The organism is Winogradskyella schleiferi, from assembly GCF_013394655.1.
Classification (GTDB): domain Bacteria; phylum Bacteroidota; class Bacteroidia; order Flavobacteriales; family Flavobacteriaceae; genus Winogradskyella; species Winogradskyella schleiferi.
The window spans coordinates 3,969,043-4,026,713 of sequence record NZ_CP053351.1 but is presented as its reverse complement, the minus strand read 5'-3'; the positions used below and the strand labels follow the sequence as shown (position 1 = coordinate 4,026,713).

Here is a 57,671-nt window from a genome sequence, read left to right as displayed (position 1 = left end):
CAAAGAAGATGAGGATTTTGGTGACTATGGCTTTGAAACATTAAATTTTAATGGGGAAATAATTGAGGAAACCGATTTAATTAGAAGACGTTGGTTAGATAATAATTATTATGTTTTTAATGCCAATGCCAATTATAAAAAGGATAACCTGGATCTTATTTTTGGAGGCTCATACAGTCATTATGATGGCGACCATTTTGGTGAAGTGATCTGGGCAGAGTTTGCAAGTCAATCCGAAATTAGAGACCGATATTATGATGGCAATAGTAAAAAGAATGATTTATCCATTTTCGCGAAAGCAAATTATAAAATAAATAATAAAATAAGCCTATTCGGCGATATGCAAGTAAGAAACGTAACCTATAAAACTACGGGTACAACTTCTGATATTGTAGAATTTGCCGTCGATAAAGATTTTACGTTCTTTAATCCTAAAGCAGGTATAACCTTTGATCTCAATGAGGATAACAGTTTATACTTCTCTTATGCCAGGGCGAACAGAGAACCGAATAGAACTGACTTTGAAAGCAATAACGCTATAGAACCAGAACAACTCAATGATTTTGAACTGGGTTGGAGACACAACAAAGGAAACTTTGTGTTTAATGCCAATGCCTATTACATGTTATATAATGAGCAATTGGTCTTATCCGGTCGGTTGGATGACGTAGGAAATCCTATTAGGACCAATAGTGGCAAAAGTTACCGATTAGGTTTAGAATTGGAAGCCGTGATTCCTGTGGTTTCAAAGTTAACCTTACAACCAAATGTCACACTTAGCACCAATAAGAATAGTGAAACCATTGTTTCTTTTGATGGCGAATTACAGAATCTGGGTAAAACGGATATCTCATTTTCGCCAAGTATAGTCGCAGCCAATGCTATTGTATTTCAGCCTATTGAACATCTTCAAATGTCTTGGTTAAGTAAATTTGTAGGTGAGCAATTTATGAGTAATACTGAAGCTGAATTATCAAAATTGGATAGTTATTTTATTAATGATTTCAACATTAATTACACTTTGAAAACCAAATCTATTTTTGAATCTATAGTGTTTTCAGGATTAGTAAATAACATTTTCAATGTGAAATATATTTCCAACGGTTATTATTATACTTATGATGACGACTTTTCCAACCCAGGAATTGTTTCAACTATTGAGGGCGTAGGTTATTACCCACAAGCAACCACTAACTTTTTGGTTGGTGTAACCTTGAACTTTTAGTTACTGACAAGATAGATACCATTGCCAAGATCCTCAACCCTGTATGCCTGCAACGTACAGGGTTGGGTGTTTCCGTCAAAACCGTAACCAGTACCAAGGCTATATTCATTGGCATCGTCGCAGCCGCAGACTACAATGTCTCCTATTCCTGAATCTGTTAAAACAGAGCAATTCTCTAGCGGATGGCTTGGGTCAGCTGCGTCCCATGCGTAAAGTGTTGTAGAATTTGCGCGATATAACCAAATGCCAGCATTGCCATATCCATCAACATAAACGGCATTACTATTGTATATTAATTGATTAAACTGAGGTAAATTAGTGTTCACGGTTAAGTTGACTCCAGCATCAAACAAGAAATTACAGTTGCTGTTGATATCGTTTTTACTACAAGCAAAAATCACAACACAACTAAGCGTTATAAACAGTTTTTTCATCTTCAATTTTTTTTGGCACTTCGACAGGCTCAGTGTGGCACAATTTACAATTATTTGAACTTTGCCGTAAATATTTTATATATTTGTATAGTAATCTCGTCAGCGCGGGATTTTTTCATTAGTCCCGAACTTGTTTCGGGATATTTTGAATATAGCGACCACAGATTACATGGATTAAACGAATGAATTATGAGTAAAGTATCTTATTACACCGCTGAAGGTTTAAAAAAATTACGGGACGAGTTAAACCAACTTAAAGATGTAGAACGTCCAAAAGCTTCGCAAGCTATTGCAGAGGCAAGGGATAAAGGGGATTTAAGTGAAAATGCAGAATACGATGCTGCCAAAGAAGCACAAGGCATGCTTGAAATGAAAATTTCTAAAATGGAGGAAGCGTTATCTGGAGCCAGAATCATAGACGAGTCGCAACTGGATTTGACCAAAGTCTTAGCCTTATCAAAAGTTAAAATTAAAAACCAAACTAATGGTATGGAGATGACCTATACCTTGGTTGCAGAGAGTGAAGCTGATTTAGCGTCGGGTAAAATCTCTATAAATTCACCAATCGGAAAAGGGTTATTAGGCAAATCTGTAGGAGATACCGCAGAAATTCAAGTACCAAATGGCACCATGAAATTTGATATTTTAGAAATTTCTAGATAATAAATTGCGGAATAACTAATAATAGTATAGATATATCATAAAAAGATTCCTTATTACAGGAATCTTTTTATATTTATGAAAGACTCAACAAAACTTAAACATGGCAACACTCTTCACAAAAATAATTTCAGGCGAAATACCGTCTTATAAGGTTGCCGAAACTGAAGAGTTTTTTGCGTTTTTGGATATTAACCCAAATTCCAAAGGTCATACACTTTGTATTCCTAAAAAAGAAGTCAATAAAATTTTTGATTTAGATAAAGATACCTACTTAGGATTGATGCAGTTCTCTAGAAAAGTAGCTATGGCTTTAGAAAAAGCCGTGCCATGCGAACGTATTGGAATGTCCGTAATAGGCTTAGAAGTTCCACATGCGCATGTCCATTTGATTCCACTTCATACTATGGATGATGCCCGTTTTTCGAACAAGCAAAAATTAGAGCCTCAAGAGTTCGAGGCTATTGCAAAGAAAATCAGCTCTTTTTTATAGATTAAATTGAAATTATTCCGGTTGCGAATAAGATAGCGGCAACTAAAACCACAATTATAAGAACAATTATTGCCCAAGTGATTGGCTTTAACTTAATAGATTTAGGTTTCGTTTTAAGTCCTCTTTTGTGGTAATCCACAACACGTTCAATGTCATCTGTCCACATAATAGGAAAAATTTGTACTTCACAATTAAGACAACGTAGCTCAGAAGCCGTTTCATTTGTAATGGCCTTATAAAATTTGGATTCAGTTAAGTTTTGTTTAAACGTGAGTTCTAAACTATCATTAGAATAACATTCAGGACAGTTATTGCCAAGCCTGGCTTCTTTTAAAGTGAAAAATCGTGACGAACGCATGGTCAAATTTAAACTAAAATTTTGATAGTTTGTTGCTAGACCTTTCAGGTTTTTAAAACTTTTGTCATTCAGAAGGAACGCAGTGACTGAAGAATCTCTTAGATAGTCTCGTTTAAGAATTCCCACTCAACATTAAAATGTGAAATCAAGTATTCTTTTTTCTTACGACTCCAGCCTTTAATTTCCTTTTCTCGTTTTATAGCAGTTTCAACGTCAAAAAAAAGCTCATGATAAATTAAATAAAAACATCTATACTTTTTAGTAAAAGCTTTTGAAAAGGGTTCTGGATTATTATGAAAATATAATCTATCTTTAAGATTATTTGTTACACCAGTATATAGTACGGTTTTTGTTTTGTTTGTTAGAATATAAACATAGTAATTGTGATTCCCTATAGTTTTCATGCTTTCAGAATAATTTTAATTCATTGATTTAGTAAACATATTGAGATTCTTCGCTACGCTCTGAATGACAATTATACCTGCTTCAACATAATTTGAATCGTTGTTCCTTTTCCAATTTCAGAAGTCAACACTTTTATTCGTCCATTGTGGTAATCTTCAATAATCCGCTTAGCTAAAGACAAGCCAAGTCCCCAACCACGCTTTTTCGTAGTGTAACCAGGCTCAAATATTTTAGTATAGGAAGACTTTGGAATCCCTTTTCCAGTGTCTGAAATATTAATAAAGACTTGATTTTCCAGCTGTGATAATTCCAGTTTTAAATCGCCTTTGCCTTTCATGGCATCTATGGCGTTTTTTACTAAATTTTCAATGGTCCAACTGTAAAGTTGCTCGTTGAGGTTAATAGGTATTTCTCTTTCAGGAATTATAATTTCAAAATTAATAAGCTTGGAAGAACGTGCTTTCAAATACGCATAAGACGATTTGGTCACTTCAACAATATCCATCGATTTTAATGTTGGCGCAGAACCAATTTTACTAAACCGTTCAGTTATGGTTTGAAGCCGGTCAATATCTTTTTCGATTTCAACTATATAATCTGGATTTACATTTTCCGACTTTAAAATTTCTGTCCAGCCAACCAGAGAAGATAAAGGGGTTCCAATCTGATGGGCTGTTTCCTTTGCCATCCCTGTCCAGAGTTTATTCTGATCGGCAATTTTTGAACTTCGATAGAAGAAATATGCCACTGCAGCAAACAGAAAAATAATAAGCATTAAAGCCAAAGGGTAATATTTTAGTTTGTTTAGCAATGGTGAGTTACCATAATATAATGTTGATAATATTTTGCCCTTATATCGTATCTCAATAGGCTCATTTTCATTTTTAAATTTTTCAATTAATTTAATAAGGTAAATAGAATCCTTTGCTTTTTCTTCATCGATATTATTGTGCTCCATACTCCCATCTTCACTAACTTTTATCATGGGAGTAGACGTATTACTTTTTAAAATTTCTAATGGTAGCTCCCCAATGTCTGCATTAAGATTATCGGTTTTACGCATTTCTTTTTGGGCAAATGACCAATTCTTCATTTTAGAACGCTCTTCGGCCTTGAAATTTTGAAAAAATGTATAAGTATTCCAAAGAATAAGAGAAATGATAATAAAGGAAGACACTACAATAATCCAACGGATTGCATTTCTATTTAAGCTAAAAGTCATTAGTTAGTTTTAATTCATGTGTTTATAATTATTGTTTCTCAAGGTCACATGCTATTCGCTATTAATGTTCCATTAGATTAGAAAACTATAATTATGCTCGTTTCAATTTTAAATATAATGTAAATATGTTGATATTATTGTGCTTTAATATGCCCAAAATACTTTCGTCTGCAACTCAATATAATTATATTTGTTGAAAATCAGTCAAATACATGGTTTCATTCATCCCTAAAGACCTTTCAACAGGCGTTTTACACAGTTATTTGTTGAGTGCCATTGCGCCAAGACCTATCGCTTTTGCGAGCACAATTGATGCTGATGGTAATCCTAATTTATCGCCTTTCAGCTTTTTTAATGTATTTAGTGCCAATCCTCCCATATTAATTTTTTCACCAGCCAGACGTGTGAGGGACAACACCACCAAACATACATTGGGCAATGTTGAAGCGATCAAAGAAGTGGTCATTAATGTTGTAAATTACGATATGGTGCATCAGGCATCCTTAACCAGTACAGAATATCCTGAAGGGGTTAATGAATTTGGAAAAGCGGGTTTATCAATGCTTCCATCAGATATTGTAAAACCGTTTAGAGTCGCAGAATCGCCAATACAATTTGAATGCAAAGTCAATGACATAGTGCATTTAGGAACCGAAGGCGGAGCAGGGAATTTAGTGATATGCGAAGTGGTGAAACTTCATTTTTCTGATGAAGTTTTAAACGACGACCAAACCATAAATCAAGAAGCATTAGACCTAGTGGCAAGAGCTGGTGGGAGTTATTACAGTAGAGCGAAAAAAGGCTTTTTTGAAATTCCAAAACCTTTAAAAACATTGGGAATTGGTGTTGACAATATGCCAGAGCACGTGAGAAATAGTATGATTTTAACAGGAAACAATCTCGGAATGCTTGCCAATGTTGAAGCTTTGCCCAATAAAGACGAAGTAAATCAATTTGTTGAAGATATTTCTGAACGCTATCCAGACATTAAAACCGCATCACACAGAGAAAAACATAAACTGGCTCAAAATTATTTGAGCTATGGAGACGTAAAAAGTGCTTGGAAGTTATTACTTTCGTAGTCTCAAAAAAATAAGAATTTTATAAATTATAGATTAAGCAAAAATGGAAGTACAAGGACGTATTAAAATGGTAGGAGAGACTCAAACTTTTGGTAGTAATGGGTTTAGAAAAAGAGAAGTTGTAGTGACTACAGAAGAACAATACCCACAGCATATTATGGTGGAGTTTGTTCAAGACAAAACAGAATTGTTAAACAACTTCAAAGAAGGTCAGCAGGTTAAAATTAATATCAACCTAAGAGGAAGAGAATGGGTGAATCCACAAGGTGAAACTAAATATTTTAATTCTATACAAGGTTGGAGAATTGAAGCGTTACAAGCACAAGCTCCAAGTGGAGATATGCCTCCTGTACCACCAACAGAAGCTTTTGAGCCTGTTAGCGATTTAAACGAAGATGATAATGACGATTTACCTTTCTAGGTTAAGGTCGTAAATTTTAAAAAAAAGACTTGTTTTTTTATTGAAAAACAGGTCTTTTTTTTTGTTAACCAGTTCAACTTTAATTGAAAAAGTCCTGATGGTTAATCAGGACTTAGTATTGTGGTTTTAGGTTTGACCTCTACAAACAAATTAAAAAAAAGCAATGATGAACAAAAATCTAATTCATAAAGGTCAACTCAAATATCACTAAAATTCTTTTAGTATCAAAGTGAAAGTGCTAAATTAACAGCAAAAATGTACGTTATAGATTTTAACAGATGCACTTTCTAACCCAAAAAATTGATTTTCCTGATGTGTCTAAAGCGTCTGCAGATGGCCTTTTGGCCATTGGAGGTGATCTGTCTCCAGAACGGTTATTGTTTGCCTATTCCAAGGGTATATTTCCATGGTTTCAAGATGAAGAACCCATTCTTTGGTGGTCGCCAGATCCGCGATTTGTTTTGTTACCTGATGATTTAAAAGTGTCTAAAAGTATGAAACAAGTGCTTAAAAAAGATGCTTTTAAAGTGACTACAAATAAGGCTTTCAAAGCTGTTGTGGAAAACTGTGCGTGTGCAAAACGCAGTGACCAATATGGCACGTGGATTACTGATGATATGATAAAAGCTTACGTAAAACTTCATCGACTTGGTTACGCGAAGTCTATAGAGGTTTGGCAAAATAAAGAATTAGTTGGTGGCCTGTATGGTATTGAAATTAACGATAAAGTGTTTTGTGGCGAAAGCATGTTTACCAAAGTAAGCAATGCGAGTAAAGTGGGATTTATTACTTTTATTCAAAATTCAAGTTATCAACTTATAGACTGCCAACTGCACACTAAGCATTTGGAAAGTCTAGGTGCGAAAAATATGCCTAGAAACGAATTTATAAAATACCTTAAACCTTTTTCGTTATAAAATTAAAGATTTACTTCTAAATTGAGAGCATTGCTAATTGAACGATTAATGCTTTACTATAGGATTAATATTTGGATGACCTAAGAAATTTTTAGTAAAAGGTTCTTAAGTCTTGATTTTTTTGGTTCGTTTTTTCATCAAGGAAAAAATGAATATACTCTATTTTATCTACTAGAAACAAACTCAACCAAAATATAAGAAATGTTTTAAACCTCTTGATACCTGAAACAAGATACTTCATGATCATTTACCATTCCTGTAGCTTGCATGTGGGCATAAATAACCGTTGAGCCTACAAATTTAAATCCACGTTTTTTTAAATCTTTGCTTATAGCATCACTCAAAGGCGTATGCGCAGGAGCGTTCTTATAATTTTCAAGACGATTCTTTATAGGTTTTCCATCCACGAAACCCCAAATATATTTAGAAAACGACCCATATTCCTCTTGAATTTTCATAAAAGCCTGTGCATTGGTAATAGTGGCATTCACTTTTAATCTGTTTCTAACAATTCCTTTATCTTGCAATAAGGTTTCAACTTTATCGGATGTGTAATTGGCAATTTTCTTATAATCAAAATGGTCAAAGGCCTTTCTAAAATTTTCACGCTTCTTTAAAATGGTTATCCAACTTAAACCAGCCTGAAAGGTTTCCAATATTAAAAATTCAAACAAGGTATCGTCGTCATAAACAGGGACGCCCCATTCTTCATCGTGATAAGCTTCATATAAATCATTGCCAACGCACCAACCACATCTGTTTTTGTTCATCTTGTAAGGAATTTTAGATTGCACAACTAATGTAACAACTGTTGCACAAAAAATGGCAATAGAATCTTAATTTTGTAATATGAATACGGACACACTCACTATAAACGACATTATTTCAGAAAGTCTAAAGAATAGTATGACTTATGCTGAATATCGAACTTTAGTTTCAACATTAGTTGAAGTAAAATCAACCACTGGAAATGATAAAACTATGGATTTAGTTGCATATACACAGCTTAACGATAGACGTATGAGACGCTGGGACAAGACGGCTAAAGTTTCTGAGGAGATGAAAACTAAAATTGAAAGTTTCAACAAAAAAGTAACTTGGTTGGTTATTTCTGAAAGTTGGTGTGGCGACGCAGCTCATATTTTGCCTATTATCAATAAAGTTGCGGAACTTAATACGAATATTGATTATAAAGTTGTGCTGAGAGACGAAAACGAAGCCCTCATGAATCAGTTTTTAACTCATGGCGGAAAAGCAATTCCAAAGTTAATAATGCTTGATTCTGAAACTAATGAAGTCATAAACACTTTTGGACCAAGACCAACGGTCGCAACAAATTTAGTTCAAGCTTATAAAGCTGAACATGGTGCTTTAACACCAGAATTTAAAGAAGATTTGCAACGTTGGTATAATACGGACAAAGGGCAATCTACTATTGAAGATTTGGTGCTCTTAATGGAAGATTAGTGGAAGCTTATTTTAAAAAAAATAGACGCTAATTTCACTAATTAGCACGAATCGAACTACGAACTCAATCTTTTGGTTATAAGATTATTAAAGGATTTTTCCCTTCGGTGTTGAATTTGCTATTAGAGTTTAATAGTGAAGAAAACTTGATATCGGTTGAGTGATAATTTGTGGAAATTCGTGTAATTCGTGAAAAAAAAATCTACTGAATCAACGTTTCCCTTTAAACAAAAAAGTTATTGTACCTAGTTGGTCTGATCGACTAGAACTATCAAATTGAACGGATTCCGCATAAGCAATCGCATGGTCAACTAAACACTTATTATTAGAATTAGATGAGCCATTAACAGAGGCATCAATCACATCTCCTGAACCGTTCACTTTTATCGTCACCACTATTTTTCCACCGATTTCACATAAATAACGTGGAATTTTGTAATGGGTCAGAGTTCTACCTTTTAGAGAATAGGTTAAAGTACTTTTATTTTTCGCATGCTCGTCTGCTATTTTTTTGTTTTTTAAGCGTTGCTGAAGTTCTTCTTGCAGTTTTTTATAAGACTGTGTTTCTTTAGAATTTAAGGCATAATCTCCGCTATTGGCATACGATTTATCCGTGCTCGTTTCTTCTGAAACTTCCTCATTTGCTTTAGCATCCTCTATCGCTTTTGTGGTTCTTTCAAAATCATTGGCATCAACGGTTTTAAAGTTACGCATCATTTCCTTGTATTCCTCGTCTTCGTTAAATGCTTTGTTGGTAGATTCAGCTGCTAATTCTTCTAACTTCTGAAGTTCAGTTTCGGTTTTTTCAGGTTCTGGTTCAAGAAGGTAATAACTTTCAGTAATTAAATCTTGTTGCCGTTGTATTTGAATACTGAACATACCAAAGACCACAATTCCTGCGAGAAGAATTGTGATGATTAAGGCTTTATGTTGTTCTATGAAATTCAAAAGAATAAGCGGTTTCTGTATAGTTATATACGAATATAACGCAGAAATAGTTTAAAAACCAACCTTAAACCCTTGTTAAATGACTATTTTGAAGGTAAATTTTCTATAAAAGTTTCAGGTGTCATGGCATCTTCAACTTTAAAATCCCCAATTCTAGTGCGACGTAATGAGGATAAATGTGCGCCAGAATCTAGGGCTTTTCCAAAATCGTGAGCCAATGACCTTATGTAAGTACCTTTGCTACACACCACTCTAAAATGCAATTCAAGGTTGCTGATTTGAGTGATTTCAAACTCCGTAATTTCTACTTGTCGTGATTTAATTTCAACTTCTTCGCCTGCCCTTGCAAATTCGTACAAACGCTTACCATCTTTTTTAATGGCTGAAAATACAGGTGGAAATTGGTCTATTTTTCCAATAAACTGTTGCGTTGTGGCATGAATTAAGTCATCAGTAATATGTTCCGTAGGAAAGGTTTCATTGACCTCAGTTTCCAAATCAAAAGATGGTGTGGTACCGCCTAAAACAAACGTACCAGTATATTCTTTTTCCTGACCTTGAAAGGTGTTGATTTGTTTGGTCATCTTTCCTGTACAAATCACTAATAAACCAGTTGCCAATGGATCTAAAGTACCAGCATGACCCACTTTGATTTTTTTAATATTGAAGGCTTGCCGAATTGACCAACGCAACTTATTCACCACTTGAAACGATGTCCACGTCAATGGCTTGTCTATCAATAAGACTTGTCCGGCTTTAAAATCGTCTTCGGTTTGCATTAAAGTTGGGTCCAGATTATGGCTATCACACCAATGATAGCACAGTAAATAGCAAAATAAGTTAATTTACTTTTCTTTACTATGGAGATCATCCAAGTACAAGCAAATAAACCTGAAATAAAAGCGGCTAAGAAACCAACGCTTAAATAACTAAAACTTGCCGTATTATAAGTTAATTCTCCCGATAAAATATCTTTTGCGATTTTGCCAAAAATAAGTGGGACAACCATTAAAAATGAAAAACGTGCGGCTTTAGTTTTATCAATGCCTAAAAGTACAGAGGTTGATATGGTGGCTCCAGAACGTGAAATTCCTGGAAGCATTGCAATACCTTGGGCAATACCTATGATAAACGCATTTGCAAACGTCACTTTTTTGTCCGTTTCCTTGGCTTTGTCTGCCAAAAATAAAAGTACTGCGGTAACAATAAGCATCGCTCCAACGAGTAAAATGTTGTTACCAAATAATTGTTCGAATTCCGTTTCATACTTGTAACCAATAATGGCAGCAGGAACCATGGACAACACAATTTTTGATGAAAATTGTAAGTCTTCATTCCACTTAAATTGAAATAATCCTTTAATAATGTCAAGAATATCTTTTCTAAAAACAACGATGGTACTTAAGGCTGTTGCAAAATGAAGCACAACGGTAAACATTAAACTTTCTTCAGGAATAGCATCACTGCCAAGTATGGCTTTTCCTAGTTCTAAGTGACCACTCGAGGAAACTGGCAAGAACTCGGTAAGCCCTTGAATGATTCCTAAAATAATAGCATCTATAATTTCCATGGGCGCAAATGTATCATTTTAGAATAATGAAACGTCTCAAAATTAAGTTATATGAGTTTTATTTTTTGGATGCTTTATTCGGGTTTAAAAGAATGGCATACACCTGAATACCAAAACCAATCAAGACCAAAGTTGGTGCTAGTCGAATACGTCTCCAACTGTAAATAGATTCGTCAAAAACATTTGGATCGTCACTGCCTCCACCAGACATAAGAATAAAGCCGATGACAATAAATGCCAAACCTATAAACAAGAATTTATAGTTTTTCTTCCCGAAGATGAATTCAGATTTAGAATCTTCCTTACGTTTTTGTTCTCCCATGGTCTTTCAGCTATACGTTAGTATTGATTTTGGAATGCAAAGTAACAGTTTTATTTGTAATTGGTACGTTAAGAGTTTGTGAATTTAAAGTTAGTAATACAACTGATCTGTCTTCAAATTCAAGAAACGTTGTGTCGCAATAAAGGTACTAATCCATGTGATAAGAATTCCTAAAAGGAAAATGCCAACAAATAACGCAGCAATTAAAACGGTATTTCTTAGTAATTCCAATTCTGGAAATGTAATATCCAAATAGTATAACACAACTGCCATTCCTGCCAAAGCCACAAGCGCACCAATAATGCCTAATTGTACACTTTTCCAAACAAAAGGTCTTCGGATAAAAGTTTTGGTCGCACCAACCATTTGCATTGTTTTTATAATAAATCGTTTAGAATAAACAGCTAATCGAATAGAACTATTAATTAATAAAACAGCAATTAACGTGAATAATCCGCTAATAATCAACACCCAAAATGTAATTTTTTTAACGTTATCATTCATTAATTCTACCAAGTCATTATCGTATCTAATTTCTTCAATAAAGGCTTTGCTAGATAAACTCTCTGTTATTTCAGTTAATTGTTCCGTGGTAACGAAATCCGCTTTTAAGTGCACATCAATGGAATTTTTTAAGGGATTATAGCCTACAAAATCCATAAAATCCTCGCCAGTTTCGGCTTTCATAAATTCGGCGGCTTCCTCTTTAGATACATAAACAGCATCTTTAGTATAATCTGCCATCGCCAAACTCTTTTTGAGCTGATTGACTTCCACTTCTTTTGCCGTATCATTCAAATAAATGGTCATGACCACCTGTTCTTTAAAGTGATCGGCTACTTTTTTGGAGTTAATGACCAAAAGCCCTAAACAGCCTAAAAGAAACAATACCAAAGCGATACTAATCACTACAGATACGTAAGAGGATATGAGTTTACGTTTTTGATATTTGTCAAAAGATGATGCCATGGATTAATTAGAATTAATGCTGTAAAAATAATAAAGAAATTGTTTATGCTGACTATTACAACGTTTAGTTTTTAATTGTGTTGTAATAGGTTTAAATTTGCATCTCGATAGCGCAAAAATACACGCGCGCAAAGCTGCTGAGTCGCAAATCACAACTCGGCTGTATGTTCTTTGCGTTTTAGCATCTTTGTGAGAAAACCTGTTATAGAATTTTAATAATGAAGTACGATTTTAACGACATAGAAAAAAAGTGGCAAGACTACTGGGCAAAAAACCAAACGTTTAAAGCTACCAATCCCTCATCCTTAGGAGGAGGTCAGAAGGAGGAAAAACCTAAATATTATGTATTGGATATGTTTCCTTATCCCTCTGGTGCAGGTCTACACGTTGGTCATCCTTTAGGATATATTGCAAGCGATATCTATGCACGTTACAAGCGTCATAAAGGCTTTAACGTATTGCATCCACAAGGTTACGATAGTTTTGGATTACCTGCGGAACAGTATGCAATACAAACGGGTCAGCATCCTAGAATAACGACTGAAGAAAACATTAAAACCTACAGAAGACAATTAGATCAAATAGGGTTTTCTTTTGATTGGAGTCGTGAGGTAAGAACGTCTGACCCTAATTATTATAAATGGACCCAATGGATTTTTATTCAATTATTTGAATCTTGGTATAATAACGATGCTAACAAGGCGGAACACATAGATACTTTAGTTGAAAAGTTTGCTGCCGAAGGAAATACAAAGGTCAATGCAGCTTGCGATGATGATATTGAGACCTTTTCAGCTGAAGATTGGAACACTTTTTCCGAAGTTGAACAACAAGAAATCCTATTAAAATACCGATTGACGTATTTGGCCGAAACAGAAGTGAATTGGTGTCCAGCCTTAGGAACAGTTCTAGCCAACGACGAAATCGTCAACGGCGTTTCCGAACGAGGAGGCCATCCTGTGGTTAGAAAAAAAATGACCCAATGGAGCATGCGAATTTCAGCTTATGCAGAACGTTTGCTTCAAGGTTTGGAAAAGATAGACTGGACAGATGCATTAAAAGAAACACAGCGAAATTGGATTGGGAAATCGGTTGGAGCGAGTGTGAGATTCCCCATCCTATCCTTCTCCAAGGGGGAAGCGAAAGCAGGTTCTGATTCTCCAGACGTGAATTCAGATGATGAGAAATTTGGGTCTGACAATGAGAACGCTAGCTCTAATACGAAGTATGGGTATATGACAGGTGGAAATAATTCTAATTTGTTGATTAAGCATGCTCAGGAAATGCGAGATAATCCTACGCCTGCTGAAGCTGCTCTTTGGTTTGAACTGCGTGGAAAAAAGATTGGTGCCAAATTTAGACAGCAACATTTAATTGATGATTTTATTGCTGATTTTGTTTGTCTTGACAAGAAATTAATTGTTGAAGTCGATGGAGAAATTCATAAAAATCAGGATGAAGCTGATGAGTTAAGAACTGAACGTTTAGAATATGAAGGCTACAAAGTCATTCGTTTTTCCAATGCAAAAGTACTAACCAATATTGAAGAAGTTTTAGCAGAAATAAAAAAAGAACTTTCTCAAAGAGAATCAATAAAAAACACAGCGCAAAGAGAATCAGACAACAGTGAGCAAGTCCTTCCCCTAGGGAAGGATTTAGGATGGGATAAAGATTCAAGATTAGAGATTGAAGTATTCACCACCAGACCAGACACCATCTTCGGAGTCAGTTTCATGACCCTAGCACCAGAACACGAACTAGTGTCAAAAATTACAACACCAGAACAAAAAGAAGCGGTCGAAGCCTACATAGAAAAAACAGCCAAACGAAGCGAACGTGACCGAATGGCGGATGTAAAAACCATTTCAGGTGTTTTTACTGGCGCTTATGCAGAGCATCCATTTACTAAAGAACCCATCCCAATATGGATTGGCGATTACGTGTTAGCAAGCTACGGAACAGGAGCCGTAATGTCAGTGCCATGTGGCGATCAACGTGATTTTGATTTTGCAAAACACTTCGGAATCCCAATTCCCAATATTTTTGAAGGTGTTGATATTTCCGAAGAGGCCTATGGTTCTAAAGACAACGTAAAATTAAAAAATAGTGATTTCCTTAACGGCATGAACTATAAAAAAGCCACCAAACGTGCCATCTACGAATTGGAGCAACTCGAACAAGGGGAAGGCAAAACCAATTACCGTTTACGAGATGCTGTCTTCTCCAGACAACGGTATTGGGGCGAACCGTTTCCAGTATATTATGTCAACGGCATGCCACAAATGATAGAAAAGGAGCATTTACCGATTGTACTACCGGAAGTTGAAAAATACTTACCAACCGAAGAAGGCGAACCACCTTTGGGACGTGCTGATGTTTGGGCTTGGGATGCAAATCAGTGTTCAGTGGTCAGTAATCAGTTGATAGATCATAAAACAGTTTTTCCTTTAGAGTTGAACACTATGCCAGGTTGGGTAGGAAGTTCTTGGTATTTCTTCCGCTATATGGAAGAAGCTGCTAATAGAGATGGTGTCTTTGCAAGTGAAGAAGCTTTGAAGTACTGGGAAAATGTAGATTTATATATTGGTGGAAGCGAACATGCCACAGGTCATTTATTGTACTCCCGTTTTTGGGTAAAATTATTGAAAGACAGAGGCTTTGTCAATGTGGAAGAACCGTTTAAAAAGTTGATTAACCAAGGGATGATACTTGGGACTAGTGCTTTTGTCTATAGAGCGGGATTACAGGTTGTTAATGAAGATGATTATCCTAATGAACTAATAACAGAACTTTCATTTATTAAAAATGTTTTTATTTCTGATAAAAATAGAGAATTATTAAAAACAAATATTAATCCAAAATCAGAAACCGCAGAGGCATTAGAGTTTTTAAATAAAAAGAACAAACTCGTTGATTTTTATTTAGGTTTAGGAAGAAAAATCGCTAAAGAAAAATATAATATTGATTCAATCGCTTTTAATAAAAATATTTTCAATATTGTTAAAACCCATGTAAAAGTTCAATATATAAATGCTTCTGATGAATTGGATATTAATGAGTTGAAAACAGATAAGGAGTTTGGAGAGGATTATAATCATGCCATTTTCATAGGTGAAAAAGGAGAAATAATTGAAGGAGATAATGATGTTTATAAAGTAGGACGGGAAGTCGAAAAAATGTCCAAATCCAAATACAATGTGGTTAATCCAGACGAAATTGTAAAGGATTACGGCGCAGACAGCCTAAGACTCTACGAAATGTTCCTTGGACCATTAGAACAATACAAACCTTGGAATACAGCTGGTATTACAGGTGTACATAATTTCCTGAAAAAACTATGGAAACTCTACCACCAAGGAGAAAATGGCGCATTCCGAGTGGACTCTTCCCCTTTAGGGAAGTCGGATGGGGCTTTTAAGACACTACACAAAACGATTAAGAAAGTAGAAGAAGACATTGAGAATTTCTCTTTTAATACGTCAGTTTCTACTTTTATGATTGCAGTGAATGAGTTAACCGCTCAAAAGTGCACGAACAAAGACATTTTAGAACCTTTATTGATTCTAATTTCGCCTTATGCGCCACATATTGCTGAAGAGTTATGGTCGCAATTGGGACATAATGAATCTATTTCAACCGCACCTTTCCCAAAATTTGAAGAACAATACTTGGTAGAAAGCAGCAAGGAATACCCAATTTCATTTAATGGTAAAATGCGTTTTACCATGGAATTACCTTTAAATTTATCTAAGGAAGAAATAGAAGCAGCTGTTATGGCTAATAAGAAAACGATGGCGCAGTTAGATGGCAGAACACCTAAAAAAGTGATTGTAGTGCCTGGTAAAATTGTGAATATAGTTGGGTAATAAAAGACTAACCAAATGTCATCAAATAAACCCACATTAGCAAAACCGTCAATTAAAAAGCAACGGAAAGGACTAAAGGATTATTTTGATTATCGAAATAATTTGGTTAATCAGGTTGGTTTAATATTTTTTTCGGCATTTGTTTTAGCTACAATTTTCACTCATGAATTTAATCTAAGTTTTAGTGAAGAGCTATGGAAAGAAGAACCTGCAAAACGCTATAAGTTGGCAGATATCATCATTGATAGTGAAATTTGTATTGGAAAAACGAGTGAAGAAATTAAATCGTTACTGGGGCGTCCAGGAGATTACGACTCAGATGAAAAAGTTTTTTTTAGTTATTATCTAGGTAATAGACCTACTTTTTCCGGAGGTGAAAAAGCCTATCTAATACTACATTTTGAAAACGGACGAGTAACTAGAGTAATAGAAGAAATTAATTAACTATTACTTCTCGATACAATTCCGATCCCGAAAAATTTCGGGATCGGAATCACTCGAAGTGACGCAGCGCAAAAAAATTATATAAATCATTCGTCAGTTCGAGTGAAATTGCTTTTTCTGCAATTTTGTATCGAGAACCTTCCAAAAAACACATCATCGATACAATATTTCGTTCATCGAATATCATATTGTATTCAAAATCAGTGTTGTACTAAATATTATTCAAAAAACAGGCTTTAAACTATTAATTCCGTAAAAATCACTTGAACTTTATATCCAAATTTGGATAGACTGATTTTTTAATAGTAATTTCCAAACGCTATTAAATTTTAAATCTACAAAAAATGAAAATTGGAGTCCCAAAAGAAATCAAGAACAATGAAAGCCGCGTTGGTATGACACCTGCAGGCGTTTTCGAATTAACGAAGAATAAGCACGTAGTTTACGTTCAGAAAGACGCTGGTTTTGGCAGTGGGTTTTCGGATCTCGATTATATAGATGCTGGCGCTATAGTCTTAGACACCATTGAACAGGTCTATGCCTCTAGCGAAATGATTGTAAAAGTTAAAGAACCAATTGCCGAAGAATATCCCTTAATAAAATCGCATCATGTGGTGTTTACGTATTTTCACTTTGCCTCTAGCGAACCTTTGACCAAAGCGATGTTAAAGAGCAAAGCGGTTTGTATTGCATATGAAACCGTTGAAGACAAAGACGGCACCTTACCATTATTAACTCCAATGTCTGAGGTTGCCGGAAGAATGGCCATCCAACAAGGCGCAAAATACTTAGAGAAACCGATTAAAGGTCGTGGTGTTTTATTAGGAGGCGTTCCAGGCGTGCCACCAGGAAAAGTATTGGTTTTAGGTGCTGGTGTAGTTGGTATTCAAGCGGCTAAAATGGCAGCTGGTTTAGGCGCTCATGTAACGGTTATGGATATTAACATGAAACAGTTACGTTACGTCAATGATGTGATGCCAAGTCATGTGGTGACCGAATTTTCAAGCGAATACAATATCAGAAAACGCATTAAAGATCACGATTTAATTGTTGGTGGTGTTTTATTAAGAGGTGCAAAAGCACCTAAATTAATTACGCGCGATATGCTAAAAGACATGCGACCAGGAACTGTACTCGTCGATGTTGCTGTCGATCAAGGCGGTTGTATGGAAACCACCAGAGCCACAACGCACGAAGATCCAACATATATCATTGATGATGTGGTTCATTATTGTGTGGCTAATATGCCAGGAGCTGTCCCATATACTTCCACTTTGGCATTAACCAACGTTACTTTACCTTACGTGCTACGTTTAGCAAGCCAAGGATGGGAAAAAGCTTGTGAAAACGACGAAACTTTAGCTAGAGGATTAAACGTTGTGAAAGGGAAGATTGTATATGAAGAAATTGCTGAAGCCTTCAACTGGTCTGTTGATGCCATGTAAACTGCACTTCTGACATACCGAAATATGACAAAAGCCAAATTTAAGTTCTTAACTTTAATTTGGCTTATTATTTGCTATCCATTTAGTAAATTTACATAAATTAAAACTTTCGAATTATGAGTGGAATGATGGGATATTACATACTGATTGGTGCTATTGCCTTAGTGAGCTGGTTAGTTAGTAATCAACTTAAACGTAAATTCGCTAAGTACTCTAAAGTACAATTGCGCAACGGTTTATCAGGAAGAGAGATTGCAGAAAAGATGTTGGCTGATAACGGTATTTACGACGTAGAAGTGATTTCTACACCAGGACAATTAACAGATCATTACAACCCAAAAAATAAAACCGTTAACTTAAGTGAATCGGTTTACAACCAACGCAATGCGGCTTCGGCTGCGGTTGCTGCCCACGAGTGTGGCCATGCTGTACAACATGCACAAGCCTATAGTGCATTAGGTATGCGTTCTGCTTTGGTACCCATTGTAAGTGTGACCTCTGGGATGTCGCAATGGTTAGTTATTGGTGGCTTAATTTTAGGAGCTGCTGCCGGAGTCGGCCTAGGCTATTGGGTTGCTGTTGCAGGTCTGGTTTTTATGGGCTTTGCCACATTATTTAGCTTTATCACCTTACCTGTAGAATACGACGCAAGTAACAGAGCTTTGGCTTGGTTAAAAAACAAGAATATGGTAACACCAGAAGAATATGCTGGTTCTGAAGACGCACTTAAATGGGCGGCAAGGACTTATTTGGTGGCTGCAATTGGTGCATTGGCTTCGTTGTTGTATTGGGCACTTCAAGTTTTTGGTGGTAGAGATTAATTTCAAAATAAAGTCTAGACTGCTTACTGAAACAAGTTCAGCACAAGTCGCTTTTAGTCCCGATTGCGATCGGGAAAGAAACCAAACTGATTGAGGAAATAAGAAAAGATATAAAAGCTCTGAAAAAAATCAGGGCTTTTTTGTACGATATGACGAAAACACTTACTTTAGTTCTTCTAAACTAAACTACATTATGGAAAATCAATTCCCAAACGAATCCCAAGGAAAAATCATGATTGGCAGTCTTTCAGATGTTGATCGTGTTGCCTTTTACAAAAAAACGTACGCACACGTTGCAGGCGGAGTACTTGCTTTTATTTTATTTGAATATCTTTTATTGCAAAGCGATACTATAGTAGATTTTATGCTATCAATGACTGAAGGTTATAAATGGTTGCTAATGCTTGGTGGTTTTATGCTCGCTACAAATTACGCGGAAGGTATGGCATTGCGGACATCAGATAAGAACATGCAATATTTGGCTTATGGTATTTACATATTTTTTGAAGCTTTAATTTTTGTGCCGATGATATATATAGCTGCGTTCTATATGGAATCAGGTCCGGAAATTCTTAACCAAGCAGCTATTGTGACCTTAGCCTTATTTACTGGATTATCGGCTGCAGTTTTAATGACAAAAACCGATTTTTCATTCTTAAAAACAGGATTGACCATTGGTTTCTTTATAGCCATTGGTTTAATTATAGCAGGAACAATTTTCGGCTTTAACTTAGGTTTATGGTTTTCTGTAGCCATGTGCTTATTAGCAGGAGGTTCTATTTTATACCAAACGTCTAATTTGGTTAAAAAATATGGTGTTGAGGATTATATTCCAGCAGCATTAGGCTTGTTTGCATCCTTGATGTTATTGTTTTGGTATATCTTAAGAATCTTTATGTCTAGGGATTAACCTTCCTTAAATCGTTGACATAATTTATAAAATTAGAAGCTCTGAGGAATCAGGGCTTTTTTTTAGTAATTATAATGGCGAGTAGAAGTATTGAAATAGTCTCCTAAAATTAGTATCTTAGGAAAACGTGATGTATTCCGAAGAAAAAATAAAAGTCCCAAGATTCAATGAGGAATCAGGTTTCTATACCACAAAGAAACGCTCAAAAGTAATGAGCAAAATCCGTGGTAAAAACACTAAACCAGAACTGTTATTTCGTAAAGCACTTTGGAAAAAAGGCGTACGTTATCGCATAGATAGCAAAAAGCTACCAGGACGACCAGATGTAAGCATTAAAAAATACAAATTGGCTATTTTTATTGATGGCGAGTTTTGGCATGGCTATAATTGGGATGAACGAAAGGACAAACTAAAGACCAATCGTGGGTTTTGGATTCCCAAAATTGAACGGAATATGCAGCGCGATCGAGAAGTTAATGACCAACTCACAGAACTAGGTTTTACCATATTTAGATTTTGGGATCACGAAGTCAAAAATAATCTAAAAACTTGTATTAACGATGTGATGGTGTATTTGGATATGGCAAAACCAATCGAACAAATTTGAACTCTTTTTTAATGATAGAGTTCTAGATACAAAATTGCCCCAAAAAAAGCAATTTCACTCGAACCGACGCTTAAATTTCAATATTAAGTATTGAAAAAAGATCTCACAGTTTTCAAAAACCTGTGAGGTCTACATAATATTTACATCTCAGCTACTGCCTACTGCCAACTCATTTGTTGCTTTTCTTCTTTTTCTTCTTCCTCTTCCTCTTTTTGCTCTTCTTCATTTTACCACTATCCTGCTTAGGATGCACCAATTCCATCTCATCAATCAGATGCTTTGCACCAGCATATTTATCAACAATAAAAAGCACATAACGCAAATCGACCATAATGTTTCTCGAGATTTCCGCATCATAATACATATCGCTCATGGTGCCTTCCCAAACGCGATCAAAATTCAATCCGACTAAATTACCTTCGGCATCAATAGCTGGACTTCCGGAGTTTCCACCTGTGGTGTGATTGGTGCCTAAAAAGCAAACTGGCATTTTTCCATTTTTATCAGCATATTGACCGTAATCTTTAGCTTCGTATAAATCAATTAGTTTTTGTGGCACATCAAACTCATAATCGTTAGGGACATACTTTTCCATGACACCGACCAAATGGCTAACAGGTAAATAATAAACCGCATCTCTTGGCGAATAGCCTCTTACTTGGCCATAAGTCACACGAAGCGTACTATTGGCATCCGGAAAATAACGCTCATTGGGTAATGCTTCCATCAGTGCCGTCATATATTTGGTTTGTAATGCGGTAATCGGAGCGTTTCTTTCTTTGTATTCAGCGTCAATAGAATTAAAAAACTCAGCAATAATAGGTTTTGCATAAGCATAAGCCGCATCATTGTTAAGATTTTTTATCACAGCATCTGCATCGCCTTCCAATAATTTTAAAGCCGAATCCAAATTGGTAAAAGCAGTGTTATCATAAATTGAAGCATCCACAGGTTTACCATATAAAGGCATCACATTTAGGTAAACACCTTTGTCTAAATCCACATCATAATTTTTATGAATCCCTTTCAACTGACCAGTTAAATATTCTTTTCCTCTTTCAAGGTTTTCTGGATTGTCGAGAATTGCTTGTTCCACTTGGTACGCTCTATAAGTCATCTGCATTAGCTCGTTGGTCACTAAAAAGACTTCAATAAAGTTTCTACGCTTAATATTTATTGGCGCAAATTCTTCATAAAGTTTATCAAATTCTGGTAGAATGTTTCCGTATTTATCCTCTAATCCTTTTTCTTTTAAGGCTTTGGTAAAAGTCGCTTCAAATTCACGACGTTTTTCAACAGCATTAGTTCTTTCAATTCCCAAATTTTCGCCAATCCATTTTTTCCAAGCATTTGCGATTCGCGCTTGTTTAGACGCATATTTAATCCGTACGTCATCGCTTTCTTTCATTTTTTGGTCAATGACTTTTAGAGCGGCTTCGCGAATGGCAATATTTGTGGGATTAAATTCTTCAGTTATATGTTCAATGGCAACAGCAGGTAAATATTCGCTTGTCGTTCCTGGAAAACCAAATACCATAGTAAAATCGCCTTCTTCAACACCATCCAATGAGATAGGTAGAAAATGCTTTGGCTTGTAAGGCACATTGTCCTTGCTATATGCTGCAGGACGATTGTTAGCATCGGCATAGATTCTGAACAAAGAAAAATCGCCAGTATGTCTAGGGAAAACCCAATTGTCTGTGTCACTTCCAAATTTACCAATACTAGTTGGTGGCGCACCAACCAAACGAATATCATCAAAACGCTCCGTTACAAAAAGAAAATACTGATTGCCTTCATAAAATGCTTTGGTCTTAACATCTTGCCATGATTCCCTTGGCCAATCCTTTAGCGCTGCATTGGTGTTTTTTGAAATTTGCGATTGCTTTTCCGTTTCTGTCATTGCATCGGTTACATCCTTTAGTGCGACTTCCGTAACATCATGAATACTTACAATAAACTCAATATATAAGCCATTGTTTGGTAATTCTTCTTCCAAATTCATCGCCCAAAATCCATCCTTTAAATAATCGTTTTCCAGAGATGAATGCGATTGAATCTGACCAAAACCACAATGATGATTGGTAAGCACCAAACCTTGATCTGAAATCACTTCACTTGTACAGCCGCCATTAAAATGACCAATGGCATCTTTTAAGCTGGAATTGTTTACGTCGTAAATATCCTGAGCCGTTAATTTACTGCCTAAACTTTGCATTTCGTCTTCGTTCATACCTTCTAAAAGCGAAGGAATCCACATACCACCTTGTTGAGCCGAAACTTGAAAAACAATAAAAAGAAAAAGAATTTTTAAAAAGCGCATAATCAATATTTATTTAGTTTTTGTAAAGATAGAAAAGCTTGTTTTATATCTTTAATGTTTTGGAAGATTAAGCTTACTTTTTTATGAATATAAAATCAAAATTGCCCAACGTTGGCACCACAATTTTCACGGTAATGAGTGCTTTGGCAAAAGAGCACAATGCCATAAACTTGTCGCAAGGATTTCCAAATTATCCTAGTTCACAAAAATTGAATGATTTGGTAACCAAAGCTATGAATAATGGTTACAACCAATACGCACCAATGGCTGGGAATTTAGATTTACGCTTGGCAATTTCCCATAAATATGAATTGCTTTACAAAAGCACCTACCACCCTGAAAAGGAAATCACGGTTACGGCAGGAGCAACCCAAGCAATTTATACAATTATTTCAGCATTTATAAGACCGAAAGATGAAGTCCTGATTTTTAAACCAGCTTACGATTGTTATGAACCAGCCGTTGAAATTAATGGAGGAAAAACAATCCCTATTCAATTATCTGCTCCGAATTATAAAGTTAATTGGGAAGAAGTCGCTTCAAAAATTTCGGGTAAAACTAAAATGATAATCATCAATTCGCCTCACAATCCAAGTGGGACCATTTGGTCTAAAGATGATATGCTTCAACTACAGAAATTAACTGAAAACACTAATATTATAGTATTGAGCGACGAGGTTTACGAACCTATTGTTTTTGATGATGCACAACACCAAAGCGCCTGTTTATTTCACGATTTAAAACTACGCAGTTTCATAACCGCTTCATTCAGAAAGACCTTTCATAACACAGGTTGGAAAATTGGCTATTGTTGTGCAGCAGAGCATTTAATGTCAGAATTTAGAAAAGTGCATCAGTTTAATGTGTTTTCTGTGCATCATCCCGCACAAAAAGGCATAGCAGATTATATGCAAGATGAGGAAACCTATTTAAATTTGGGTACGTTTTTTCAACGGAAACGTGATTTATTCTTGAATTTAATTTCCGAATCAAGATTCAAATGTCAACCCTCAAAAGGTACCTATTTTCAAGTATTGGATTATTCTGAAATTACCGATGAATACGATGTAGATTTTGCGAAACGACTGACCAAGGAATTTAAGATTGCATCGATTCCGTTGTCGGTTTTTAATGAAAATGGTAAAGATGACAAAGTCTTACGTTTTTGTTTTGCCAAAACCGATGACACTTTAGTTAAAGCTGCTGAAATTTTATGTAAAATTTAAGCATTCTGGGCGTTACTTTTTGTAAATTCCTGTGTCTTACTTAATAAATACTAAAAACATAAACACAATGAATTACTATATCATCTTATTGATCCTAACATTTTCACTATCATCATTTGCTCAAAAGATTGAGAGCGATGGAAAAACTTATGAAGTCAAAGATGAAAAAATCTTCTTAGAAGGAAAGGATGTCACAGAAACATTAACTGACGAGGAGAAAAAATTTATTTTAAAAGAAGCTATTGTTATTTCTGATAAGATGAAACTTGAAGACATAAAAAGGAAAGAAGCAGCAGAAAAACTTGAAAAAGAAGCCAAAAAAGCAGAAAAAGCTCAAAAAAAGGCAGAAAGAGAATTAAAAAAGGCTGAAAAAGAGTTAAAGAAGAAAGAGAAGTTGCAGTCTAATTTTGAAAAGGCCGAGCGCAATCTCGAAAAATCCCAAAGCAAATACGAAAAGTTAAAGAGAAAAGGGAAGTTGTCTCCAGAGGATGAGCGCAAATGGTTGGATAAACTTGAAAAATTGACCATTAAACTAAAGAAAGCAAAAGGAAAATTATAAATGATGAGTAACGCTCTGAAAGTTGCCTTAATACAAACGGATTTAGTCTGGGAAAACCCGGAAGAAAATAGACGTATATTAAATGATAAGATCGATGCCATTTCAACTGGTGTCGATCTTGTTATTTTACCAGAAATGTTTACGTCTGGCTTTACTATGAATCCAACTGCCGTAGCTGAAACTATGAATGGAAGTACCATTAATTGGTTAAAGGCTAAAGCTAAAGCAAATCAAGTTGCTGTTATGGGAAGTCTTGTAATTTCCGAAAAAAACAACTTTTATAATCGTATGGTTTGTGTTGAGCCTTCAGGAAATATCACATACTACGATAAGCGCCATACATTCACCTTAGCTGGCGAACATAAAGTATATTCCGCAGGAACAGAAAAAGTGATTTTCAATTATCAAGGTTGGAAAATCTGTCCACTTGTGTGTTATGATTTGCGTTTTCCGGTTTGGGCAAGAAATGTTGAAGACTACGATCTTTTAATATACGTTGCTAATTGGCCAAAAATTAGAATTGAGGCTTGGGATGCCCTTTTAAAAGCAAGAGCCATAGAAAACATGGCCTATTGTATTGGTGTGAATAGAGTAGGGCTGGATGGAAATAATTATGAATATTCTGGTCATTCGGCGGCTTACGATGTTTTGGGTAATAGAATAGACGCTCTAGTTGAAAACGAAGTCGCCACTGAGATTGTAACTTTAGAAAAAGGCAATATCAAGAAATATCGAAAAAAACTAAATTTCTTAAATGATAGAGATGATTTTAATCTGCTAATGTAAAATCGATTACGAAGTCAAAACTAGAACGAACTGGATCAATGGGTTGTGAATATGCAACACGCTCGGGCTGAATGCCTAACAAGTAATTTCCTGTATCGTATTTTCCATTTTCATTGGTGTCATAAATGGCACGCAAACTGTACTGTCTGGATTCTAAATTGGTAAAATCCACTACAGGCGAATCTTTTGCATAACGCTCGTAAAGAACGTCTCCTTTATCATTTACGAGTTGCACAATTAAGGGTAGTTTAGCATTTCTGAGATTGACCCTTATATTGCCGTATTCAGACTTCATCTTTGTACGTACCGTATAATTCAACGTGTCTTTATTAGAATTGTCATAGAAATCGGTAAACGTACCAGGCAACATCGTAAAATTATATTTCTGACCTTCTTGTTTATCGATTGGAAATTTGTAGCGATTAAAAATAGAATCGTATTGTACTTTATAAGGCACAGAAAGAGAATCTTTATCCATCAAATTGATTTTTGTGGTATCAATTTTAGATAAAGGAATATTGGCTTCCATGGTGAATTCATCTTCATAATTCAAAGTGCCTTTAGTTAAAGCCGTCATTTTTAAAGAATCCGCTTTTATAGTTCTAAAGCGATGTTTAAAAGTGTCAATTTGTTTTCCATTGGTAACAGTGAAAAAAGTGGTATCGATTTCAAATTTTGGTTTGTACCAATAATATAAAGTGTCCTTTTCTTTATCTTTTACAATTCGTGTTTTATAGCCTTCAGGTTGCTCTCCTAGAAGTTCAATTCTCATATTTTCGTAATCGCCTTCGTATGGAAAAATAATTCTGGTTTCGCCGTCCTGTGTTGGTCTAATGGCTTTAAAATTTACACGTTCTTTAAATAATGTTAGCTTATTGGAAGCAGTTGAATCTTCAGGTACTGTAATAAAACCTTCGTTAAAGCCTATTTTTTCGTTCTTCTGATCAAAGGTGTAATTTGAGTTTTTGTCTTTTAAAGCAATCAGTTTGTAAGTTCCTGCTTTCACATTATCGATGCTAAAGGTCGTCACACTATCAAGTGTATTGGTAATATATCTTGGTTTCTGTTTGTACACAATTGAATCCGTATAGGTAGAATCTGCTTCATAAAGCATCACTGAAACAAAGGTATCTGGTTCTTTCAGCAAGGCATCTTCAACGTAACCTTTTACAAACAATGAATCGATAACATCTCCCGTAGAAAACACGTAACGATAATAAGGATAAGGGTTGGATTCGTTATTATCCACAATACTTTCTCCAAAATTGAAAGCATAGGTGGTGTTGTCTTTTAAGGTGTCTTGAATGGTGATAGAAATATATTTGCTCGCTCCACCGGCTGGTGTTACAATGGGAGCCGTATCCATTGGAGGCGAAATAATAAGTTGTTTTCTAAGATCTTTTATTTTAACATACTCATCAAAATAGATTCTAATCTCGTTACCCTTGAAATTAGTAGAATAATTTTCTGGATCAGATTCTGTGATAATAGGTGGTTCAATATCTTTTTCTCCTCCTGTTGGATTGCCACGATTAGCGCAACTCGCAATGCTAATTGCAATTAAAATAAAACTTAAAATTCGTACGAAAAGTAAACGCATCTATTTAAAATAATTTAGCACAAAGAAACGATATAAATACCTTTATACAAAACGTAAGATTTTCCATATTATTCTATTAGTATGAAACGAAACCTGTCTGCTGGCAAGCAGGAAATCAATCCGCAATTGCCATCATGGCGAGGCTTAACTTAATATTTTCAGTTTTTAACAAAACTGTGGCACAGGCTTCAACTGTTGCTCCACTCGTAATAATATCATCTACCAATAAAATATGTTTTCCAGCTAAAGATTTATTTTCTGAAATGTCAAATACGGCGCCTTCGTCATTCCAGCGTTTTAGCCTCGTTTTAAAAACCTGCGTTTTGGTCGATTTTGTTTTAATTAATACGGAATCATTATACTCTGCATGCAGTGCTTTTGCAATTTCTTGTCCAAACTTTGCCACTTGGTTGTAACCGCGCTTTCTTAATTTTGATTTGTATAAAGGTACAGGTATGACCACATCAATCTCTTTATAAGCATCTAAAGTTGATAGTTCTTCGCCTAACCATTTACCAAAAAAAGCACCAATATCTTCATGGCCTCTATATTTTAAATTATGAAGTATTTGTTGAACAATTCCTTTTTTGGAAAAATGCATTAATGCCGTTGCATTTTCTAATTTTACACGACCATAAACTATCTTTTTTACATCCTCTGCATTGTTGAAATGAAAGTTGGTTACAGGTAAATGATGTCTGCAGTTTGTGCATAAAACCTCCTGATTGTCAGATAATAGGTTATTACAAGCTTCGCAAACAATAGGAAAGAACAAGTTTAACAAGTTTATCATCACTTAATCGAATAAAATAACGTAGTAATACAATTAATTCTAATTTCGCATTAAATTAAGAAAATTAATAATGATAGTTAACCCTCAATTATTTAACTACAGATTAATTATAAGTTCTTTATTGGTCGTTTTAACTGTTTTAGGAATATATAGCTTTGACAAATATAAGTCCATTGAATCCTACGAAGTATTTTTAGAACAAGAAAAAAGTTTGATAGAAACCGAATTATCAGACATGTTGTCAAGTTACGACGAACTAGGCCAAGACTATAATCTTATGGCTTCTCAGCTCCAAGAAGCAAAACAAGAAACTAAGACTGCCTTAGATTCTTTAAGATTATTAGAAAGTGATTTATCCATAATTACTAGGTTTAAGGAGCAACTTATAGTTTTAAAGTCAAAGAGTAAGGTACTACTGAGTACAATAGACTCTCTTAATTCTGCGAATATAAAATTGCAGAAGGAAAAACGTTATGCATTAAATACCATAAAAAAGAAAACAAGCACTATTAATAATCTTGAAGTTGCTAATGATTCTTTAAATAAATCTATTGATAATGCCGCAATATTAAAAGCGAGTAATGTCAATGTACAATCTTATAAATTAAAGTCCGATAAAAAACGGTTTACAGATCGTGCAAGGCGAGCCAATGCCATGGATGTTTGCATTACGCTCAATGAAAATCCGTTAGCATTAAAAGGAAATAAAACGATTTATATTCAAATTGTAAGTCCGGAAGGTAATGTGGTTTCTGATAAAGGAGAAGTAGTTTTTGGAGATGTATCTTTAAATTACAGTAAAAAAGAAGTAGTGGCTTATAATAATAACAATTTAGAAATTTGTTCAGCTATCGTTGCAGATGAAGACGATCAACCATTTTCTAAAGGGTATTATTTTATCAATGTTTTTCACGAAAATATAAAACTTGGTAGCACAAGTATTGAACTCAACTAAGGTAAATAAAAATTAAAAGATAATTTTTGAAAAACCGTTCTGTTAATAGGAGCGGTTTTCTATTTTTGCAACATTATGGCAAACGACGATCAATTTAAAAAAGTAATCTCTCACGCAAAGGAGTATGGTTACGTATTTCAGAGTAGTGAAATCTACGATGGATTAAGCGCAGTATATGATTATGCCCAAAACGGAGCAGAATTAAAGAAAAATATTAGAGACTATTGGTGGAAAGCCATGGTACAAATGCACGACAATATTGTAGGTATTGATGCGGCAATTTTTATGCATCCAACCACTTGGAAAGCTTCTGGGCACGTCGATGCATTTAACGATCCCTTAATTGATAATAAGGATTCTAAAAAACGTTACAGAGCTGATGTTTTAGTAGAAGACTATTGTGCTAAAATTGAAGCAAAAATTGAAAAGGAAGTCAAAAAAGCCGAGAAGCGTTTTGGCGATGCTTTCAATAAAGAAGAATTTGTTTCTACTAATCCGCGCGTAGTTGGTTATCAAGAAAAAATCGACTCTATATTAAAACGTCTAGGGCAATCTTTAGAAAAAGAAGACTTAGCCGATGTAAAAGCGTTGATAGAAGAATTGGAAATTGCGTGTCCTGTGGCGGGAAGTCGAAATTGGACTGACGTCAAGCAATTTAACTTAATGTTCGGAACAAAACTTGGTGCATCTGCAGAATCTGCAATGGATTTGTATCTAAGACCAGAAACAGCCCAAGGTATTTTTGTGAATTTCTTGAACGTTCAAAAAACAGGTCGAATGAAGATTCCGTTTGGTATTGCACAAACAGGAAAAGCGTTTAGAAATGAAATTGTGGCGAGACAATTTATCTTTAGAATGCGTGAGTTTGAACAAATGGAAATGCAATTTTTCATCAAGCCTGGTACTCAGAAAGAATGGTTTGAACATTGGAAAGAAACGCGAATGAAATGGCATATGTCTCTCGGAATGGGAGCAGATAATTACCGTTTTCATGATCATGAAAAATTAGCACATTATGCAGATGCTGCTACAGATATAGAATTTAAGTTTCCATTCGGATTCAAAGAATTGGAAGGGATTCACTCACGTACCGATTTTGATTTAAAGCAACATGAAGAATATTCTGGTAAAAAATTACAGTATTTTGACCATGAAGATAATGAAAGCTATACACCTTATGTTCTTGAAACATCCATAGGTTTAGACCGTATGTTCTTGGCTGTGTTCTCAAACGCATTAGAAGAAGAAGAACTTGAAGATGGTAAAACACGAACGGTTTTAAAATTACCAGCGGTTTTAGCTCCTGTAAAAGCGGCCATATTTCCTTTGTTGGCAAAAGATGGTTTACCAGAAATTGCACAGCAAATTGTTGAAGATTTAAAGTGGGATTTCAGCGTAACGTATGAAGAGAAGGACACGGTTGGAAGACGCTACAGAAGACAAGATGCTGCCGGAACACCATTTTGCGTTACTGTTGATCATGACACTTTAGAGGACAATTCAGTCACGATTCGTCACAGAGACACCATGGAACAAAAACGTGTGAAGATTGAAGATTTAAAAGCTATTATAAAAGCTGAGGTTGATGTAAAGCATTGGCTACAGAGAATGTAATCAAAAATTCCTGCGCCTGCCTGGTAGGCAGACAGGAAAGCGGGAATCTATCAAAACTAAAAAAACACCCAAACCGTAATAGTTCGGGTGTTTTAATATTTTAGTGAGAAAGGTTTTTAAAACCTCCAACCCAGAGTAGCACCTAATCGTGGTACAAACTCAGTCCCAATATCGTTGTTAGAAGTTGAAATGTTTCTACCAACACCTCCAAAAACTTCAAATAAAAACCCTTTTTTACTTACAAATTTTCCGCCGACAGCCATTCCAAAAGCGATGCTATTAGAAGTTTCATCGGAGTAGACATACTCATAGTCATCAAAAATGGGGTCATAGATATAGATTTCATCTCTGTCTTCTTGAATGCTATACATGCCAAACGCTTCTAAGAAAAATCCCCAAGCGTATCTACTTGAAAAATAACGTCTGTAATAAGGTGTAAAGGCAAATTTTTCGGCGTAAACAGGTCCGTCTTCAAAATCTCTATCTTCTTGATCTTGTAGATTAAAAAGTACAGTAGCTCCTATCGAAGATTCTGAATCAATTAAATACTCATAGGAGAAATCTACAGATTTAAAAATAATAAGGTTAAAAGCGTTTACCTTAACTTCATGCTGTCTTATGTTTTCTTGAAGGTCATCTTGAGCAAGAGTTGCCAAGGATGTAAATAGGAGTATTCCTAATAGGGCTTTTTTCATAAGTCGATTTTTTTTATTCAATTCTTTTTTAATCAAAAATTTCACCAAGAAATGGTGAATAGTTTTTTATTAGATACCAAAAGTATGAAAAGGTTGCGTGAGAAAAATATTATTTTTTATGAGAATTTAGAAGTATGCTTTCAACTGAATCGTTCCAGTATGGATAACATTTGAAGTCTCCGATTTCCGTCCGAAGTAATTCAAATTCAAATCTAAATATTTGGTCAATTTCTTTTGTGCCAATAAGCTCCAGGTAAAGTTTTTCCCTGGTTGCAAACCTTCAAGCATTTGGTAACCAATTGGCGAATTGGAATTGCCTTCAAACTCATTTTGAAAATAGTTAAATTCTCCTGTCAATGCTATTTTTTGTGCATTATTGTAGGTAAAGGACAAACCATAATTATTCTGTGCCAAAGACTCTAAACTTCCAATGGTATTTTCTTTGGACGTGTATTGATAGAATACATCAAATTGGGCATTTTCGCTAAATAAATAACTGATTTTTGGATTAAATTGATAATTGTCAAGGGTGTAATTTCGATTGGAAAAATTTTGGCTTCTACTCTCATCTTTTCCTAAACTGGCCAAGGTGTTTACCAGCCAATTCACATTGAATTTATGATTGAAGTTAACCTGATGACTGTTGGTTTTGTTTTGTTGTAACCTTGTAGAAAGTAAATTCCGGCTCTTATTGGTTAGAAACGTATAAGATGTGGTATAGCGTTGTTTGCCGCGATTAAAAAACAGAACATTTCTAATACTATAATTTATGGATACGAAATCTTCAATATCCAAATCATCCTTTAAAGCTTCAAAGGGATTCAAATTGAATGAATTTCCGCTTTTAAACTTTTTACTATCCACAATAAACGAGGCTTGGTCGTAGAAATGAGACCAAAATTGTTTCGATTTATTCTCAGAAACATTCCAAGATTGCGGATTTATGGTAATCGTTTGCCCGAAACGATTTTGATGGGTCTGCACAAAAACCTGATTGGGCAACAAGACTCTAATATAACTACCTTGGTCTGCAAATTGTGCAATTTCAAATTCGTCTAATTCTTGTATGCCATTTTCGTTGTAGTCAATCCAAGTGTAAGCGCCTTGTCCTGCTTCCACTTCAACATAAGTAAAATCTTGTTGGGCCAAGGTACCGGAATTGGTTTCGTAATTGGTATTTAATATGATGAGGTTATTGAATAATTTTTGATTGAAATTCAAGCGGCTATTCAAACTTTGCTCATTATCTATGTTATCATCTTTGGATTTTAAATCCCTATAATTGGCATACAATTGAAGTGTTGTATTTTTATTCTGAATCAACCGCGATTTTAAATAATAGGTGTTCGAACTATTAACACGTTCTAGAGTATTATTTCGTAAACTGTCATTAAAACGTTTGATATAACCGACTTCCGCAAATACCTTGGTGCTATCTCCAATGCCAACAAACGCCTCGTAAGCCTTAAATTTTTGACTCAACGGTGTTAGGGAATCGGTTGCAATCACGCGTTGTTCATTATCTTCCGTCGAAAATTTTACGCCAGCCCATTTGTTGTTCTCGCCATAAACTACACGATTGAAAGACCTTAAAAATGTAGAACGATTAATGGTGCTTTCATTATTTAAAACACTGGAATTTGAAAAAATCTTGAAATTACCCAATCTTAAATTAGCTGTAATATTATGACGATTACCATTAAAGTTTTCAGAATAGTTTAAATGTTCAAAATTATAAGTGGCTATGCCTTTTTTATAATGTGCTAGTTTTACTCCAGATGTAAATAACAACTGATTCCCAAAATTAAAATTCCGTTGGTTACCTTCTGGTGTGTCCAAGTTCCAATCACGTCCAAATTCCGCCCTATACAAACGTTGAATGGTTCTAAAATCCTTTTGAATAAAGTCGGCATCAACGAGTGCAGATAGATTCCAAAGACTATCCGATTGAATTATCTTTTGTTTTAATGTTAATTTTCCAGCGTAACCATCATTATTACCATCATCTAAACTCGAAAATAAATTATTATCATTTTTGCTTCCGGCCAATTCAAAAAAGACATCTGTTTTTTCGCTTGGGTTGTATTGCCCATTAATTATGGCAATTTGCAAACGCTCTGGTGCTACAAGTTGAATAATAGGTTCGAAATTGCCTTGAGGAACACCAGCAATTGGTGGCACATATTCATAAATATTATTAATGGCATTGGAATTCGTCAATACATAATTTCCTTGATTAGCCCCAACCAATGTAAACCTAACGCTGAATAATTCATCTTCAGGATTATTGGAATACACTAAAATTTCTTCAGTGCCAACGATTTCTTTTCGATATAAAATCCGATTATCAGAAAACGTAGCTAATGCCGCAGAAGGTGCTGTCATTAAATTTTGATTGTCTCCTGCAGCAGCTAAAATCTGGGTTTGTTCCGAAGATAAATTTTGTTGTAAAGGTTGGTTTTTAGCATCACTTTCAGAATAAATGGACACATTTAGTTTTAAGGTTTCGGTGTTATAATTGGCACCACCAAAAACGGTAAACCTGGAATAATTCCGTTCACTAAATTGGTAATCGACTGTAATTCGCATTTCGGAAGTAATAGGAAATGTAGAGTTGAAAATAATTTCGCCAGCATTATAATCGATAATATAATCGTTGTTTTCGCCACGTTCTAAAGGGATGCCATTAACATAAACGGTTTCACTACCTGAAACGATAAGCACGTACAATTCATTATTGGAACCACGTAATTTGTAGGGTCCTTGATTCCCTTCTTGTGCGGTGAATTGTGTCGTCGTAAATTGACCTCGCACCAAAGCTCCAGAAGCAAAAACAGATGTTTTTTCACTCAAATTGGCATTGACTAACAAACCTTGAACTCGTTTTGAAAAATTTGCGAAATAACTTTTGGTGTTTTCCAAATCGATATCTCCAGCTCTTATATTCCAATCGTCGCTAAACAATTCAATAAATACCTGGTCAAATTCGTCTAAACGTTGTGAATAACCACTTTCTTGTAGCGGAATGTTCGCATCTTGAATAGAGGCCCTCAGCGAGACTTGATCACTCAGTTTTCCGGAAATCTGTAAATCGAGTTCACTGTTCAACACCGAATTCTGATTGTTACCAATGGTAACACCTCGCGAAATACTTCCTGAAGTCGTCAAACCATCAAAAGGTGTAAAATTATTTTTCTTAGTTGTATTTTGTAAAGTGTACAATTGCTGAAATTGTGATGAACGCTCAACAATAATAGCATCGTCCAATTGTCTGTAAACCTTAGTTAAAAATTTCGGATAACGTAAATACGAAATTTGAATGGTATCAATTTCAGTAGGTTGTTTGAAACGCAAAATGGCTTTCGCAAAATCAACAGTATATAATATTGAATCCAAGATTTTATTATCTTTTGTTCTAACAGAAAATCGTGTGGGATTGATGCTTACGGAATCAATTTGAATAGAATCCTTTACGGCTACTTTCTTTTGTCTAAAATTAAGGTCTTGCTCTTGGGAAAACCCCAAAAAACCAGATACAATTAAAAGAAAAAGTAGTGCGTTTTTCATGTAGTTTAATAACTGTTTTAAGCGCAGAATATTTTACGGTTCCAGTTGTTTAGAACTTTTCGTTAAAACATGCTTAAAATAATGGTGTAAAAGTAGCGTATTATTTAATTTAGGCATTTGATAAAAAAATGCAAAAGTTTTGTAATTACGTGACACAAATTGATAGTGTGTTATTTTTCCCAACGGAAAAGGAATTCGTGGTTATCAATAGTATTTAAAAAATGGGTATTCATTTTAAATCATTTCGTATCGACTGTTATTAATTCAGCCGCGAATTTCACGAATTGTCACGAATTCATTAGTTATTGAAATAACGAATTAAATTATTGACTATCTATTTCACGAATAAAACAGACTGAAAGTCTGTTTAAAAATCCTATTGATTTCGGTCAATAGATGTTTAGTCAACTTATTCACAAAATAAAATTCGTGTATTTATGGCATTAGGATTACATGTTTTTATTTTTGTCACGGAATAATAAAAATTTTAGATTATGAAAATAGCTTCTTACAACGTAAATGGTATCAGAGCAGCCGTAAAAAAAGGTTTTGTGGACTGGTTAAAAGCCACAAATGCTGATGTTATTTGTTTGCAGGAAATTAAAGCGATGGAAGAACAACTTGACCTAGAATTGTTTACCGAAGCAGGTTATGAGTATAATTATTGGTACAGCGCGCAAAAAAAAGGCTATAGTGGCGTTGCTATTTTATGTAAAAAGAAACCAAATCATATTGAATTCGGAACAGGAATAGAATCCATGGATTTTGAAGGTCGGAATATCAGAGTCGATTATGATACCGTTTCCGTAATGAGCATGTATTTACCATCTGGAACTAATGACGCCAGATTATCGCATAAGTTTGAATATATGAATCTCATCCATGAGTATTTAAATGAACTTCAAAAGCAAATACCAAACTTGGTGGTTTGTGGTGATTATAATATTTGCCATGAGGAAATAGATATACACAATCCAAAAATGAAAGGTGTTTCAGGGTTTTTACCAGAAGAACGCGAGTGGTTGGGCGAATTTATTGACAGTGGATTTATCGATAGCTTTAGATATTTACATCCTGAGCGTCAGGAATTTTCTTGGTGGAGCTACCGCGCAAATGCAAGAGCCAATAACAAAGGTTGGCGATTGGATTATGCCATGGTTAGTGAACCCTTGCAAGAAAAAATAAAACGCAGCGTTATACTAACCGATGCGGTTCATAGTGACCATTGTCCAATATTGTTGGAATTAGATTTATAAATTAAACTTAACCTAAACTATAAAACATGATTAAAAGAATTTCATTATTAGCCCTAACTCTTGCATTATTCAGCTCGTGTGTGTCAAAAAAAATATACACGGATTTAGAAGATAAGTACACCAACTTAAAAAAGGAAAATCGAAGCTTAACGGACGAAGTGGAAACCTTGTCAAGTGAAAACACAAAACTTTCTAATGATTTAAATGAACTAAAAACAGCTTATGATGAAGCCGTTGCTGAACGCGATAAATTGCAAAGTGATTATGCGGCCGCTAAATCCAATCTAGAAACGTTGAAAGCATCATACAAAGCTTTGGAAGAAAATAGTTCGGCTTCGATTGCTAAAAATTCGCAAAAAAACAGAGAGCTTTTAGCACAATTAGAAGCGAAGGAGCAAGCCTTAGCAGCAGAAAATGAACGTTTAAATACCTTAAAGCAAGAATTGGAAAACCGTTCAAAACGTGTTGCAGAATTAGAAAATGTGATAGCTTCAAAAGATGCTGCTATGAACAAATTAAAAGATGCTATTTCTAAAGCTTTAACCAATTTTGAAGGTAAAGGGTTAACGGTAGAGCAACGCGATGGCAAAGTTTATATTTCTATGGAAAATAAATTGTTGTTTGAATCTGGAAGTTGGTATGTAGGTGCACAAGGGAAACAAGCCGTAAAACAATTAGGAAGTGTTTTGGCTGAAAACCCTGAAATTTCAGTATTGATTGAAGGTCATACCGACAATGTTCCCTACAAAGGTAATGCCCAATTGAGTGGTAACTGGGATTTATCTGCAAAACGTGCGACAGCCATTGTGAATATTCTTAGAGAAAATGATGCTATCAATCCCGAAAATCTAACAGCAGCTGGTCGCGGGGAATTTGCACCAATCGCAACTAATGATACTGCGGAAGGAAAAGCTAAAAATAGACGTATTGAAGTGATTTTAACACCTAAGTTGGATGAGATTTCTAAACTTTTGAATGAAATTTAAAAGTCTGATACCCGTCTGAGACGAGCGCCAACTAGGAGAAAGAAGGACGCAGCAATCTTTTAAAATATAACTCAAATTTAACAGATTGCCTCGTCGCTAAAAAGCTGCTCAAAATGACATATTAACAAACATTTAGACCTCACAGATTACAAAAACCTGTGAGGTCTTCTTATATTTATGTTTTTAAGTTTAACCAAAAAGAGATTCCCGCTTTCGCAGGAAATAATATGAAATACACAACACTACCAAAAACAAATATAAAGGTCAGTAAAATATGTCTAGGCACGATGACATGGGGCAATCAAAATACCCAAAACGAAGGCTTTGCCCAAATGGATTATGCCTTAGACAAAGGCGTTAATTTCTTCGATTGTGCAGAACTATACCCTGTGCCTGCCACAAAAGAAACTTATGCGGAAACCGAACGCATCATAGGAAATTGGTTTACAAAAACGGGAAACAGAGACAACGTGGTTTTGGCTACAAAAATTGCGGGTACTGGAGACTATACAGCACATATAAGAACCAATGGTTTTAGTAAAGCAGCACTAAACGAAGCGGTCAATAATAGTTTAAAACGATTACAGACGGATTACATTGATTTGTATCAACTGCATTGGCCAGAACGTGATACCAACACTTTTGGAACGCGAGATTATAAACCTAATCCAAGTGATGAATGGGAAGATAATTTTAATGAAATTCTTCACAATCTAGATGCAATTATAAAATCAGGAAAAATAAGACAAGTCGGCATTTCTAATGAAAAAGCTTGGGGAACCATGCGTTATTTAGAAGAGTCCAAAAAGCACGATTTACCAAGAATGGTTACCATTCAAAATGCATACTCATTGATAAACCGTGTTTTTGAAGGTGATATGGCAGAAATTGCACATAGAGAAAAGATTGGGTTATTAGCTTATTCGCCAATGGCATTTGGTGTGCTATCTGGCAAATACATTAAAGGTAAAGATGACCAGAAATCAAGGTTAAATATGTTTCCAAGATTTGCACGTTACAGTAGTGAACAAGCTACCGAAGCTGCCAAACGCTATCTTAAAATAGCAGAAGCTAATGAAATGTCTTTAGCACAAATGGCATTAGCCTTTGTAAACGAAAGACCATTTATAACCAGTAATATTATTGGAGCAACAAGCATTGCCCAGTTAAAGGAAAATATTGATAGTATTCATATTTCACTTTCTGACGATGTTATGAAAGCAATAAATGCAGTGCATGCTGAAATACCAAATCCCGCGCCATAACCAAACAAGTTAGCGCTCGTCTCCGACGAGTGCTATTTTAAAAATAAAATTTCTTCAGAAATTTGTATCTTACTCTAAATGAGCAGAAAATACAAATTCCATAACAAGTCCGGTTTATACTTCGTGTCCTTCGCTGTAGTTTATTGGGTGGATGTATTTACAAGGGAATGCTATTTCAAAGTTTTAGCAGATAGTATTAGCTATTGCAGAAAAGCAAAAGGTATGGAATTGTATGCGTATTGTTTTATGTCCAACCATGTGCATTTCATATTTCGTTCTTCTGAAGATAAACCCATGGAATTATTGAGGGATTATAAAAAATTCACAGCCAATAAAATCATTGAGACCATTGAAAATAATTCGAAGGAAAGTCGGAGAAAATGGTTGTTGTCCATGTTTATGAAAGCAGGAAAAGAAAAAAGTAATGTAACTAAGTATCAGTTTTGGCAACATAATAATCATCCCATTGAATTATGGAGTATAGATGTTATTAAACGATATATCAATTACATTCATAATAATCCTGTTAAAGCTGGATTTGTAGTCAATCCTATTGATTGGAAAATTCTAGTGCTCGGAATTTTCAGGATGACCATTCGGTTTTAGAGATTGATGATGCTGGGTTACTTGGTTAAATACATTAAACATTCGTTGCAACGAATAGTTTGAAAAAGCACTCGTCGGAGACGAGCGCTAACTCGTAAATGTTGGCGCTCGACTCAGACAAGTGCCATTTTTCTTTTTATATTTTAATCTGTCGATTAATCTGTTCCTGTAAAGAAATAAAGGTCTCTGTTCTAGAAACGCCTTTTATACTTTGGATTTCAGAATTAAGCACATGCATTAAATGCTCATTATCTTTCGATAGAATTTTAATGAAGATGGACCAATTTCCTGTGGTGTAATGACATTCAATCACCTCAGGAATTTTTTGTAATTGCTTTACGGCTTCAGGATTGCTGATGGCTTTATCAAGAAAGATACCAACAAAAGCCATGGTGGTATAGCCTAAAATTTTTGGGTTGATTATAAATTTTGAACCTGCTAAAAGTTCAGCTTTTTCAAGCTTTTTAATTCGTTGATGAATCGCAGCTCCAGAAATTCTGACGTTACGGGCGATTTCAAGAATTGGCGTTCTAGCATCTTCCATTAATGCACGTAGAATCTTTTTATCAATACCGTCAATATAAATGCCTTTGTCGTTAATCTTCATTGAAAACTTGTTTCATTTCCATGAAAATGGAAATCTTATTGTTACATATAAAAAGCTAAATATAAGAAAACGTTTCAAATCGAAACAATAAATCGTCTTGGTTCTCGATTCTAATAGTCCGATAGTTATCGGGACGGTCTAAAATCTTATCGACTCAAAGATTCAAAGGATTATAACCTAAATAAGGTACTTCATGTTCATTGAAAACAATATCATAAGATTCTAATTCCTCTAAAATAGGCGTGTAAACTTCTTTGGTAATTGGGATTTGAACTCCTGGTGTTTTTATTTTGCCATTCAGAATGGCTAAGGTGGCGATGGCGACTGGTAAGCCTACGGTTTTAGACATAGCTGTATAGGTTTGGTCTTTACCGAGTACAACCATTGTGGAATCTATTTGATGTTTTTCGCCATTAAGTTCGTATCCAAATTTATGGTACATCACAATCATATCTTTATCGTCTGGACTAAGCGTCCAGCTATCCATTAAAATTTTCTGAAGAATTTGCGCAGGTGTGGCTTTGTCTAATTCCACCATTTTTTCAGGATTAAAAATATCAAGTTCTAAAAATTTGTCCCAAACGATGTCATCTTGATCAATTTTAAGTGCATGTCTAAATTTAAGTTCAACAGAATCGGTTGGACTGTACGGTAAAAATGCATTCACAAAATCCCGATAGCTCATATTGATGCTATCGTCAATGGTGTAGCTGTCGTCCGTCATTCCTAATTGCACAAAAACATTCCAAGCTCTGCTAAACCCAACACGTCGCATGGTGCCTCTATAGAGTGTTTTTATATGGTCTAAGCCATAAACATGTTGGTATTTTAAAGAGTCTCTGTTGGCATAACCTTCAAAACGTCCGTAACCTTCAACGTCCAAAAATTCTGTTCTTCTAAATAAGCGATTGTAAGGAATGTATTTGAATTGGTTTTCTTGTAAAAATTTGGCGGCTCCGCCTTGTCCTGCAACCACAACATTTCTTGGGTTCCATGTAAATTTATAGTTCCAAAGGTTGTTGTCGCTTTCGGGAGCTACCAAACCACCTGTAAAGGATTCAAACAAAATCATTTTGCCGCCTTTATCCCTTATCTGATTAATGACTTTCATGGCACTCATATGGTCTAAGCCAGGATCAACTCCAATTTCATTCATAAAAATAAGATTGTTGGCTTTGGCATGGTCATCTAAAGCTTGCATTTCTGGGCTAACGTAAGAAGCCGTAACCATATTCTTTTTGTAAGTAATACAATCTTTCGCAACTTCAATATGAAAACGAGCTGGAAGCATGGAAATCACAATATCTGCTTTTTTAACGGCAGCGACTCTAGATTCGGCATTAAACACATCTAAGTGAATAACATCGGTATTTGAATGAGTGCCAACCCAATTTTTAGCATTGTCCACATTGAGATCGCCAATTGTAATATGTAACTTTTCAGATTGGGATTTATCGAGTAAATATTTTATAAGATAGGATGAAGATTTACCTGCACCAATGATTAAAATGTTTCGCATAATGAGTTTATATAACTAATTTTGTGTGCCACGAAAGTAATAAATAGAATAGGCAATAAAAACCGAAACCGCATTTTACTTATGAACAAGACACTATTAATTACAGGATCTATTTTAGGAATTTTGGGAATAATTTTAGGAGCATTCGCGGCTCATGGTTTGGAGAAGTTGGTTGATGCAGATGCTATTAAATCTTTTGAAACTGGCGTACGATACCAAATATATCACGCGTTTTTTCTTTTAATTTTGGGTAGTACTTCATTTGTGAATTTAAAAACCAAGAAAGCGATATTCTATTTGGTTCTTTTTGGTGTGGTTTTTTTCTCAGGTTCGATATACGGATTGGCTACCAATGTATTGTCAAGTTTTGATTTTAAGACTATTGCGTTGATAACTCCAATAGGAGGGTTGCTCCTTATTGTGGCTTGGATCGTGATGTTGGTCGGTATAATTAGAAGTAAGGTCGATTAATGACATTCATTAGTATTGTTTCAAAATAAAATTTTAATTTTGCAGCACTAAACAACACAAAAATTATGGCAAACCATACCCAATTTACGAAAACGATTTCGTTAGATCAATATGGAATTAAAAATGCAAAAGTCAATTATCAACTATCTTCAGATGAACTGCATGCTGAAACTATCTCTAAAGGACAGGGTGTAGAATCTTCCTCAGGTGCTTTAGCGGTCAATACAGGTGAGTTTACTGGGCGTTCTCCAATGGACCGATTTATTGTAAAAGATGACATCACAAAAGAAAAGGTGTGGTGGGGAAATATCAATATTCCGTTTGAGAGTGATAAATTTCAGAAGCTTTACGATAAAGTTGTCGATTATTTATCTGAAAAAGAAATCTATGTGCGCGACAGTTATGCATGTGCAGACGAAAACTATAAGTTAAACATTAGAGTTATTAATGAGTATCCTTGGAGCAATATGTTTGCTTACAATATGTTTTTGCGTCCTACGGAAGATGAGTTAAAAGATTTTTCTCCAGAATGGACTGTGGTCAATGCACCAGGTTTTATGGCAGATCCAGAAGTGGATGGCACACGTCAGCATAACTTTGCGATTCTGGATTTTACACGTAAAATTGCTTTAATCGGTGGTACAGGTTATACAGGTGAAATTAAAAAAGGAATTTTTTCCGCTTTAAACTTTATTCTTCCTGTATTTAAAAACACATTACCAATGCATTGTAGCGCCAATGTTGGTAAGGATGATGATACCGCAATTTTTTTCGGTTTGTCTGGAACAGGAAAAACAACACTTTCTACCGATCCTAATCGCAGTTTAATTGGTGATGATGAACATGGCTGGACCAAGGAAAACACGGTTTTTAATTTTGAAGGTGGTTGTTACGCCAAGGTAATTAATCTATCTCAAGAACAAGAACCAGAAATTTTTGCTGCAATTAAGAAAGGAGCAATTCTTGAAAATGTAATCATGGATGATAAAGGCAATGTTGATTTTGCCGATACCTCAATTACTCAAAATACAAGAGTAAGTTACCCCATTTACCATATCGATAATATTAAAGAACCTTCGATTGGTAAAAACCCAAAGAATATATTTTTCTTAACGGCTGATGCTTTTGGAGTGTTGCCTCCAATTTCGAAATTAACGCCAAGTCAGGCTGCATATCACTTTATTTCTGGTTACACGGCTAAAGTGGCTGGAACGGAAGCAGGAGTGGTGGAACCAGTACCAAGTTTTTCGGCTTGTTTTGGAGCCCCTTTTATGCCGTTGCATCCAACAAAATATGCTGAAATGTTAAGCAAAAAAATGTTAGATGCTGGAGTAAATGTTTGGTTGGTAAACACAGGTTGGACAGGTGGTCCTTACGGCGTTGGTACACGAATGAAATTAAAATATACCAGAGCCATGATCAATGCCGCTTTAAACGGTGATTTACAAGATTATACCTACGAAGATTACCATATTCATTCTGTTTTTGGAGTGGCACAACCAAGAACTTGTCCTGGAGTACCAACCGAAGTGTTGAGTCCAAGGGCTACTTGGGATGATGATGATGCTTACTATACTATGGCATTTAAACTCTCTAATGCCTTTAGGGAAAACTTTAAAAAATTTGAGTCTTATGCCTCTGAAGAGGTGAGGCGAGGAGGCCCTCAGCGTTATGCTTTCTAAATGCTAACAATAAAAATTAAAAAAGCGATTCTATATTCAGAATCGCTTTTTTAATGTTTAATTATATTTAGATCATTAAATGGTCTTGATTGATGTGATTTAACTTTCTGACACTACTTATTTAAATTTTACCTGCTCACCATTTGTAATACCGTTAGTTATTGGAACGGCAATAATTTTAGTGCTAACTATATTTTTTGGAAATGTTTACCTGTAAGTTATGTACTTTCTGGAAAGAAACTCTTTTTGAATTTGAAGTTCTTGATTTTGTAGGAATTTAGGATTCTGGTGCCAACTCAACTTCCAACCCTTCCATTTCTGGTGTCATTTGAATTTGGCAACCCAAACGGCTGTTATCTTTTACATAGAACGCTTCGGAAAGCATAGCTTCTTCGTCATCTTGCATTTCTGGTAATTCTGTTTCACTTAGTACGTAACATTGACAAGACGCACACATAGCCATACCACCACAAACACCAATAGTACCTTCTGGCGCAAGCTCATAAGAACGAACGACTTCCATTAAGTTCATTGCCATGTCGGTTGGCGCTTCAATTTGATGTTTTACACCATCTCTATCTATGATTGTAATATTTATGTCTTGTTCCATGTTTATTTTAAGAAGACCTTTCGACTGCGCTCAAGGTGACAATGTTATTAAATTTAATCTATAGCTTTAACTACCGCTTTTGGTGCTTCTTTACGTGTACCATCAAACCCATTGACTCCCGAAACGGTCGTGTATTTTAATACATATCGTTTCCCAGGATTTATAATTTGATAAGCGGCTTGACACATTAAGGTTGCTTCATGAAAACCACAAAGAATCAATTTCAATTTCCCTGGATAGGTATTCACATCTCCAATAGCAAAAATACCAGGAATATTCGTTTGGTAGTCCAATGAGTTATCAACTTTAATCGCATTTTTTTCAATCTCAAGTCCCCAATTTGCAATAGGTCCCAATTTAGGAGACAACCCGAAAAGTGGAATAAAATGATCACATTCCACTTCAAATTCCTTTTCTATATGTTGTGCTTGGTTTACTACAACAGCCTTTACTTGTTTGTCTCCGACTATTCCAACAACTTCAGCAGGCGTAACTAGATTTATTTTTCCTTTATTTTTTAATTCTTGAACTTTTTCTACGGAATCTAAATGGCCTCTAAATTCATTTCGTCTGTGAATCAATGTGACGCTAGAAGCCACATCACTTAAAAAGATGCTCCAGTCTAAAGCTGAATCACCTCCACCGGCAATCACAACCTTTTTATCTCTGTAGATTTCAGGATCCTTAATAATATACTCAACACCGTTGTCTTCAAAATCCTTGATATTATGAATTAAAGGTTTTCTTGGCTCAAAACTACCTAAACCACCAGCTATGGCCACAACTGGAGCTTGATGTTTTGTACCTTTATTTGTAGTAACGATAAATGTTCCGTCGTCTTGCTTTTCTATAGTTTCGGCTCTTTCTCCCAATGTAAATCCAGGTTCAAACTGTTTACACTGTTCCATTAATTTATCCGTTAAATCTCCAGCCAAAATTTCTGGATAAGCTGGAATATCGTATATCGGTTTTTTAGGGTAAATCTCAGAACATTGTCCACCAGCTTGCGGAAGTGCATCTATTAAATGGCATTTTAGTTTTAAAAGTCCGGCTTCAAAAACCGTAAAAAGTCCTGTTGGACCAGCGCCAATTATAAGTATATCTGTTGTAATCATGGATTTAAAATTGAAATCAAAATTAAGAATGTCTTTTCATTCGGAATGTGACAAATATCACATTACTTTTCTACATTAATAACTTTTTCTATTTGTGGAGCATATTTCTTTATGGTCATCTCTACACCAGACTTCAAGGTCATCTGGTTAACACTACAAGATGTACAGGCACCAACTAATTGAACTTTTACAAACTTACCATCTTCAATGGACAACAAGTCAATATCTCCTCCATCACTTTGCAGAAATGGACGGATTTCATCTAATGCTTTTTCAACATTTAATCTAAGTTCTTCTGAGCTCATTTACTTTTTATTTACAGCAGAACATCCTGCCATTGTGGTAATTTTTATTGCTTCTGTAGCTGGTAAAGCTTCGTTTCTATTTACTACTTGTTGTACGACTTCTCTTGTTATGGTTTCAAAAGCGGCTTCAATTGGAGTTGCGGTTTGCATGGCAGCTGGTCTTCCTAAATCGCCAGCTTCTCTTATGCTTTGTACCAAAGGCACTTCGCCCAAAAATGGCACTTTTAAATCTTCCGCCAAATGCTTTGCACCTTCTTTTCCAAATATATAATATTTATTTTCAGGGAGTTCTTCGGGAGTGAAATAAGCCATGTTTTCTATGATACCTAAAACCGGCACATTAATACTGTCTTGTTGAAACATCGCCACACCTTTTTTAGCATCTGCTAAAGCCACATTCTGTGGTGTACTTACTACAACAGCTCCAGTGATTGGCAAAGCTTGCATGATACTAAGGTGAATATCTCCAGTTCCTGGAGGTAAATCGAGCAATAAGAAATCTAATTCGCCCCAAGCAGCATCAAAAATCATTTGGTTCAATGCTTTAGAAGCCATTGGTCCTCTCCAAATCACCGCCTGATCTGGTTTTGTGAAAAAGCCGATAGATAATACTTTAACTCCATAATTTTCTACGGGTTTCATTTTAGATTTTCCATCAACATTTACAGATAGTGGACGCTCATTGGCAACATCGAACATAATTGGAATTGATGGTCCATAAATATCAGCATCTAAAACACCAACCTTAAATCCCATTTTCGATAAAGTGACCGCCAAATTTGCAGTTACTGTAGATTTTCCTACACCTCCTTTTCCAGAAGCAACGGCAACAATGTTTTGAATACCAGGAATCGCTTTTCCTTTAATCTCATTTTTAGGTGGAGCAGCTGGGGCGTCAACTTTAATGTTAACTTTTATTTTTGCTTTTTCATAAACTTTTCTGTGTATGGTTTGCAAAATTTCGACTTCCGTTTTTTTCTTTGCTTGAAGACTTGGATTTTTAATGGTAATGTCCACAATCACTTCATCTGCAAAAGTTACCACATTAGTTACGGCACCACTATCAACCATATTTTCTCCTTCTCCAGGCGCTGTTATGGTTTTGAGTGCATTGAGTATATCTTGTTTGTGTAATTTCATATATAAAAAAATAAAGAAAATTGAGGCTAAAATACAGACTCAAATTTTTTCTTATTAAGATTAATTCTAAATGCAAAGGTACTTAATAAACCTTGAAGTTTAAAGTGTTGGGATTGCTATTTCTTATGGTAGAATTTGAATTGATTATAAACGAATTACATAAAAAAATAATACTTTAGTGATCTAGAATCCTATTGATAATGAAACAGATATACACTTTACTTTTAGTTTTTTTTATTTTATTAAGGGCTCATGCTCAGATTATTGATATTCCTGATGCTAATCTTAAGAATGCATTGGTAAACACTAATTGTGTTGATATTGACAATAATGGTACGCCAGACGTAGATGTTGATACAGATGATGATGGCGAAATAAGTGTCGCAGAAGCAGAGGCTGTTATACGACTAAATTTTGGACAAAATGAAGTAATGGATGCTACAGGAATTGAATATTTTATTAGTCTGGAATCTTTAACTTGTCAGTACAATGATTTATCAAATATTAACTTAAGTACACTTGTAAATCTTAAATATTTAAATTGTGCAAGTAATCAACTTACTGAATTAATTGGGATTGAAAATCTTAACAGCTTAGAGATTTTTAGTTGTGAAAATAATGCGATAAATACTTTGGACCTAAGTAACGCTTTGAATTTACAATATTTAAGTTGTTATAATAATCAGCTAACAAATTTAACTTTAGGAGAGTCAATCAATTTAACGGAACTTGATTGTAGTAACAATCAGATAACAGCTTTAAATTTGACAGGAACACCAAACCTAGACGAATTATATTGTTCTAATAATCAAATAACCTTTTTAGATTTATCAAACAAAGCTGTAAATACTTATTACTACCAAGCACAAAATAACCAAATAGAGACGCTTCTTGTAAAAAACGGAAATGAAATAGAGGATATGATCGCATGGGATTTTAGTGAATTTAACTTCTCAAATAACCCATTGACTTATGTTTGTGGTGATGAGAATGAACTACAATTAATAAATAATTGGTTGGCATATCAAGAAATCGATAATTGTGTGGTTAATTCTTATTGTTCTTTTATTCCTGGCGGAGATTATTTCACAGTTGAAGGCAATATAACTATTGATTTAGATGTCAATGGTTGTGACATTAATGATGTGGTTGTTCCTAATTTAAACCTTAATGTATCCAATGGCACTGAAACTGCGAATTTTATTTCTAATGCTACGGGAAGTTATTCAATACCAGTTCAAGAAGGCATTTATACTTTAACTCCAATTTTTGAAAATTCTGAATTTTTTACAGTTACACCTGAAAGTTTAACCGTAGATTTCCCAGCAGACACAGATCCTTTTATACAAGATTTTTGTATCACAGCCAATGGTATTTATAAAGACATAGATATTCAGATTGTACCGTTAACGGCTGCCATTCCTGGTTTCCAAGCTGATTATAGAATTATTTATAAAAATACAGGCAATACCTCAATTGATTTTGGACAAGTCTTTCTCACTAATGATTTCGATTTAATGAGCGAAGTTTCATTTAACCCAAGTTGGGACGCTTTTACTTTTGTCGATAATGCGTGGCGATTTAATTTTGAAGATTTATTGCCCTTTGAAACCAGAACGATAGATTTTTCAATGTTAATTAACACACCAATGGATATTCCTGCAGTCAATGGTGGCGATATTCTAACATTTAATGCAAATTATTTTATTGAATATGAATTGGAAGATCCAGAATCGGCTTTTGTTTTAGAACAAACCGTTGTCAACGCCTTTGATCCTAATGATAAAATATGTTTGGAAGGTGATTTTATTGCTCCAGAAATGGTTGGTAATTATGTGCATTATATGATTCGCTTTGAAAATATAGGAACTGCCAATGCGGTAAATATTGTAGTTAAAGATAATATAGATATCAGTAAATATGATTTATCCTCCCTTGTGCCATTGCACGCGAGTCATAATTATTTCGCAAGAATTGAGTACAATACAACGGAAAATTACGTGGAATTTATTTTTGAAAACATCAATTTACCTTTTGACGACGCCAACAATGATGGCTTTATCGTTTTTAAAATTAAAACCTTAGAGACTTTAGCCGTAAATGATACTATTGAAAATAACGCAGAAATATTTTTTGATTTCAATTTTCCCATCATAACCAACACTTCGCAAACGACCATTGCAACTTTAAGCACAGATGAATTTGAACTATCAAAAAATACCATCTCACTATATCCTAACCCAACAAGCCATAATTTACATTTAGAATCAAGGCATGCAATAAAACGAATCGCTATTTACGATGTTTCTGGACGACCTATTAAAGCCACTTCGGTTGTCGGTAATAGAACTGACTTAGATATTTCCTTAGAGAGCTTAGCTTCAGGAACTTATTTTATAAAAATTGAAACGGAAAGGAGTGCTATTGTAAAGAAATTTATTAAAGATTGATTTATTGAAGTTCCTTAACCGGGTCCCAATAAACAGCTTCCAAATTCTGAATTTGATTATCAACCACTACAATACCTTCATTTTCTAAAAGCTGTTGCATTAAGTTGGTACCTTCAAAATGATGTTTTCCAGTTAAAAGCCCTTTTCGGTTGACGACTCTGTGTGCTGGTACATCTTTTCCATGAGAACCATTCATGGCGTAACCCACAATTCTGGCGCTTTTACCAGCACCTAAATATTTGGCGATGGCGCCATAATTCGTCACTCTTCCATAGGGAATCTGTTTTGCTACTTGGTACACTTTTTCAAAAAAGCCTAGTGTTTCAGGTTTCATCTACAGTTCCCTTAAAATATTAATAAAAGTTACTAAAGCCACAATGCCTGTTATGATTCCTATACTTAGATTCATGCTCTTTTGAGAGGTAAACTTTCGTTCTTTAATCTTATCGAAAAAGAAAATATAGACATATAGCATCACAAAAGTTCCCGTTGCTGCACCTGTCACATAGGTAACTATGCTCAATTTTTCAAAATCCATCCAACCGAAAGACACTAGTGTAATGGTCATATACGCTTGATAAGGAATTGGGAACACATTGAGTGCAGATAATAATACACCATGCCATAACCTGCCATGTTTACTTCTAATTTCCGCCTCTTTTTTTGCTTCTTTTTCCTTGGATGCCAGTACCAAAAAATAAATGGTAATCAATACAAATATTACAAATGCTACACGTTGTAGAATCTCTACAATATCTTGATGATTAGATAAATATCGCGCAAAAATTGCGGCAATGTAAGTTTGAACATACACTACAATACAAACGCCTGTAGAAAACATGATACCTCTAGCAGCTCCTTCCTTTAGGCTTATTCTTGCCGCAGTCATATTAAGTAATCCTGGTGGAACAACGCCAATCATTGCTACAAAAAGTCCAAGGAAGAAAATGACTGTTATGCTCAAAGTTTAATTGATTTTGAATCTAATATACGTAATTGCTTTGTCTTTTTCTAAATATTGATTTTCGTAAAACGTTTGAATTCCAGTAACATCATCCGGACTTCCTTCTAATTTATACACGTTATGATTGGCATATAAAACTTCATGTCCCAAACCATGCAACAAACCAAGGGTGTAACCATGCATAAACTCGCTGTCTGTTTTTAGATGCATCAATCCACTGGGTTTTAATACTTTTTTGTAACGTTCCAAAAACTGCAAATGGGTCATTCGGTGTTTGGTGCGTTGGTATTTGATTTGAGGGTCTGGAAATGTAATCCAGATTTCATCAACTTCATTTTCTTCAAAAACGTGGTCAATTAATTCAATTTGAGTTCTTATAAAAGCCGCATTTGGAATGTCTTCTTCAATTGCGGTTTTTGCGCCTCGCCAAAATCGTGCACCTTTAATATCTATACCAATAAAATTTTTGTTAGGATAGCGTTTTGCCAAACCAACTGTATATTCGCCTTTTCCACAACCTAATTCTAAAACTAAGGGATTATCGTTTTTAAAAACTTCCGATCTCCAGTTGCCTTTTAGTCTGTAGGTCGCATCAACTAGTTCTTCTCGTTTTGGCTGGTAAACATTATGAAAAGTTTCATTTTCTCTAAAGCGTTTCTGTTTGTTTTTACTGCCCACTAATTCTCGATTTAATAATAATGCGGTAAAATTAAGGAAAGATTTTAGGTTTATCTTTGTTTATCAAAGACATCTCTAAAATAAATAGATACTGAAGCCAAATCAAAATAAAAAACGAATTTTAGTCGCTCCCTTAAATTGGGGATTGGGTCATGCAACGCGATGTATTCCTATTATAAATGAGTTGATTCGGCATGATTTTGAGCCCATAATGGCGAGTGATGGTTTTGCACTTCAATTATTACGAAAGGAATTCCCCAAACTTGAAACTTTAGAATTGCCGTCCTATAACATTAGCTATTCAAAAAATCCTAGAAAATTGAGGTTAAAACTATTAAAAGGAACACCTCATATTTTAAAAACGATAAAGAAAGAGCAAAAAGCTATTGCGGAATTTGTTAAAATGACTCCAATTTCGGGTATAATTTCGGATAACCGATTTGGGGTGAGGCATGTCGATATTCCTTCGGTATTTGTAACACATCAATTACAAGTTTTAAGCGGAAACACCACTTGGCTAAGCACAAGAATTCATCAAAAAATCATTTCTAAATTTAATGAATGTTGGATTCCAGATTATGCTTCTGAAAAAAACCTCAGCGGTATTTTAGGTCACGTTGAAAATTTTGATGCGACATTAAATTATTTAGGCCCTTTATCCCGATTTGAAAAACAACATCTAGAAACTAAATACCAGCTTTTGGTTATTCTTTCTGGTCCTGAACCTCAACGTACTTATTTAGAAGAAAAATTATTCCATGAACTTGTAAATTTCAATGGACACATCTGTTTTGTAAAAGGCGTCGTTGAAAATGAACAATCAATTACACGGTATAAAAACATGAGCATTTATAATTATATGACCAGTGTTGAACTAGAAACTACCATCAATGAAAGTGAAGTGGTGCTGAGCAGATCGGGTTACACCACAATTATGGATTTGGCAAAACTTGAAAAAAAAGCCTTTTTTATTCCTACACCTGGGCAATTTGAACAAGAGTACTTAGCCGAAAAACTAGAATCTGAAGGAATTGCCCCATTTTGCAATCAAGATGAGTTTTGTGTAAAATTGTTAGGACAACTCAAAGATTATTCTGGCATGAAATTCAAAGAATCTCACTTAAATTATAAGAAATTATTTAGTCTTTTCCAGAGTAAATGAAAATTCACTACCAACACCTAATTGACTTTCAATATAGATTTTTTCTTCGTGGGCTTCAACAATATGCTTAACGATAGATAATCCCAGACCTGAACCGCCTTCTTTACGCGAACCACTTTTGTCTACACGGTAAAAACGTTCAAACAAACGCTGAAGATTAGCTTTGGCAATACCTTCGCCATTATCGGTAACTCTTATAATCGCTTTGTTTTTGATGAGGTTTTCTATACTCACTTCGGTTGTACCTTTTTCCCGTCCATATTTTATGGAATTAACGATAAGATTAGTTAACACCTGTTGAATCCGTTCTTTATCTGCATAAACCATGATGGGTTCGAGATAATCGATATCAAAAGTTAGGGTAATGTGTTTTTTTGTCGCTTTCATTTCAAAAAGATCGAACACATTCTGAACCAATTTTACAATATCAAAATCTTCTTTATTAAGACTCAGATCACCAACCTCAAGTTTGGTAATCATGTCTAAGTCCTTAATAATGTAAGTAAGTCTTTCAACACCTTTACTGGCTCTGGCCAAGTATTTTTTTCTGATTTTTTCATCTTCAATACCGCCATCCAGTAAAGTAAGTAAATAACTCTGTACAGAAAACAAAGGTGTTTTTAGTTCGTGTGAGACATTGCCAATAAACTCTTTTCGGTATTCTTCCCTAATCTTTAAGGTTTCTATTTCAATTTTTTTGTTTTTGGCGTATTTATCGATTTCTTTGGTTAGGGTGCCCATATCAGTCGTTATGGGTTGCTGTCTCAAACTCGTAGATTCCAAAAGTGTAAGGTCATCATAAATTCGTTTCACACGCCTGTAAATAAAACGTTCCACACGGTATTGTACAATAGCAAAACACAACGGAAAACAAAGTATAGGATAGAAAATGACTTGCCAATTAATGGCGTGGAAATAAATCAAAAACAGAATCACAAGCATTGTTGAGAACAACGTAACGTAGAATGCTGTTCGCAATGCGAATTTATATGATTTCTTTAAGCTCTTTTTATTTTGCATTAGTCCACGAACTTGTAACCAACGCCTTTAACGGTTTTAAAAGATTTATCGCCAATTTTTTCACGAAGTTTTCTAATATGTACATCAATGGTTCTTCCGCCTACCACAACTTCATTTCCCCAGACTTTATCTAAGATTTCATCGCGCTTAAAGACCTTTCCAGGTTTGGTTGCTAGCAAAGATAACAATTCAAACTCTTTTCTCGGCAAGGTAATTTCTCTGCCTTTAACCGTAATTTTATACTCTTCCTTATATATGATTAAGTCGCCAATTTTTACAATATTTTCAACGGTATTTTCAGAATGCTTAAATCGTCGAAGTAAAGCTTTTACTTTACTAATTAAAACTTTGGGCTTTATGGGTTTTGAAATGTAGTCATCTGCACCAGCATCAAAACCTGCAACTTGCGAATAATCTTCGCCTCTTGCCGTTAAAAAGGTAATGACAGATTCGCTCAATTCTGGCAGCTCTCGGATACGTTCACAAGCTTCAATACCATCCATTTTTGGCATCATCACATCCAAGATAATTAAATGAGGCATATGTTTTTTTGCTAATTCAACAGCTTCCACACCATTTTCCCCTTTTATAACTTGGTAGCCTTCTGCAGATAAATTATAGCCCACAATTTCTAAAATATCTGGCTCATCATCTACCAACAGTATTTTAATCTCTTTCTTTTTCAAAATTTAATTCCGTATTTAATAACTGTAAAGATAGAGTTTATCCTCATTAACTATATAAAAATATCGAATTGATAACAATTCCCTAACATTGAAAATATAAATCCTTGAAACTTAGAAGCTCTTGATATCTACCATGTTAACATATCGTAAAAATGCTAACTATTAGCTATTTGAATTCTTAAAACTCACTATTTGTTGTTATATTTGTTATCTAACTTTTATAAAAATCAATTATGAAGAAAATTTACTTTTTATTGTTTACTTTAATGTTTGGAGCATTTTCGTTTGCCCAATCATCTTTATTTCAAGACTCTTTTGAGTCTGGAGCACCTGATGCGTCAGGAACAATGTCCGAAATGTGTACCGATGGTACGGGAGACTTCTTTACTGTAACCGATGGCACAAATATTGCTTCTTTCTATGAAGTTACTGGTGCTGATGGTACGTTTTGGTTGGCTGCTCAAGATACTGATGGAACTCCAGAATGTAACTCTGGAATTCAAACCTTAGAATATGATGATATTGATATTTCATCTGGAACAAATATGACTTTGGCTTTTATTGCAGCTGAGGACGATGATGGTAGTAATCAAGATTGGGATGCAAATACATTAGTTTATTTTGAAATTGATGTTAATAATTCGGGCAGCTACACTAAAATTTTTCAATTTGCTGCAGCTGGTGCCACTAACACAGAACCTGGTGTTGATTCTAATTTTGATGGTTTGGTTGATGGAACTCTGTTAACCAATATTTTTCAAGAATTTACTGCAGCTATTCCTAATGGTAATACTTTAGATTTAAAAATTACTTTCGAAAATTTAGATGCAGGTGATGAAGATATCTCAATTGACAATATTCGTGTCATTGATGGCTTCGTTACGTCTCCTGAGATAACGATTACTGCTCCTGCAAACGCAACTGTGCTTGCACCAGGTACTATGAACGTAGACTTAGAGTTTTCAACTGCTAATTTAAGTGGTGAAACGGTTAGTGTAACCGTAAATGGTAATACAACAACTAATGTTTCTAGTCCTTTTTCGATTGCAACTACAGATGGTACAACTTACAATGTTACCGTTGAACTTATTGATGGTGGCGTTGTTGACAGTGACATGATATCTTTTAGTGTTGGGAATCTTGTAACTGTTGCAGATATAACTGCTTTAAGAGCAGATGTGGTTGCTAACGGTCTAGGTAGATTCTACGAAATAACAGGGAGTTCATTGGTTACACATACTGATAGTTTTAGAAATAGAAAATGGATACAAGACACCGATATAAGTGGAGTCTTAATCTATGACGATGCTGGTGTTATAGCTACTACATACGCAGTAGGAGATCTAGTTTCTGGTTTGAGAGGAACTACAATAGACAGCAATGGTATTTTGCAATTTGTACCAACTTCTGATGCTGGCGTTGTTGTCTCTTCAGGTAATGCTGTAACTGCGCAAACAGTTACTATTGCTGATTTAAATGCTGCACCTGACGCTTATGAATCTGAATTGATTGAGTTACAAAACGTTACTTTTTCTGCTGGAGATGGAATAGAGACTTTCTCTACTGGTCAAAACTATGATGTAACTGATGGAACTAATACTATTGTTAAACGTACCGATTTTTTTAGTGCAGATTACATTGGTGAACTTATTCCATCAATTCAGATACCTTCTTTAGTGGCTGTTGCTGGAGAATTTAATGGTACTGCACAAATTTATGTGAGAGCTTTAAGTGATATTTCTCTTTCTACAAGTGATTTTGAAATTTCTAACTTCTCAATTTATCCTAACCCAACAAATACAGGGTCTGTTTCAATTTCTTCCACTAATAGCGAAGCAATAAACGTTCAAGTATTTGATATTTTAGGTAAGCAAGTTAAAAATCAAACGTTAACGAACAACACCTTAGATGTTGCGAACTTAAAGTCTGGTGTTTACATTTTAAAAATCACTCAGGATAATGCTTCTACTACTAAGAAATTAGTGATTAAGTAAGTATTTTTTTAATACATATTTAAGGCGTCCCGATAATTTATCGGGACGCTTTTTTGTATATTTTTGACACATGATTTCTAAAGACGACATTTTTAACATAAAATCCAGTACGGAGTTCGATGCCTTGGCTTTGGACGTTTTTAAATTTCAGTTTGAAAATAATAAGGTCTATCGTTCGTTTTGCGATTTATTGTATAAACATCCAGCGGATATAACATGTGTTTCTGAAATTCCATTTTTGCCGATTCAGTTTTTTAAATCCCATTCTATTTTAAGTTCATCCCAGAATATTGAAAAAACATTCTCTAGTTCTGGTACCACAGGAAGTACTACGAGTAAACATTTAGTGACGGATTTAAAACTTTATGAAGACAGTTATTTAAAGGCTTTTAAACACTTTTATGGTTCTGTTGAAGATTATGTAGTCTTAGCGCTTTTGCCCTCTTATTTAGAGCGTGATGGCTCTTCACTTATCTTTATGGTAGATGATTTAATAAAGAAATCCAATCATGCTGAAAGTGGATTTTACCTGCATAATCTCAATGAGTTGGCAAGTACATTACAAACACTTGAATCGAAGCAACAAAAAACCTTACTTATAGGTGTATCGTTTGCCTTATTGGATTTGGTTGAAGCCCATCAATTCAACTTAAACCATACCATAGTCATGGAAACGGGTGGCATGAAAGGAAGACGAAAGGAAATTATAAGACAGGAGTTACATCATATTTTGAAAACGGGTTTTGGTGTTGCCCAAATTCATAGTGAATATGGCATGACCGAACTTTTGAGTCAAGCTTATTCTAAAGGCCACGGAGTTTTTGAATGTCCACCTTGGATGAAAATCTTGACACGAGATACCGAAGACGCACTCAGTAATCAACACTCCAACAAAACAGGTGGTATTAATGTGATTGATTTGGCGAATCTAAATTCATGCGCTTTTATTGCTACGCAAGATTTGGGAAAAGTCGATGAAAACGGTCAGTTTGAAATTATTGGAAGATTTGATAACTCTGATATTAGAGGTTGTAACTTAATGGCATTGTAAGCAACCGTATTTCTATCCGATTTGCGTTTTATGAAATATCTCATAAGTACACATTCATATCACAAGAAAATCTCAACACGTTTCTGGCAAAACTTAAAGCTTATATGCCGCAATATGGCGGTTATTGTGCATATACCGTTGCAATAGATTCTAAAAAAGTAAGTATAGATCCGGAAACTTTTGAAATTAGGGACGGAAAGCTCTATTTATTCTATAATTCTTGGGGAAATAATACCTTAAAAGATGGCAGAGAGAAAATGTGAAAGGTTTAAAGAAAAAAGCCGACTTAAATGGGAGGCTATAAAGTTGAAATGATTCTATGAAAAAGAAAAATTGAAACTATAGACCTCAAAGTTGATTGATTGGTTGGAAGTGCTCAAATATTTATTTGGGCACTTTTTTTATGCTGAACTTTTAAGTGTCTGATTAAGAATAACTTGTTAAATTCTTGATGTATAATTAAGTTCAGCATATGCCTGGAAGATTTGATTTATTTTCGGAATTAATTTATGTATTTGACAATACTTTTTTAATCAGCACAATTTGCCCAAGATGATAATAACTATGCTCAATCATACCATCGATATTTCGAAGATAAGAGCCATATTTTTTATCGACAAAGTCTTTTTTTAGATCTTCTTCAGGCATTGTTTCAATTAAATCGGCTAAATTTTCAGTATCGCTCCAAAATGTATTTAAAAATGAATCCCATGCTTTTTGTGATTCTATGAGCGGAAAATCAAAACTATACTGATCTCTTATGTCAAGTTTATTATTAATAAACACATGGGTTATTCCAGAGATATAATAGTGTATATGCTGCGCTAAAACTGAAATAGTGTTTAAGGATTGGTATTTTGTGTTGGCTATGCGCAAATCCAAATTTTCCAATTGCGCCTTAAAATTTGTATTGGCAATCCATGTACCATTCAGTATAACTTCTCTCAGTCGATTAGCTAATTGTTCTGTTTGCTTCATTTTACCCCGGAATAGATTACATAGTACTTTTCAATAACCCTTTAAACTTTTGTAAATAAAGATACAAAAAAAGACCTGTAGGCTTTTAAAACTTACAGGTCTGAATGTAATACTTCAATTTATTCCATATCAAATTTCAACCACTTCCAAGATAAAATTTGTTTTCTTACCTCTACTTAGAATAATATATTTATCGTGAATTAAATCTTCGGAAGTCAACATATAATCTTCTTTTACCTTTTCTTTATTTACCGCAATCGCATTTTCTTTTAGAGCTCTTCTGGCATCACCATTTGAACTTAAAAAATTCGTTTTGGCAGCCAAAGCTCCAATCATATCAATGCCTTCATTAAATTCGGACTTAGAAATTTCTGCATGTTTGACACCTTCAAAAACATCCAAGAATAATTTTTCTGGTAATT

57 protein-coding genes (2 of these 57 only partly in view) are annotated in these 57,671 nt (G+C 34.8%); 29 read left to right on the top strand and 28 right to left on the bottom strand.

All coding sequences use genetic code 11. The features are described from left to right. Window positions 1-1,225, top strand: partial view of a TonB-dependent receptor gene (locus HM990_RS17390; protein ID WP_229719306.1) — the 3' portion only. It extends 1,121 nt beyond the left edge of the window; only the last 1,225 of its 2,346 coding nucleotides appear in the window; the start codon falls outside the window, past its left edge; its stop codon occupies window positions 1,223-1,225. On the opposite strand, the gene HM990_RS17385 is transcribed toward HM990_RS17390, so the two are convergent. Beyond that, entirely contained in the window at window positions 1,222-1,659 is a 438-nt protein-coding gene (locus HM990_RS17385; protein WP_178990821.1) for a hypothetical protein, read from the bottom strand. The two genes, HM990_RS17390 and HM990_RS17385, sit on opposite strands and share 4 nt — an antisense overlap. 189 nt (window positions 1,660-1,848) lie before the next feature. On the opposite strand from HM990_RS17385, the gene greA reads away from it, so the two are divergent. Both greA and HM990_RS17375 read left to right on the top strand, forming a co-directional pair. Next, window positions 1,849-2,322: a transcription elongation factor GreA gene (gene greA, locus HM990_RS17380; protein ID WP_178990819.1), complete on the top strand. Its 474-nt coding sequence runs from the start codon at window positions 1,849-1,851 to the stop codon at window positions 2,320-2,322. Window positions 2,323-2,422: 100 nt separating this feature from the next. Continuing rightward, window positions 2,423-2,812: an HIT family protein gene (locus tag HM990_RS17375; RefSeq protein WP_178990818.1), complete on the top strand. Its 390-nt coding sequence runs from the start codon at window positions 2,423-2,425 to the stop codon at window positions 2,810-2,812. A 1-nt stretch (window position 2,813) separates the two neighbouring features. Here HM990_RS17375 and HM990_RS17370 read toward each other — a convergent pair whose 3' ends face one another. From HM990_RS17370 to HM990_RS17360, 3 genes are all read right to left on the bottom strand, one after another. After that, window positions 2,814-3,170, bottom strand: a complete 357-nt coding sequence (locus tag HM990_RS17370; protein WP_178990816.1) for a hypothetical protein — start codon at window positions 3,168-3,170, stop codon at window positions 2,814-2,816. A gap of 98 nt (window positions 3,171-3,268) precedes the next feature. Further along, window positions 3,269-3,574: a GIY-YIG nuclease family protein gene (locus tag HM990_RS17365; RefSeq protein WP_178990813.1), complete on the bottom strand. Its 306-nt coding sequence runs from the start codon at window positions 3,572-3,574 to the stop codon at window positions 3,269-3,271. Between the two features lie 71 nt (window positions 3,575-3,645). Further along, complete coding sequence (locus tag HM990_RS17360; RefSeq protein WP_178990811.1) at window positions 3,646-4,797, bottom strand: sensor histidine kinase; 1,152 nt, start codon at window positions 4,795-4,797, stop codon at window positions 3,646-3,648. A gap of 212 nt (window positions 4,798-5,009) precedes the next feature. Between HM990_RS17360 and HM990_RS17355 the strand changes: the two genes are divergently transcribed. The 3 genes from HM990_RS17355 to aat all read left to right on the top strand — a co-directional run bounded on the left by HM990_RS17355 (window position 5,010) and on the right by aat (window position 7,217). Further along, window positions 5,010-5,879, top strand: coding sequence for a flavin reductase family protein (locus tag HM990_RS17355; protein ID WP_178990809.1), 870 nt, complete (start codon window positions 5,010-5,012; stop codon window positions 5,877-5,879). 43 nt (window positions 5,880-5,922) lie between these two features. After that, entirely contained in the window at window positions 5,923-6,300 is a 378-nt protein-coding gene (locus HM990_RS17350) for a DUF3127 domain-containing protein (protein WP_178990807.1), read from the top strand. Window positions 6,301-6,578: 278 nt separating this feature from the next. Continuing rightward, complete coding sequence (gene aat / locus HM990_RS17345) at window positions 6,579-7,217, top strand: leucyl/phenylalanyl-tRNA--protein transferase (protein WP_178990805.1); 639 nt, start codon at window positions 6,579-6,581, stop codon at window positions 7,215-7,217. 206 nt (window positions 7,218-7,423) lie between these two features. Here aat and HM990_RS17340 read toward each other — a convergent pair whose 3' ends face one another. Next, on the bottom strand, window positions 7,424-7,987 hold the full coding sequence (locus HM990_RS17340) for a DNA-3-methyladenine glycosylase I (RefSeq protein WP_178990803.1): 564 nt from the start codon (window positions 7,985-7,987) through the stop codon (window positions 7,424-7,426). A gap of 79 nt (window positions 7,988-8,066) precedes the next feature. Here HM990_RS17340 and HM990_RS17335 point away from each other — a divergent pair, with 79 nt between their 5' ends. Continuing rightward, complete coding sequence (locus tag HM990_RS17335) at window positions 8,067-8,684, top strand: thioredoxin family protein (RefSeq protein ID WP_178990801.1); 618 nt, start codon at window positions 8,067-8,069, stop codon at window positions 8,682-8,684. A gap of 210 nt (window positions 8,685-8,894) precedes the next feature. On the opposite strand, the gene HM990_RS17330 is transcribed toward HM990_RS17335, so the two are convergent. The 5 genes from HM990_RS17330 to HM990_RS17310 form a co-directional block, all read right to left on the bottom strand. Beyond that, entirely contained in the window at window positions 8,895-9,632 is a 738-nt protein-coding gene (locus HM990_RS17330; protein WP_178990799.1) for a hypothetical protein, read from the bottom strand. Window positions 9,633-9,715: 83 nt separating this feature from the next. Next, the gene (truB, locus tag HM990_RS17325; RefSeq protein WP_178990798.1) at window positions 9,716-10,411 is read right to left on the bottom strand and encodes a tRNA pseudouridine(55) synthase TruB; all 696 of its coding nucleotides are present in this window, start codon (window positions 10,409-10,411) and stop codon (window positions 9,716-9,718) included. Then, window positions 10,411-11,202 carry an undecaprenyl-diphosphate phosphatase gene (locus tag HM990_RS17320; protein WP_178990795.1) on the bottom strand — a complete coding sequence of 264 codons (792 nt, stop codon included), beginning with the start codon at window positions 11,200-11,202 and terminating at the stop codon, window positions 10,411-10,413. Before HM990_RS17320 ends, truB begins: the two co-directional genes overlap by 1 nt. Before the next feature lie 58 nt (window positions 11,203-11,260). Continuing rightward, window positions 11,261-11,524, bottom strand: coding sequence for a DUF3098 domain-containing protein (locus HM990_RS17315; RefSeq protein WP_178990793.1), 264 nt, complete (start codon window positions 11,522-11,524; stop codon window positions 11,261-11,263). A 90-nt stretch (window positions 11,525-11,614) separates the two neighbouring features. After that, complete coding sequence (locus tag HM990_RS17310; protein WP_178990791.1) at window positions 11,615-12,493, bottom strand: cell division protein FtsX; 879 nt, start codon at window positions 12,491-12,493, stop codon at window positions 11,615-11,617. 218 nt (window positions 12,494-12,711) lie between these two features. Here HM990_RS17310 and HM990_RS17305 point away from each other — a divergent pair, with 218 nt between their 5' ends. From HM990_RS17305 to HM990_RS17280, 6 genes are all read left to right on the top strand, one after another. Further along, on the top strand, window positions 12,712-16,359 hold the full coding sequence (locus HM990_RS17305; protein ID WP_178990789.1) for a leucine--tRNA ligase: 3,648 nt from the start codon (window positions 12,712-12,714) through the stop codon (window positions 16,357-16,359). Between the two features lie 15 nt (window positions 16,360-16,374). After that, window positions 16,375-16,803, top strand: a complete 429-nt coding sequence (locus tag HM990_RS17300) for a hypothetical protein (protein ID WP_178990787.1) — start codon at window positions 16,375-16,377, stop codon at window positions 16,801-16,803. A gap of 344 nt (window positions 16,804-17,147) precedes the next feature. Then, window positions 17,148-18,248: an alanine dehydrogenase gene (gene ald, locus HM990_RS17295; protein ID WP_178990785.1), complete on the top strand. Its 1,101-nt coding sequence runs from the start codon at window positions 17,148-17,150 to the stop codon at window positions 18,246-18,248. A gap of 125 nt (window positions 18,249-18,373) precedes the next feature. Continuing rightward, on the top strand, window positions 18,374-19,069 hold the full coding sequence (locus HM990_RS17290; RefSeq protein WP_178992077.1) for a zinc metallopeptidase: 696 nt from the start codon (window positions 18,374-18,376) through the stop codon (window positions 19,067-19,069). 193 nt (window positions 19,070-19,262) lie between these two features. Further along, window positions 19,263-19,979, top strand: a complete 717-nt coding sequence (locus HM990_RS17285) for a Bax inhibitor-1/YccA family protein (RefSeq protein WP_178990783.1) — start codon at window positions 19,263-19,265, stop codon at window positions 19,977-19,979. A 130-nt stretch (window positions 19,980-20,109) separates the two neighbouring features. Beyond that, the gene (locus tag HM990_RS17280) at window positions 20,110-20,586 is read left to right on the top strand and encodes a very short patch repair endonuclease (protein ID WP_178992076.1); all 477 of its coding nucleotides are present in this window, start codon (window positions 20,110-20,112) and stop codon (window positions 20,584-20,586) included. A gap of 169 nt (window positions 20,587-20,755) precedes the next feature. Here HM990_RS17280 and HM990_RS17275 read toward each other — a convergent pair whose 3' ends face one another. Next, window positions 20,756-22,909 (bottom strand): S46 family peptidase, encoded by a 2,154-nt coding sequence (locus HM990_RS17275; RefSeq protein ID WP_178990774.1) that lies wholly within the window; start codon window positions 22,907-22,909, stop codon window positions 20,756-20,758. A gap of 83 nt (window positions 22,910-22,992) precedes the next feature. On the opposite strand from HM990_RS17275, the gene HM990_RS17270 reads away from it, so the two are divergent. From HM990_RS17270 to HM990_RS17260, 3 genes are all read left to right on the top strand, one after another. Then, complete coding sequence (locus HM990_RS17270; protein ID WP_178990772.1) at window positions 22,993-24,135, top strand: methionine aminotransferase; 1,143 nt, start codon at window positions 22,993-22,995, stop codon at window positions 24,133-24,135. Between the two features lie 67 nt (window positions 24,136-24,202). Continuing rightward, a complete protein-coding gene (locus tag HM990_RS17265; protein ID WP_178990770.1) occupies window positions 24,203-24,694 on the top strand; it encodes a hypothetical protein in 492 nt (163 codons plus the stop codon). A 3-nt stretch (window positions 24,695-24,697) separates the two neighbouring features. Then, complete coding sequence (locus HM990_RS17260) at window positions 24,698-25,480, top strand: amidohydrolase (protein ID WP_178992075.1); 783 nt, start codon at window positions 24,698-24,700, stop codon at window positions 25,478-25,480. Here HM990_RS17260 and HM990_RS17255 read toward each other — a convergent pair. Further along, on the bottom strand, window positions 25,464-27,080 hold the full coding sequence (locus HM990_RS17255) for an Ig-like domain-containing protein (protein WP_178990769.1): 1,617 nt from the start codon (window positions 27,078-27,080) through the stop codon (window positions 25,464-25,466). The two genes, HM990_RS17260 and HM990_RS17255, sit on opposite strands and share 17 nt — an antisense overlap. A 115-nt stretch (window positions 27,081-27,195) precedes the next feature. Beyond that, window positions 27,196-27,873 (bottom strand): ComF family protein, encoded by a 678-nt coding sequence (locus tag HM990_RS17250; protein WP_317166916.1) that lies wholly within the window; start codon window positions 27,871-27,873, stop codon window positions 27,196-27,198. Window positions 27,874-27,943: 70 nt separating this feature from the next. Between HM990_RS17250 and HM990_RS17245 the strand changes: the two genes are divergently transcribed. Together HM990_RS17245 and HM990_RS17240 are read left to right on the top strand one after the other, a co-directional pair. Then, window positions 27,944-28,828 carry a hypothetical protein gene (locus HM990_RS17245; RefSeq protein WP_178990765.1) on the top strand — a complete coding sequence of 295 codons (885 nt, stop codon included), beginning with the start codon at window positions 27,944-27,946 and terminating at the stop codon, window positions 28,826-28,828. 75 nt (window positions 28,829-28,903) lie between these two features. Then, window positions 28,904-30,442 (top strand): glycine--tRNA ligase, encoded by a 1,539-nt coding sequence (locus HM990_RS17240; protein WP_178990763.1) that lies wholly within the window; start codon window positions 28,904-28,906, stop codon window positions 30,440-30,442. Between the two features lie 116 nt (window positions 30,443-30,558). Here HM990_RS17240 and HM990_RS17235 read toward each other — a convergent pair whose 3' ends face one another. Together HM990_RS17235 and HM990_RS17230 are read right to left on the bottom strand one after the other, a co-directional pair. After that, window positions 30,559-31,137, bottom strand: a complete 579-nt coding sequence (locus HM990_RS17235) for a DUF3575 domain-containing protein (protein WP_178990761.1) — start codon at window positions 31,135-31,137, stop codon at window positions 30,559-30,561. A 126-nt stretch (window positions 31,138-31,263) separates the two neighbouring features. Then, complete coding sequence (locus HM990_RS17230) at window positions 31,264-34,704, bottom strand: hypothetical protein (protein WP_178990759.1); 3,441 nt, start codon at window positions 34,702-34,704, stop codon at window positions 31,264-31,266. Window positions 34,705-35,198: 494 nt separating this feature from the next. Here HM990_RS17230 and HM990_RS17225 point away from each other — a divergent pair, with 494 nt between their 5' ends. The 4 genes from HM990_RS17225 to HM990_RS17210 all read left to right on the top strand — a co-directional run bounded on the left by HM990_RS17225 (window position 35,199) and on the right by HM990_RS17210 (window position 38,817). Beyond that, entirely contained in the window at window positions 35,199-35,960 is a 762-nt protein-coding gene (locus HM990_RS17225; protein ID WP_178990757.1) for an exodeoxyribonuclease III, read from the top strand. Between the two features lie 26 nt (window positions 35,961-35,986). Next, window positions 35,987-36,946: an OmpA/MotB family protein gene (locus HM990_RS17220; protein ID WP_178990755.1), complete on the top strand. Its 960-nt coding sequence runs from the start codon at window positions 35,987-35,989 to the stop codon at window positions 36,944-36,946. Window positions 36,947-37,173: 227 nt separating this feature from the next. Continuing rightward, window positions 37,174-38,211, top strand: a complete 1,038-nt coding sequence (locus tag HM990_RS17215) for an aldo/keto reductase (protein WP_178990753.1) — start codon at window positions 37,174-37,176, stop codon at window positions 38,209-38,211. Between the two features lie 78 nt (window positions 38,212-38,289). After that, entirely contained in the window at window positions 38,290-38,817 is a 528-nt protein-coding gene (locus HM990_RS17210; RefSeq protein ID WP_317166915.1) for a transposase, read from the top strand. Window positions 38,818-38,953: 136 nt separating this feature from the next. Here HM990_RS17210 and HM990_RS17205 read toward each other — a convergent pair whose 3' ends face one another. Continuing rightward, on the bottom strand, window positions 38,954-39,424 hold the full coding sequence (locus HM990_RS17205) for an Lrp/AsnC ligand binding domain-containing protein (RefSeq protein WP_178990751.1): 471 nt from the start codon (window positions 39,422-39,424) through the stop codon (window positions 38,954-38,956). Window positions 39,425-39,578: 154 nt separating this feature from the next. Further along, complete coding sequence (locus HM990_RS17200; protein WP_178990749.1) at window positions 39,579-40,943, bottom strand: saccharopine dehydrogenase family protein; 1,365 nt, start codon at window positions 40,941-40,943, stop codon at window positions 39,579-39,581. Between the two features lie 81 nt (window positions 40,944-41,024). Here HM990_RS17200 and HM990_RS17195 point away from each other — a divergent pair, with 81 nt between their 5' ends. Both HM990_RS17195 and pckA read left to right on the top strand, forming a co-directional pair. Beyond that, on the top strand, window positions 41,025-41,414 hold the full coding sequence (locus tag HM990_RS17195; RefSeq protein WP_178990747.1) for a DUF423 domain-containing protein: 390 nt from the start codon (window positions 41,025-41,027) through the stop codon (window positions 41,412-41,414). A gap of 65 nt (window positions 41,415-41,479) precedes the next feature. Further along, on the top strand, window positions 41,480-43,096 hold the full coding sequence (gene pckA / locus HM990_RS17190) for a phosphoenolpyruvate carboxykinase (ATP) (RefSeq protein WP_178990745.1): 1,617 nt from the start codon (window positions 41,480-41,482) through the stop codon (window positions 43,094-43,096). Between the two features lie 277 nt (window positions 43,097-43,373). Here pckA and HM990_RS17185 read toward each other — a convergent pair whose 3' ends face one another. The 4 genes from HM990_RS17185 to HM990_RS17170 form a co-directional block, all read right to left on the bottom strand. Then, window positions 43,374-43,706: a 2Fe-2S iron-sulfur cluster-binding family protein gene (locus HM990_RS17185; protein ID WP_178990743.1), complete on the bottom strand. Its 333-nt coding sequence runs from the start codon at window positions 43,704-43,706 to the stop codon at window positions 43,374-43,376. Window positions 43,707-43,759: 53 nt separating this feature from the next. Continuing rightward, on the bottom strand, window positions 43,760-44,821 hold the full coding sequence (locus HM990_RS17180) for an NAD(P)/FAD-dependent oxidoreductase (RefSeq protein ID WP_178990741.1): 1,062 nt from the start codon (window positions 44,819-44,821) through the stop codon (window positions 43,760-43,762). 62 nt (window positions 44,822-44,883) lie between these two features. Beyond that, window positions 44,884-45,126, bottom strand: a complete 243-nt coding sequence (locus HM990_RS17175) for a NifU family protein (RefSeq protein WP_178990739.1) — start codon at window positions 45,124-45,126, stop codon at window positions 44,884-44,886. Continuing rightward, window positions 45,127-46,266, bottom strand: a complete 1,140-nt coding sequence (locus HM990_RS17170; RefSeq protein WP_178990737.1) for an Mrp/NBP35 family ATP-binding protein — start codon at window positions 46,264-46,266, stop codon at window positions 45,127-45,129. A 200-nt stretch (window positions 46,267-46,466) separates the two neighbouring features. On the opposite strand from HM990_RS17170, the gene HM990_RS17165 reads away from it, so the two are divergent. Then, window positions 46,467-48,716, top strand: coding sequence for a DUF7619 domain-containing protein (locus tag HM990_RS17165; RefSeq protein ID WP_178990735.1), 2,250 nt, complete (start codon window positions 46,467-46,469; stop codon window positions 48,714-48,716). 1 nt (window position 48,717) lies between these two features. Here the strand turns inward: HM990_RS17165 and HM990_RS17160 are convergent, their stop codons facing one another. The 3 genes from HM990_RS17160 to trmB are packed head-to-tail and all read right to left on the bottom strand — an operon-like array spanning window position 48,718 to window position 50,358. After that, window positions 48,718-49,050 carry an MGMT family protein gene (locus HM990_RS17160; RefSeq protein ID WP_178990733.1) on the bottom strand — a complete coding sequence of 111 codons (333 nt, stop codon included), beginning with the start codon at window positions 49,048-49,050 and terminating at the stop codon, window positions 48,718-48,720. Next, the gene (locus HM990_RS17155) at window positions 49,051-49,680 is read right to left on the bottom strand and encodes a LysE family transporter (protein WP_178990731.1); all 630 of its coding nucleotides are present in this window, start codon (window positions 49,678-49,680) and stop codon (window positions 49,051-49,053) included. It lies immediately after the preceding gene. Window positions 49,681-49,683: 3 nt separating this feature from the next. Further along, window positions 49,684-50,358: a tRNA (guanosine(46)-N7)-methyltransferase TrmB gene (trmB, locus tag HM990_RS17150; protein ID WP_178990729.1), complete on the bottom strand. Its 675-nt coding sequence runs from the start codon at window positions 50,356-50,358 to the stop codon at window positions 49,684-49,686. A 145-nt stretch (window positions 50,359-50,503) separates the two neighbouring features. Between trmB and HM990_RS17145 the strand changes: the two genes are divergently transcribed. Further along, window positions 50,504-51,520 carry a glycosyltransferase gene (locus HM990_RS17145; protein ID WP_229719305.1) on the top strand — a complete coding sequence of 339 codons (1,017 nt, stop codon included), beginning with the start codon at window positions 50,504-50,506 and terminating at the stop codon, window positions 51,518-51,520. On the opposite strand, the gene HM990_RS17140 is transcribed toward HM990_RS17145, so the two are convergent. Both HM990_RS17140 and HM990_RS17135 read right to left on the bottom strand, forming a co-directional pair. Continuing rightward, on the bottom strand, window positions 51,494-52,540 hold the full coding sequence (locus HM990_RS17140) for a sensor histidine kinase (RefSeq protein WP_178990727.1): 1,047 nt from the start codon (window positions 52,538-52,540) through the stop codon (window positions 51,494-51,496). The two genes, HM990_RS17145 and HM990_RS17140, sit on opposite strands and share 27 nt — an antisense overlap. Continuing rightward, a complete protein-coding gene (locus HM990_RS17135) occupies window positions 52,540-53,226 on the bottom strand; it encodes a response regulator transcription factor (protein WP_178990725.1) in 687 nt (228 codons plus the stop codon). Before HM990_RS17135 ends, HM990_RS17140 begins: the two co-directional genes overlap by 1 nt. Before the next feature lie 233 nt (window positions 53,227-53,459). Here HM990_RS17135 and HM990_RS17130 point away from each other — a divergent pair, with 233 nt between their 5' ends. From HM990_RS17130 to HM990_RS19960, 3 genes are all read left to right on the top strand, one after another. Further along, window positions 53,460-55,220 carry a T9SS type A sorting domain-containing protein gene (locus HM990_RS17130; RefSeq protein ID WP_178990723.1) on the top strand — a complete coding sequence of 587 codons (1,761 nt, stop codon included), beginning with the start codon at window positions 53,460-53,462 and terminating at the stop codon, window positions 55,218-55,220. Between the two features lie 70 nt (window positions 55,221-55,290). Continuing rightward, window positions 55,291-56,271 carry a LuxE/PaaK family acyltransferase gene (locus HM990_RS17125; RefSeq protein ID WP_178990721.1) on the top strand — a complete coding sequence of 327 codons (981 nt, stop codon included), beginning with the start codon at window positions 55,291-55,293 and terminating at the stop codon, window positions 56,269-56,271. After that, on the top strand, window positions 56,265-56,534 hold the full coding sequence (locus HM990_RS19960) for a YHS domain-containing (seleno)protein (protein ID WP_317166928.1): 270 nt from the start codon (window positions 56,265-56,267) through the stop codon (window positions 56,532-56,534). The genes HM990_RS17125 and HM990_RS19960 overlap by 7 nt, the downstream gene beginning before the upstream one ends. A 244-nt stretch (window positions 56,535-56,778) precedes the next feature. On the opposite strand, the gene HM990_RS17115 is transcribed toward HM990_RS19960, so the two are convergent. Both HM990_RS17115 and tyrS read right to left on the bottom strand, forming a co-directional pair. Then, window positions 56,779-57,249 (bottom strand): DUF1572 family protein, encoded by a 471-nt coding sequence (locus tag HM990_RS17115; RefSeq protein ID WP_178990717.1) that lies wholly within the window; start codon window positions 57,247-57,249, stop codon window positions 56,779-56,781. A 129-nt stretch (window positions 57,250-57,378) separates the two neighbouring features. Then, a protein-coding gene (tyrS, locus tag HM990_RS17110; protein ID WP_178990715.1) for a tyrosine--tRNA ligase crosses the window boundary here: on the bottom strand, window positions 57,379-57,671 show its 3' portion. Its footprint extends 1,024 nt past the window's final position; the window shows 293 of its 1,317 coding nt (coding positions 1,025-1,317); the start codon falls outside the window, past its right edge; the stop codon is at window positions 57,379-57,381.

Coding starts and splice junctions, on each gene's coding strand:
- HM990_RS17235 (WP_178990761.1), bottom strand. CDS start 31,137: ATGAAAAAAGCCCTATTAGGAATACTCCTATTTACATCCTTGGCAACT.
- HM990_RS17260 (WP_178992075.1), top strand. CDS start 24,698: ATGAGTAACGCTCTGAAAGTTGCCTTAATACAAACGGATTTAGTCTGG.
- HM990_RS17365 (WP_178990813.1), bottom strand. CDS start 3,574: ATGAAAACTATAGGGAATCACAATTACTATGTTTATATTCTAACAAAC.
- HM990_RS17195 (WP_178990747.1), top strand. CDS start 41,025: ATGAACAAGACACTATTAATTACAGGATCTATTTTAGGAATTTTGGGA.
- HM990_RS17140 (WP_178990727.1), bottom strand. CDS start 52,540: ATGCAAAATAAAAAGAGCTTAAAGAAATCATATAAATTCGCATTGCGA.
- HM990_RS17230 (WP_178990759.1), bottom strand. CDS start 34,704: ATGAAAAACGCACTACTTTTTCTTTTAATTGTATCTGGTTTTTTGGGG.
- HM990_RS17250 (WP_317166916.1), bottom strand. CDS start 27,873: ATGATAAACTTGTTAAACTTGTTCTTTCCTATTGTTTGCGAAGCTTGT.
- HM990_RS17315 (WP_178990793.1), bottom strand. CDS start 11,524: ATGGGAGAACAAAAACGTAAGGAAGATTCTAAATCTGAATTCATCTTC.
- HM990_RS17270 (WP_178990772.1), top strand. CDS start 22,993: ATGAATATAAAATCAAAATTGCCCAACGTTGGCACCACAATTTTCACG.
- HM990_RS17290 (WP_178992077.1), top strand. CDS start 18,374: ATGATGGGATATTACATACTGATTGGTGCTATTGCCTTAGTGAGCTGG.
- HM990_RS17175 (WP_178990739.1), bottom strand. CDS start 45,126: ATGAGCTCAGAAGAACTTAGATTAAATGTTGAAAAAGCATTAGATGAA.
- HM990_RS17280 (WP_178992076.1), top strand. CDS start 20,110: ATGTATTCCGAAGAAAAAATAAAAGTCCCAAGATTCAATGAGGAATCA.
- truB (WP_178990798.1), bottom strand. CDS start 10,411: ATGCAAACCGAAGACGATTTTAAAGCCGGACAAGTCTTATTGATAGAC.
- HM990_RS17285 (WP_178990783.1), top strand. CDS start 19,263: ATGGAAAATCAATTCCCAAACGAATCCCAAGGAAAAATCATGATTGGC.
- HM990_RS17125 (WP_178990721.1), top strand. CDS start 55,291: ATGATTTCTAAAGACGACATTTTTAACATAAAATCCAGTACGGAGTTC.
- HM990_RS17320 (WP_178990795.1), bottom strand. CDS start 11,202: ATGGAAATTATAGATGCTATTATTTTAGGAATCATTCAAGGGCTTACC.
- HM990_RS17210 (WP_317166915.1), top strand. CDS start 38,290: ATGAGCAGAAAATACAAATTCCATAACAAGTCCGGTTTATACTTCGTG.
- HM990_RS17340 (WP_178990803.1), bottom strand. CDS start 7,987: ATGAACAAAAACAGATGTGGTTGGTGCGTTGGCAATGATTTATATGAA.
- HM990_RS17245 (WP_178990765.1), top strand. CDS start 27,944: ATGATAGTTAACCCTCAATTATTTAACTACAGATTAATTATAAGTTCT.
- HM990_RS17200 (WP_178990749.1), bottom strand. CDS start 40,943: ATGCGAAACATTTTAATCATTGGTGCAGGTAAATCTTCATCCTATCTT.
- HM990_RS17310 (WP_178990791.1), bottom strand. CDS start 12,493: ATGGCATCATCTTTTGACAAATATCAAAAACGTAAACTCATATCCTCT.
- HM990_RS17255 (WP_178990769.1), bottom strand. CDS start 27,080: ATGCGTTTACTTTTCGTACGAATTTTAAGTTTTATTTTAATTGCAATT.
- HM990_RS17335 (WP_178990801.1), top strand. CDS start 8,067: ATGAATACGGACACACTCACTATAAACGACATTATTTCAGAAAGTCTA.
- HM990_RS17165 (WP_178990735.1), top strand. CDS start 46,467: ATGAAACAGATATACACTTTACTTTTAGTTTTTTTTATTTTATTAAGG.
- HM990_RS17180 (WP_178990741.1), bottom strand. CDS start 44,821: ATGATTACAACAGATATACTTATAATTGGCGCTGGTCCAACAGGACTT.
- HM990_RS17225 (WP_178990757.1), top strand. CDS start 35,199: ATGAAAATAGCTTCTTACAACGTAAATGGTATCAGAGCAGCCGTAAAA.
- HM990_RS17205 (WP_178990751.1), bottom strand. CDS start 39,424: ATGAAGATTAACGACAAAGGCATTTATATTGACGGTATTGATAAAAAG.
- HM990_RS17130 (WP_178990723.1), top strand. CDS start 53,460: ATGAAGAAAATTTACTTTTTATTGTTTACTTTAATGTTTGGAGCATTT.
- HM990_RS17265 (WP_178990770.1), top strand. CDS start 24,203: ATGAATTACTATATCATCTTATTGATCCTAACATTTTCACTATCATCA.
- HM990_RS17240 (WP_178990763.1), top strand. CDS start 28,904: ATGGCAAACGACGATCAATTTAAAAAAGTAATCTCTCACGCAAAGGAG.
- greA (WP_178990819.1), top strand. CDS start 1,849: ATGAGTAAAGTATCTTATTACACCGCTGAAGGTTTAAAAAAATTACGG.
- HM990_RS17115 (WP_178990717.1), bottom strand. CDS start 57,249: ATGAAGCAAACAGAACAATTAGCTAATCGACTGAGAGAAGTTATACTG.
- HM990_RS17350 (WP_178990807.1), top strand. CDS start 5,923: ATGGAAGTACAAGGACGTATTAAAATGGTAGGAGAGACTCAAACTTTT.
- HM990_RS17170 (WP_178990737.1), bottom strand. CDS start 46,266: ATGAAATTACACAAACAAGATATACTCAATGCACTCAAAACCATAACA.
- HM990_RS17185 (WP_178990743.1), bottom strand. CDS start 43,706: ATGGAACAAGACATAAATATTACAATCATAGATAGAGATGGTGTAAAA.
- HM990_RS17355 (WP_178990809.1), top strand. CDS start 5,010: ATGGTTTCATTCATCCCTAAAGACCTTTCAACAGGCGTTTTACACAGT.
- pckA (WP_178990745.1), top strand. CDS start 41,480: ATGGCAAACCATACCCAATTTACGAAAACGATTTCGTTAGATCAATAT.
- HM990_RS17220 (WP_178990755.1), top strand. CDS start 35,987: ATGATTAAAAGAATTTCATTATTAGCCCTAACTCTTGCATTATTCAGC.
- HM990_RS17215 (WP_178990753.1), top strand. CDS start 37,174: ATGAAATACACAACACTACCAAAAACAAATATAAAGGTCAGTAAAATA.
- HM990_RS17360 (WP_178990811.1), bottom strand. CDS start 4,797: ATGACTTTTAGCTTAAATAGAAATGCAATCCGTTGGATTATTGTAGTG.
- HM990_RS17385 (WP_178990821.1), bottom strand. CDS start 1,659: ATGAAAAAACTGTTTATAACGCTTAGTTGTGTTGTGATTTTTGCTTGT.
- HM990_RS17305 (WP_178990789.1), top strand. CDS start 12,712: ATGAAGTACGATTTTAACGACATAGAAAAAAAGTGGCAAGACTACTGG.
- HM990_RS17370 (WP_178990816.1), bottom strand. CDS start 3,170: ATGCGTTCGTCACGATTTTTCACTTTAAAAGAAGCCAGGCTTGGCAAT.
- HM990_RS17275 (WP_178990774.1), bottom strand. CDS start 22,909: ATGCGCTTTTTAAAAATTCTTTTTCTTTTTATTGTTTTTCAAGTTTCG.
- HM990_RS17375 (WP_178990818.1), top strand. CDS start 2,423: ATGGCAACACTCTTCACAAAAATAATTTCAGGCGAAATACCGTCTTAT.
- ald (WP_178990785.1), top strand. CDS start 17,148: ATGAAAATTGGAGTCCCAAAAGAAATCAAGAACAATGAAAGCCGCGTT.
- HM990_RS17160 (WP_178990733.1), bottom strand. CDS start 49,050: ATGAAACCTGAAACACTAGGCTTTTTTGAAAAAGTGTACCAAGTAGCA.
- HM990_RS17300 (WP_178990787.1), top strand. CDS start 16,375: ATGTCATCAAATAAACCCACATTAGCAAAACCGTCAATTAAAAAGCAA.
- aat (WP_178990805.1), top strand. CDS start 6,579: ATGCACTTTCTAACCCAAAAAATTGATTTTCCTGATGTGTCTAAAGCG.